Annotated in this window: 50 protein-coding genes and 2 tRNA genes (2 of these 52 cut by a window edge); 38 read left to right on the top strand and 14 right to left on the bottom strand. The window is 39.4% G+C overall.

The genetic code is table 11. The features are described 5' to 3' along the window. The 7 genes from B0O44_RS19320 to B0O44_RS19350 all read left to right on the top strand — a co-directional run. Positions 1-227: the end of a sensor histidine kinase gene (locus B0O44_RS19320; protein WP_110833743.1), read on the top strand. Its footprint begins 847 nt before the window's first position; 227 of the gene's 1,074 nt are visible here — the last part of the coding sequence; its start codon lies beyond the left edge, outside the window; its stop codon occupies positions 225-227. Further along, the gene (locus B0O44_RS19325; RefSeq protein ID WP_110833744.1) at positions 224-943 is read left to right on the top strand and encodes a LytR/AlgR family response regulator transcription factor; all 720 of its coding nucleotides are present in this window, start codon (positions 224-226) and stop codon (positions 941-943) included. Before B0O44_RS19320 ends, B0O44_RS19325 begins: the two co-directional genes overlap by 4 nt. Positions 944-1,042: 99 nt before the next feature. Further along, positions 1,043-2,830, top strand: a complete 1,788-nt coding sequence (locus B0O44_RS19330; RefSeq protein ID WP_146229871.1) for a hypothetical protein — start codon at positions 1,043-1,045, stop codon at positions 2,828-2,830. Between the two features lie 156 nt (positions 2,831-2,986). Then, positions 2,987-3,676 carry an ABC transporter ATP-binding protein gene (locus B0O44_RS19335; RefSeq protein ID WP_110833746.1) on the top strand — a complete coding sequence of 230 codons (690 nt, stop codon included), beginning with the start codon at positions 2,987-2,989 and terminating at the stop codon, positions 3,674-3,676. A 30-nt stretch (positions 3,677-3,706) separates the two neighbouring features. After that, the gene (locus B0O44_RS19340) at positions 3,707-6,109 is read left to right on the top strand and encodes an ABC transporter permease (RefSeq protein ID WP_110833747.1); all 2,403 of its coding nucleotides are present in this window, start codon (positions 3,707-3,709) and stop codon (positions 6,107-6,109) included. Between the two features lie 39 nt (positions 6,110-6,148). Continuing rightward, positions 6,149-6,946, top strand: coding sequence for an ABC transporter substrate-binding protein (locus B0O44_RS19345; protein WP_110833748.1), 798 nt, complete (start codon positions 6,149-6,151; stop codon positions 6,944-6,946). A gap of 41 nt (positions 6,947-6,987) precedes the next feature. After that, the gene (locus B0O44_RS19350) at positions 6,988-7,560 is read left to right on the top strand and encodes a DUF1572 domain-containing protein (protein WP_110833749.1); all 573 of its coding nucleotides are present in this window, start codon (positions 6,988-6,990) and stop codon (positions 7,558-7,560) included. Here the strand turns inward: B0O44_RS19350 and B0O44_RS19355 are convergent. Beyond that, the gene (locus tag B0O44_RS19355; RefSeq protein ID WP_110833750.1) at positions 7,557-8,087 is read right to left on the bottom strand and encodes an OmpA family protein; all 531 of its coding nucleotides are present in this window, start codon (positions 8,085-8,087) and stop codon (positions 7,557-7,559) included. The two genes, B0O44_RS19350 and B0O44_RS19355, sit on opposite strands and share 4 nt — an antisense overlap. 110 nt (positions 8,088-8,197) lie before the next feature. Here B0O44_RS19355 and B0O44_RS19360 point away from each other — a divergent pair, with 110 nt between their 5' ends. Further along, positions 8,198-9,271, top strand: a complete 1,074-nt coding sequence (locus B0O44_RS19360) for a DUF5074 domain-containing protein (RefSeq protein WP_146229872.1) — start codon at positions 8,198-8,200, stop codon at positions 9,269-9,271. A gap of 60 nt (positions 9,272-9,331) precedes the next feature. Here B0O44_RS19360 and B0O44_RS19365 read toward each other — a convergent pair whose 3' ends face one another. Next, entirely contained in the window at positions 9,332-11,815 is a 2,484-nt protein-coding gene (locus tag B0O44_RS19365) for a M1 family metallopeptidase (RefSeq protein ID WP_110833752.1), read from the bottom strand. A 173-nt stretch (positions 11,816-11,988) separates the two neighbouring features. Then, complete coding sequence (locus tag B0O44_RS19370; RefSeq protein WP_110833753.1) at positions 11,989-12,471, bottom strand: GNAT family N-acetyltransferase; 483 nt, start codon at positions 12,469-12,471, stop codon at positions 11,989-11,991. Between the two features lie 131 nt (positions 12,472-12,602). Here B0O44_RS19370 and B0O44_RS19375 point away from each other — a divergent pair, with 131 nt between their 5' ends. From B0O44_RS19375 to B0O44_RS19390, 4 genes are all read left to right on the top strand, one after another. After that, positions 12,603-12,989, top strand: coding sequence for a hypothetical protein (locus B0O44_RS19375; RefSeq protein ID WP_110833754.1), 387 nt, complete (start codon positions 12,603-12,605; stop codon positions 12,987-12,989). 28 nt (positions 12,990-13,017) lie between these two features. Further along, positions 13,018-13,407: a (deoxy)nucleoside triphosphate pyrophosphohydrolase gene (locus B0O44_RS19380; protein WP_110833755.1), complete on the top strand. Its 390-nt coding sequence runs from the start codon at positions 13,018-13,020 to the stop codon at positions 13,405-13,407. A gap of 147 nt (positions 13,408-13,554) precedes the next feature. Then, positions 13,555-13,920 (top strand): LiaF transmembrane domain-containing protein, encoded by a 366-nt coding sequence (locus B0O44_RS19385; RefSeq protein ID WP_110833756.1) that lies wholly within the window; start codon positions 13,555-13,557, stop codon positions 13,918-13,920. 144 nt (positions 13,921-14,064) lie between these two features. Further along, positions 14,065-16,206 carry a prolyl oligopeptidase family serine peptidase gene (locus tag B0O44_RS19390; RefSeq protein WP_245943727.1) on the top strand — a complete coding sequence of 714 codons (2,142 nt, stop codon included), beginning with the start codon at positions 14,065-14,067 and terminating at the stop codon, positions 16,204-16,206. Between the two features lie 300 nt (positions 16,207-16,506). Here the strand turns inward: B0O44_RS19390 and B0O44_RS19395 are convergent, their stop codons facing one another. Continuing rightward, the gene (locus B0O44_RS19395) at positions 16,507-16,980 is read right to left on the bottom strand and encodes an Lrp/AsnC family transcriptional regulator (RefSeq protein WP_110833757.1); all 474 of its coding nucleotides are present in this window, start codon (positions 16,978-16,980) and stop codon (positions 16,507-16,509) included. A 152-nt stretch (positions 16,981-17,132) separates the two neighbouring features. Between B0O44_RS19395 and B0O44_RS19400 the strand changes: the two genes are divergently transcribed. The 3 genes from B0O44_RS19400 to B0O44_RS19410 all read left to right on the top strand — a co-directional run bounded on the left by B0O44_RS19400 (position 17,133) and on the right by B0O44_RS19410 (position 20,800). Then, positions 17,133-18,272: a histidine decarboxylase gene (locus B0O44_RS19400; RefSeq protein ID WP_110833758.1), complete on the top strand. Its 1,140-nt coding sequence runs from the start codon at positions 17,133-17,135 to the stop codon at positions 18,270-18,272. 148 nt (positions 18,273-18,420) lie between these two features. Continuing rightward, entirely contained in the window at positions 18,421-18,897 is a 477-nt protein-coding gene (locus B0O44_RS19405) for a hypothetical protein (protein ID WP_110833759.1), read from the top strand. Between the two features lie 553 nt (positions 18,898-19,450). Next, entirely contained in the window at positions 19,451-20,800 is a 1,350-nt protein-coding gene (locus B0O44_RS19410) for a PhoH family protein (protein ID WP_110833760.1), read from the top strand. Here B0O44_RS19410 and B0O44_RS19415 read toward each other — a convergent pair whose 3' ends face one another. Together B0O44_RS19415 and B0O44_RS19420 are read right to left on the bottom strand one after the other, a co-directional pair. Continuing rightward, on the bottom strand, positions 20,801-21,706 hold the full coding sequence (locus tag B0O44_RS19415) for an NAD(P)/FAD-dependent oxidoreductase (protein WP_110833761.1): 906 nt from the start codon (positions 21,704-21,706) through the stop codon (positions 20,801-20,803). A 70-nt stretch (positions 21,707-21,776) separates the two neighbouring features. After that, positions 21,777-22,628: an HD domain-containing protein gene (locus tag B0O44_RS19420; protein ID WP_110833762.1), complete on the bottom strand. Its 852-nt coding sequence runs from the start codon at positions 22,626-22,628 to the stop codon at positions 21,777-21,779. A 105-nt stretch (positions 22,629-22,733) separates the two neighbouring features. On the opposite strand from B0O44_RS19420, the gene B0O44_RS19425 reads away from it, so the two are divergent. The 6 genes from B0O44_RS19425 to B0O44_RS19450 all read left to right on the top strand — a co-directional run bounded on the left by B0O44_RS19425 (position 22,734) and on the right by B0O44_RS19450 (position 27,998). Continuing rightward, on the top strand, positions 22,734-23,213 hold the full coding sequence (locus tag B0O44_RS19425) for a hypothetical protein (protein ID WP_146229873.1): 480 nt from the start codon (positions 22,734-22,736) through the stop codon (positions 23,211-23,213). Positions 23,214-23,374: 161 nt separating this feature from the next. After that, positions 23,375-23,456 (top strand) — tRNA-Leu (locus B0O44_RS19430). 73 nt (positions 23,457-23,529) lie between these two features. Next, positions 23,530-24,876: a trigger factor gene (tig, locus tag B0O44_RS19435; RefSeq protein ID WP_110833764.1), complete on the top strand. Its 1,347-nt coding sequence runs from the start codon at positions 23,530-23,532 to the stop codon at positions 24,874-24,876. Positions 24,877-25,096: 220 nt separating this feature from the next. Next, on the top strand, positions 25,097-25,789 hold the full coding sequence (gene clpP / locus B0O44_RS19440) for an ATP-dependent Clp endopeptidase proteolytic subunit ClpP (RefSeq protein ID WP_110833765.1): 693 nt from the start codon (positions 25,097-25,099) through the stop codon (positions 25,787-25,789). 1 nt (position 25,790) lies between these two features. Beyond that, on the top strand, positions 25,791-27,029 hold the full coding sequence (gene clpX / locus B0O44_RS19445; RefSeq protein ID WP_110833766.1) for an ATP-dependent Clp protease ATP-binding subunit ClpX: 1,239 nt from the start codon (positions 25,791-25,793) through the stop codon (positions 27,027-27,029). 105 nt (positions 27,030-27,134) lie between these two features. Next, positions 27,135-27,998, top strand: a complete 864-nt coding sequence (locus B0O44_RS19450) for an AMP nucleosidase (RefSeq protein WP_211321415.1) — start codon at positions 27,135-27,137, stop codon at positions 27,996-27,998. A gap of 42 nt (positions 27,999-28,040) precedes the next feature. On the opposite strand, the gene B0O44_RS19455 is transcribed toward B0O44_RS19450, so the two are convergent. The 4 genes from B0O44_RS19455 to sppA form a co-directional block, all read right to left on the bottom strand. Further along, complete coding sequence (locus B0O44_RS19455; protein WP_110833767.1) at positions 28,041-28,544, bottom strand: SixA phosphatase family protein; 504 nt, start codon at positions 28,542-28,544, stop codon at positions 28,041-28,043. 63 nt (positions 28,545-28,607) lie between these two features. Further along, positions 28,608-29,507: a glycosyltransferase family 9 protein gene (locus B0O44_RS19460; RefSeq protein ID WP_245943729.1), complete on the bottom strand. Its 900-nt coding sequence runs from the start codon at positions 29,505-29,507 to the stop codon at positions 28,608-28,610. Between the two features lie 98 nt (positions 29,508-29,605). Then, a complete protein-coding gene (locus B0O44_RS19465; RefSeq protein WP_110833769.1) occupies positions 29,606-31,297 on the bottom strand; it encodes a DNA polymerase/3'-5' exonuclease PolX in 1,692 nt (563 codons plus the stop codon). Positions 31,298-31,426: 129 nt separating this feature from the next. Then, positions 31,427-33,193 (bottom strand): signal peptide peptidase SppA, encoded by a 1,767-nt coding sequence (gene sppA / locus B0O44_RS19470; RefSeq protein WP_110833770.1) that lies wholly within the window; start codon positions 33,191-33,193, stop codon positions 31,427-31,429. 112 nt (positions 33,194-33,305) lie between these two features. Here sppA and folK point away from each other — a divergent pair, with 112 nt between their 5' ends. Continuing rightward, a complete protein-coding gene (gene folK, locus B0O44_RS19475) occupies positions 33,306-33,800 on the top strand; it encodes a 2-amino-4-hydroxy-6-hydroxymethyldihydropteridine diphosphokinase (RefSeq protein ID WP_110833771.1) in 495 nt (164 codons plus the stop codon). Positions 33,801-33,818: 18 nt separating this feature from the next. Next, complete coding sequence (locus B0O44_RS19480) at positions 33,819-34,196, top strand: Hpt domain-containing protein (protein ID WP_110833772.1); 378 nt, start codon at positions 33,819-33,821, stop codon at positions 34,194-34,196. Positions 34,197-34,214: 18 nt separating this feature from the next. Here the strand turns inward: B0O44_RS19480 and pssA are convergent, their stop codons facing one another. Together pssA and rho are read right to left on the bottom strand one after the other, a co-directional pair. Next, complete coding sequence (gene pssA, locus B0O44_RS19485) at positions 34,215-34,895, bottom strand: CDP-diacylglycerol--serine O-phosphatidyltransferase (protein ID WP_110833773.1); 681 nt, start codon at positions 34,893-34,895, stop codon at positions 34,215-34,217. 107 nt (positions 34,896-35,002) lie between these two features. Continuing rightward, positions 35,003-36,697, bottom strand: a complete 1,695-nt coding sequence (gene rho / locus B0O44_RS19490) for a transcription termination factor Rho (RefSeq protein WP_110833774.1) — start codon at positions 36,695-36,697, stop codon at positions 35,003-35,005. A gap of 267 nt (positions 36,698-36,964) precedes the next feature. Here rho and pyrF point away from each other — a divergent pair, with 267 nt between their 5' ends. The 7 genes from pyrF (at position 36,965) to B0O44_RS19525 (ending at position 43,317) form a co-directional block, all read left to right on the top strand. Beyond that, on the top strand, positions 36,965-37,795 hold the full coding sequence (gene pyrF / locus B0O44_RS19495) for an orotidine-5'-phosphate decarboxylase (RefSeq protein ID WP_110833775.1): 831 nt from the start codon (positions 36,965-36,967) through the stop codon (positions 37,793-37,795). A 153-nt stretch (positions 37,796-37,948) separates the two neighbouring features. Further along, the gene (locus B0O44_RS25245; RefSeq protein ID WP_110833776.1) at positions 37,949-38,170 is read left to right on the top strand and encodes a PspC domain-containing protein; all 222 of its coding nucleotides are present in this window, start codon (positions 37,949-37,951) and stop codon (positions 38,168-38,170) included. Between the two features lie 111 nt (positions 38,171-38,281). Further along, positions 38,282-40,858 (top strand): FtsK/SpoIIIE family DNA translocase, encoded by a 2,577-nt coding sequence (locus tag B0O44_RS19505; protein ID WP_110833777.1) that lies wholly within the window; start codon positions 38,282-38,284, stop codon positions 40,856-40,858. 31 nt (positions 40,859-40,889) lie between these two features. Next, entirely contained in the window at positions 40,890-41,540 is a 651-nt protein-coding gene (locus B0O44_RS19510) for a LolA family protein (RefSeq protein WP_110833801.1), read from the top strand. Positions 41,541-41,584: 44 nt separating this feature from the next. Continuing rightward, positions 41,585-42,346 carry an MBL fold metallo-hydrolase gene (locus B0O44_RS19515; protein ID WP_110833778.1) on the top strand — a complete coding sequence of 254 codons (762 nt, stop codon included), beginning with the start codon at positions 41,585-41,587 and terminating at the stop codon, positions 42,344-42,346. A gap of 54 nt (positions 42,347-42,400) precedes the next feature. Further along, positions 42,401-42,484 (top strand) — tRNA-Leu (locus tag B0O44_RS19520). A 260-nt stretch (positions 42,485-42,744) separates the two neighbouring features. Continuing rightward, positions 42,745-43,317 (top strand): peptidase M16 family protein, encoded by a 573-nt coding sequence (locus B0O44_RS19525; RefSeq protein WP_110833779.1) that lies wholly within the window; start codon positions 42,745-42,747, stop codon positions 43,315-43,317. Between the two features lie 17 nt (positions 43,318-43,334). Here B0O44_RS19525 and B0O44_RS19530 read toward each other — a convergent pair whose 3' ends face one another. Together B0O44_RS19530 and B0O44_RS19535 are read right to left on the bottom strand one after the other, a co-directional pair. Beyond that, entirely contained in the window at positions 43,335-45,143 is a 1,809-nt protein-coding gene (locus B0O44_RS19530; protein WP_146229874.1) for a sensor histidine kinase, read from the bottom strand. A gap of 235 nt (positions 45,144-45,378) precedes the next feature. Then, a complete protein-coding gene (locus B0O44_RS19535; protein WP_110833781.1) occupies positions 45,379-46,074 on the bottom strand; it encodes a LytR/AlgR family response regulator transcription factor in 696 nt (231 codons plus the stop codon). 140 nt (positions 46,075-46,214) lie between these two features. On the opposite strand from B0O44_RS19535, the gene B0O44_RS19540 reads away from it, so the two are divergent. The 8 genes from B0O44_RS19540 to B0O44_RS19575 form a co-directional block, all read left to right on the top strand. Further along, on the top strand, positions 46,215-46,823 hold the full coding sequence (locus B0O44_RS19540; RefSeq protein WP_110833782.1) for an RNA polymerase sigma factor: 609 nt from the start codon (positions 46,215-46,217) through the stop codon (positions 46,821-46,823). A gap of 70 nt (positions 46,824-46,893) precedes the next feature. Beyond that, positions 46,894-47,865, top strand: coding sequence for a FecR family protein (locus B0O44_RS19545; RefSeq protein WP_146229875.1), 972 nt, complete (start codon positions 46,894-46,896; stop codon positions 47,863-47,865). Positions 47,866-47,986: 121 nt separating this feature from the next. Beyond that, on the top strand, positions 47,987-51,463 hold the full coding sequence (locus B0O44_RS19550) for a TonB-dependent receptor (RefSeq protein ID WP_245943731.1): 3,477 nt from the start codon (positions 47,987-47,989) through the stop codon (positions 51,461-51,463). Positions 51,464-51,465: 2 nt separating this feature from the next. Then, the gene (locus tag B0O44_RS19555) at positions 51,466-53,175 is read left to right on the top strand and encodes a DUF4397 domain-containing protein (protein ID WP_110833784.1); all 1,710 of its coding nucleotides are present in this window, start codon (positions 51,466-51,468) and stop codon (positions 53,173-53,175) included. After that, complete coding sequence (locus B0O44_RS19560; protein WP_110833785.1) at positions 53,175-54,383, top strand: hypothetical protein; 1,209 nt, start codon at positions 53,175-53,177, stop codon at positions 54,381-54,383. Before B0O44_RS19555 ends, B0O44_RS19560 begins: the two co-directional genes overlap by 1 nt. A gap of 32 nt (positions 54,384-54,415) precedes the next feature. Next, positions 54,416-55,498 carry a fasciclin domain-containing protein gene (locus B0O44_RS19565; protein ID WP_170123375.1) on the top strand — a complete coding sequence of 361 codons (1,083 nt, stop codon included), beginning with the start codon at positions 54,416-54,418 and terminating at the stop codon, positions 55,496-55,498. Between the two features lie 22 nt (positions 55,499-55,520). After that, positions 55,521-56,816 (top strand): fasciclin domain-containing protein, encoded by a 1,296-nt coding sequence (locus tag B0O44_RS19570; RefSeq protein ID WP_146229876.1) that lies wholly within the window; start codon positions 55,521-55,523, stop codon positions 56,814-56,816. Then, positions 56,813-57,671, top strand: the 5' portion of a protein-coding gene (locus tag B0O44_RS19575; RefSeq protein WP_245943733.1) for a fasciclin domain-containing protein. 155 nt of this gene lie beyond the right edge of the window; only the first 859 of its 1,014 coding nucleotides appear in the window; it begins with the start codon at positions 56,813-56,815; its stop codon lies off the right edge, out of view. Before B0O44_RS19570 ends, B0O44_RS19575 begins: the two co-directional genes overlap by 4 nt.

Here is a 57,671-nt window from a genome sequence, read left to right on the forward strand (position 1 = left end):
AAGGGGCCTTTGTGGAATTGAGTTTTAAACTCCATGAGGATGTCCTGATTTTTAAATGCCGTAATTCCAAGGCTGCCGGGGCAATAGAAATGGATCCAGACCAAATGGGCGGATTGGGACTTCCAAATGTTCAGCGGCGATTGGAATTGCTGTTCCCGGATAAACATCAATTAAGCATAAAGGATCAGAATGGAGTTTATGAGGTTCATTTAATTTTAACTTTATGAAGTGTTTGATTGTTGACGATGAACCCCTTGCAAGGGAAAACATTATGATACACCTGCAGCAATATCCGGAAATGGAACTTTGCGGTTGTTTTAATAATGCGACGGCTGCGGCTGGATACATGTTGCTGAATCATGTTGACCTGGTTTTTCTGGACATCCGGATGCCCGGAATTAATGGAATTGAATTCGCCAGATCTTTGGGACGTAAAACAATGGTTATTTTTGTTACGGCTTTTGCTGAATACGCTTTGGATAGTTATGAGGTAGATGCAGTGGATTATCTGGTAAAGCCCCTGCATACGGAACGCTTTCAAAAGGCTATAGCCAAAGCAATGGTTTACAAGGACCTTTTGGATCATCAGGGGGAATCCAGGATAGAATTTAGTGCACAGGATTTTATTTTTGTCAGGGCAGAAAGGCAGTTTTTCAAAGTGAATTTTAAAGACCTCATTTTTATTGAAGGCCTCAAAGATTATGTGATCCTGCACCTTCCGGATCAAAAATTACTAACGGCCATGAACCTGAAAGCCATACATCAGAAACTACCTTCGGCTCTTTTTATCAGGGTGAGCAAATCTTATATCGTAAATGTAAGTCAGATCAGGGTTTTTGATAACAATACCATTTATATAGATCAGAATGAAATTCCTATTGGAAATAATTACAGAGATTTCTTTTTTGAAAATTTTGTAAACAAGAGCTTTAATGAAAAATGATCTGTTTTTTCATCTAAAATACTTCCACTTTCGTCTAAATTAGAACATGGACTTAGCATAGCCAGATACTTTTGGGATAATACCTAAAGAAATACGACTATGCAAATCAAGCTGAAACCAGCGCTATATTTATCCCTTTCCCTTATTTTGTTGTTGAGTAGCTTGTGTCTGGAAATGCTGCTGGTTTTTAAAACGGAAAGCATTTTAAAATGGCTAAGGCTCTGGGGAGTCGGATTACTGTGTCTGTTGATTCCCGAAAGTGGGTTTTCCTTTGTTTATGGAGAACATAAACGGATTGGGGATCTTGCTTTTTTTAGAGCAATTGATAAGTTAAAATCAGAAGGAAGTTCAAAGCTGCTGTTGGATTATCTTCACCAGGTAATCCGGTTGGACAAAGACAACTATAGTTTTCCTGCTTTGTCTGGAGGAACATACCCAGTTACTTATGGCATGCTTAACGGGCTTTCAGGTGATCACCAGGAAAATCCCATCGTATTGGAAGAACAATTAAAAGATCCGCAGTCCAAACTTCAAAAAATAATTGCCCTGCATCAGTCCTATCTGGATAAAGGAATGAAAGCTGCGCCAGATGCGGAATTGGTTGGTCTTGATCTTCATTATGCACTGGCGGCAGCCGTTAATCTTTCTCATTTTTACGCGTATGGCAAGACCTTTCAGGAGCAGCTCCATGATTTTGATCTTAGCCAGCTTAAAAAGGCCAGAGACCGGGCTTACCTCTCAGATCTGGTCAAGAAGCTTTCCCGCAGCAACGCGATTAGAATGTATGTAAGTATGCACCTGCTGGCCATAGATCTGGCAGAGCAAAGCGCTAAAATGACAGTTGGACAAAACAAAGAGGGGGTTGCCCTGCTCCAGTCGGCATTATTTTTAAATGGGTTTGCTGACCATTTTCTGGAAGATGCCTTTTCCGCGGGACATCTGGTGGTGAACCGGACCATGCTGGAATCTTTTACCAATAATAAGGCCCTTCACGATTTTTATTCCGAACACGGAACAGTCGTGATGAACAGGAAAGCAGAGATTTGGAGGGCCTATGGAGATGGAAAATTTGAGGAACAGACAACGGCAGGACAACGGATCATTTTAGCGGTTGAAGCTTCATTGGAAGACTTGTTTGTCGCTTTTAACCAAGCGGCCAAAAAAGAAGATGAAGTGAAATTTTTTGATAGAATCCCGCTGGATAAATCTAGGCAGGCGATCTATCTTCTGGATCATATTTCCTGTTTAAACCTGGTACCCATTCCCTATAATTCAAAACTGGAAAGCCTGATGCCGAAAGAAACAACCTTGACCGCGGACATGCGAAAAGCAAACCAATTGCTTTATTACCGGAATTTCATCCGGAGCAGGGTCGGTAATTCATTTATGGTTGCCCGTTTAAACTCGGCTGCAGGAGATCCTTACGCAGGTTTTGAATTTAGGGTCAATGCCTTAAATTTTAGCAAACGCTATAAATACAATGAACAAGGGGGGAAGAAAGGGATGGTGGATGATTGGTTTGGTTATACCCTGGCCTATAATTTTTTAAGGAGCAGGGCTGAGGCACCGCATCAGAATACTTATCAGATCAGTGGGGGCCTGAGGGCTAATTTAGATTATTGGTTTGCAGAGAAAAGATTTTTGGGTATGTACAGCTATATGGAAACAGGACTGAGATTTGAAAAGGGAAAGGCTGAACCGGTTTTTGCCCCTTCTATAGGTATACATCTGGGTTCGCTTTTTAATGTGAATTATTACAATATGCCTGGCTGGTTGCGTTTACCAGCGATGTACCTGTTGCCACTGAAAATCAGGTATGCACCGGTTTTTTCGTTTAAACATGCCCCAAGGCATTTTGCGGCGGCGGAACTGGACCTTTTCTTTTAAAACTTTTCAGGATCGTACGGCAGCGGACAACCATTGTCCGGAATTGAACATGTCGGGGTTAATGTGTAGCTTTATTGTGGAATAGGGTTGCTTTTTGAATTTGGCATAAGGCTTGGGCCAGAGGGTGGATGATCATATAATCTTAAATGAAAGAAGATGATAGAACTAAAAAATATAGAAAAATACTACGCAAATAAAGGAGTAAAGAGTTATATCCTGCGTCATGTGAGCACAGAGATCAAAGCAGGCGAATTCGTCAGTATTATGGGGCCTTCCGGTGCAGGTAAGTCCACTTTACTGAATATCCTGGGTATGCTCGAAGAACCTACTTATGGTGAATACCAGTTTATGGGAGAGGACATCACTTCCCTGAACGAGCGTAAAAGGATAGATTTATATCGTAATCATATCGGTTTTGTGTTTCAAGCTTATCATCTTATTGATGAGATGACTGTTGCTGAAAATATTGAAGCGCCTTTGTTGTATAAAAAAATTGGAGGATCTGAACGTAAAAGCAGGGTGGCAGATGTTTTGGACAGGTTTAACATGGTTGCCAAAAAAGATCTTTTTCCAAACCAGCTTTCCGGTGGCCAGCAACAGCTGGTTGGAATTGCAAGGGCACTGGTTGCCCAACCCAGCATTATTCTTGCAGATGAACCTACCGGAAACCTGCAATCGGCCCAGGCCCTTCAGATCATGGAACTTTTTAAGAAACTGAATGAGGAAGAGGGGATTACGATTGTGCAGGTTACTCATTCAGAGGTGAATGCGGGCTATGGTTCCCGGATTTTGCATTTACTTGATGGGGTGATTAAAGAAGACCTGAAAGTCAACCAGACGGTGTAAGTTTTTTATATGCTGTAAAGGATTTACTTGATGTTCAGGATCAATTTTAAAATTGCCTTGCGTAATTTGTTAAAGAACAAAGCCTTTGCTGCAATAAATGTTATCGGATTGGCATTGGGACTCTGCTCTTTTGTTCTTTTGCTATTGTATATCCAGTTTGAAAAAAGCTATGATCGTTGGGATCCGGAACTTGAGCAGGTTTATCAAGTCCGTGAAAAACATCATTTTGGTAGCCGAGATAACAAGGCAGACTGGCAAATTACTAATGATTCCAGGGTTGCCGCACTCCTTAAAAAGGATATACCACAGTTTAAATATACAACCAGAATTAAAGGTGCACATGATTGCTCCGTTAGAACAACCAGTGCCGAGCCTGTAAGCATGAGTGGGTTCCGGTACTCGGATTCCAATTTTTTTAAAGTCTTTCCTTATAAATTTCTTTTGGGTGATCGAACAACGGCATTTAGCAATCTAAATTCTGTTGTTTTAAAAGAACACACAGCCTTAAAGCTATTTGGCACATCAGAAGTTCTCGGAAAAGATTTAAAGATATTGGGTTATGTGGGGGACAAAGGAGTTGTTTATAAAGTAACAGGGGTTGTTGAAGATCCTGTATGTCCTGAAAGTGTTGATTTTGGGGCTATTGTTTATGATGGGGCACAGAATCAGGATCCTGAAAATCTGGGAAGAACGAGTTACTGTGAGGTGTATGTGCTTTCGGAAAAAGGAATAGACCTTGGACTGCTCAATCTAACGATCCATAAGAGCTATTTAAACTTCAAAAAATCATTTCCTGACTTTGATCCTAAAGTAAATGAGAAAATAAAGGACCATGGTTTGAAAATTTTACCAATAGGAGAAGTTCATGCAAATCCCCCATTTAAAGAAGGATGGGTAGACCAGATTAAATCTGTGGGGGCTTTATCTCTATTTCTACTAGTGGTTTCGATTATTAATTTTGTAAATCTTGCCACTGCAAAATCTGTACAAAGGGCTAAGGAAGTTGGCGTAAAAAAAGTCCTTGGGGCCAGTCGAAAATCCCTTACCTGGCAATTTCTCATTGAAGCTGCTTTCCTGAGTTTTGCAGCCTTGTTTTTAAGTATCGTATTTGTAGAATTGCTTTTGCCTTTTTTTAACAGTCATTTTGATCTGGAACTTAGCCTTTGGCATAACCGGGAAATCTTTATGATCGGCTTAGAGCTTTTAGCTATACTGGTCATTGTAACGATAATGGCAGGGATTTATCCTGCATTGGTTTTGTCTTCTTACCGGCCGGTGGAAGTCCTGAAAGGAAGTTACACAGGAAGTTTTAAAGGGAGCAAACTAAGATACGGACTTGTTATTGTTCAATTTGTGATTACGGTAACTTTTATGATTTGTATGGGGATTATGATGCAGCAAGGACACTTTATTCACCATAAAAATCTGGGCTTTGACCGGGGAAGGTTGATCAATTTACCGCTCAACTATAATGAAACTTTTGCGCAAAGACTTAAAAAAATACCTGGGGTGCAATATGTAGGGACAACAACCCAGGTAATGGGAAATGTTTTTAATGTTGATGAAGAGGGTAAGTACAAACAACAGATCATACATCTGAATATGGTTACTGTGAGTATGGAAACTTTAGCTGCCCTGGGCGTTCAGTTAAAAACTGGCAGGCTTTTTTCCAGGGAATATCAGCAGGATACTCTAAATTCAGTAGTCTTGAATGAATCTGCAGCAAAACTATTTGGCGGAAATTGCATAGGAGAGCAGTATTCCAAAAAAAGCTGGGATAATAAAGAATATAGATTCAAGATTATCGGGGTAATCAGAGACTACCACAATCAGGGATTTGATAAAACAGTCTTGCCAACTGTGTATAAAGTTACGCAGCAGGGAGGCTCAGCAAGTACGAACAATTTACTTGTCCGTCTCAATGTTTCTGACATGCGCCTGGTTATTAAACAAATTGAAAAGGAATGGCGTATCCTTTACCCGGACAATCAAATGACTTATGTTTCTGTAGAGGATGTGTTTAAAAAAGAATTAAAAACAAATGATGCGTTTATAGAAATGATTGCATGTTTTAGTTTTGTTTCTGTATTCATCTCCTTAATGGGGTTGTTTGCGTTATCTGCGTTTGTAATTAGCGGAAAAACAAAAGAACTTGCCATTAGAAAAGTTCTTGGAGCTTCTAATATTCAGATCTTGAATTTGCTTAGCCGTTCCTTTTTATATCTGGTATTTGCAGCAAATCTGGTCGGCTGGCCCCTTGCTTATATTTTTGCATCACAGTGGTTGAGTGGTTTTGCCTACCGGGTTGATATTACTGCTGGACCATTTTTCATTACGGCAGGAGGGTCTCTATTGATCGCTTTATTAACAGTGGGCAGCCAGGCTGGAAAAGCAGCTGTAAGTAATCCGGTCAAAGCACTTAAATATGAATAGCCTGGCCTGAAATAAGTGCCGGTTCTTTATCTTTGTGAGATGCAAAGGACTTTTACCGATCAGCTGGGCAGAACCATTTTGCTGAACTGGCCACCAAAACGGATCATTTCATTGGTGCCTTCTCAAACCGAATTGTTGTTTGATCTGGGATTGGACAAAGAAGTTATAGGGATTACCAAGTTTTGTATCCACCCTGATCATCAGTTTAAAACCAAACAGAAAATTGGAGGGACAAAAAAACTGAATATAGAGTTGATCCGTGAGTTAAAACCGGATTTGCTGATCGGGAACAAGGAAGAAAATGAGCGGGAACAACTGGAGCTGCTGATGAAGGAATACCCGGTATGGATGAGTGATATTTATGATTTGGAAGATGCGCAAAAAACCATACTACAAATTGGCGAACTGGTGGACCGGGAACCGGAGGCAGCTTATTTGAACCATTTGATTCAAGCAGGTTTTAGAGACCTTCAAAGTTTGGCATTACAGCATAAACTCGATAAAAAAGTGGCTTATCTGATCTGGCGTGAGCCCTGGATGTTTGCCGGTAAGAATACCTTTATCAATCATATTCTGTCTTTAAATGGTTTGCAGAATGTGGTTCAGGAAAAACGCTATCCGGTCATCGCACTCGATTCCATTTCTGAGTTAAAACCGGATCTTATTTTACTCTCTTCTGAACCTTATCCTTTTAAAGAGAAACATATTCAGGAGATACAGACATTTATACCTGAAGCAAAGATTATGCTGGTAGATGGTGAGATGTTTTCCTGGTATGGCAGCAGGTTAGTTAAGGCGGTTCAATATTTTTTTCAACTTCAAAAGGAGTTGTATTAAACTGCCTGTTTTGGTAAATTTGACTAAACAAAACAAAAGCCATGAAAAATAATTATCTGGAAAGTGTCCGCAAACAATTTGAATATTACAAATTGCTTGGCGATAAAGCAATGGCTCAGGTTCCGCAGGAGAAGCTGACCTGGCAATTTAACCAGGAAAGCAACAGCATTGCCCTTATTGTAAAACACCTGAGTGGTAATATGTTGTCAAGATGGACTGATTTTCTGGATAGCGACGGAGAAAAGGAATGGCGTAACCGGGATGAGGAATTTGAAGGGCCCCAAACCGGAAAAGAAGAATTGTTGTACAGCTGGGAGAAAGGATGGACTTGTTTATTTAATGCCCTGGAAAGCCTGAATGAACAGGACCTGGACAAACTGGTGTATATTAGGAATATGGGGCATACCGTAACCGAGGCGATTAACCGGCAGCTGGCACATTATCCATATCATGTTGGTCAGATTGTATTCCTCGCTAAAATGCTTTGCACAACAGACTGGGTTTCTCTTTCCATACCCAGAGGGAATTCCAAAGATTATAATACAGAGAAATTCAGTAAAGCCAAACACACAGCGCATTTTACCGAGGAACTGATCCGGCAAAAAAAGGTTTAGTTGCTTTTAAGTAAGGTGACTTCTACTCTTCTGTTTTTTAACCTTCCTTCTTTTGTTTTGTTGTCTGCTATGGGTCTGGTATCACCTAAACCTGAGGTTTTAATTCTTTGTGCATCAATTCCAAGCTTAACTAGCTGGGTTTTTACCGATACGGCCCGTTTTTCTGATAGCCACTGATTGTATTCTGCTGTGCCGGTCTTATCAGAGTGACCTTCTATCAGAATTTGACGGTTATTTTCTTTTTCCTGGATAACCTTTGCCAGATCTGTGATCTTCTTTTTTGAGTCTTCATTCAGAATAGAGGAATTGGTTGGAAAAAGGATTTCTGAACTGAACGTAAATTTAATTCCGGCTTCGGTACGTTCTACCTCCTGTTGAGGCATGTCTTTTTTTATTTTATCAATTTCTGCATCCCTAATACTTGTTTCTACTGGAGTGCTGGGCTTCTGAATAAGATTTTTCTTTGTTTTACACGAAAGGGTAAGTGCAAGAAGGGAAGCGGCAATTAAAGTGGTTTTATAGCTCATCTGATCAAATTTGAATAAGACCTAAATATAGGTATTATTAGGTGGTGTACTGCTCATTTCTATTATTCTTTTACCTTTGCGGCAATTTTAGAACCATTTAATACTTAGATATGCAATCGAAAACGCTACTTGTTTTTATGATGATCCTGCTGTTTTTTACAGCCTGCAAAAAAGACGAAACCAAAGAAGAAACAATCAGCCCTAAAGGACCTTATGCAGGTGGCGTATTGTTGCTCAGCAACAGCAGTAAGGAGGTTGATGGGCCATCTGAACTCTCTTTTATCGATGAACAGGGAAAGTTGAGTACCAATGTTTTTTCAAAAGAAAATAAAGACCAGGTGTTGTCACCCTCAGCAATGAGCATCACTCATTTTAACAACCGTTATTACATTACTTCTTCCCAGGGGCCAAATCATTTAACGGTTATAGATGACCAGAGTCTGAAACTGGATTATAACGTTACCCAGTCGGGCATTTCCGGCCTGACCTATTTTACAACCACGGATGGTAAAACAGGTTACGCAAATGTGACCAACCGTAAAAAACCAGGTTTGTACCCGGTTGATCTGCTGGCTAAAAATGTTTCGGGAACAATGGTTACTGATACCAAAGATATCGCACTGGTACCTGTAAATAAAGTAGACAACAGCATTGTCACTGGTGCAGGGAAAAGACTGGTTAAAATTGATAACAACGTAGTGAAAGTACTATATACTTATAAAGAGAATGTCTCTGGTGTGGTTAAAACAGCCAATAAAGTGGTATGGGTTGGTGTACAGGGTTTCAGTAATAAATCTAAATTCATAAAACTGGATCAAAATTTTAAAGCTGTTGACTCCGTTGAACTGGATAATACTTATAAACTGCCAGCAAATGGAATTCTGACAGCCTCTGGCCAGGATGAGTATATTTATTGGCAAGAGACTTCCACCGGAGTGACCTGCAGATTTAATACGATGACCAAAACAGCAGAGAAGTTTATCGATCATGCAGGTGCCGGCATTATTTTCGCTACGGCCTGGAAAGTAAATCCAAAAAATGGAGAGCTCTATATTGCAGACAGCCCGGGACTATTTATGGGAGAAATGGCCAGTAGTCTGTTTATTTTTGACCAAAAGGGAAAGTTAAAAAAGGAAATTAAAAATGCGGGCTATGGAATTATAGATATTCTTTTTACGCAATAAGCAACAAAAATGATCAAAGAAAAGGCCCGTTAATTACAACGGGCCTTTTCTTTTTATTTGTTATTTGAGTTCTGCAAGTGCTGCGTCTATATAAGCCAGGCTGACAGGATCAGATTGCTTCTTTTGTCTGAGCTGTCCCAGAAAATTACTGACAAAAGTGTTGGCGCCATAGGTTTTGTATTTGATGCCTATTGCTTTGACCACATCGACTCCTTTTTTAACTTCATTCAGGTCATTTACCCTACCCAGTAGGGCCATATAGGCTGGAATCAGCTGTACTTGGTCCTGAGTATCGAGGGTTGAAAATTTTTCACTAATGAAAGGAAGTTCTTTTTCTGAACCATATTTCGAATAAACATTTACCATAGCCGTTGTAAGGGCTTTTCTGTTGTCTTTTTCCAGTTTTTTTGCTGCGGTCATTGCCTCTTCCGGATTTTGAAGGGAAATTGCAGTAAGTGACGCACCTTGTACGGCATAAGACTTATCATCCAATCCTTTTCTGAACAAGGTAAGGTCGGCGGGATTGGCGAGCGAAGACATCGCAGTAATGGCTTGGGCCTGTACTAAGGTATTCGGATCGGAAACCGCCATTTTTTGAATAAGCGGCAAGGCATTTTGGGCCAGTGCAGCATTGCTCAGGTCTATCGCTTCAATGGCTTCTATTCTTAACCCATAATATTTGTCGTTTAAGGCAGCAAGAAGAATTTTTGAAGCATCTGTTTCCGTTTTGTTTTTGGCTGCAGCAATGATTGCTTCAAGCCGGTCTGCATAAAGAGGGGCATGCTGATATTGGAAAACAAATTCACTTAAAGGCTTGTTGTCCGTTTTGATGGCCAGTAAAACTTTATCTGCATCTACATTAACCAGATCGGGTTTTGAGCTCGAGGGAAAACTGAAAGATTGTTCTGCGTTGACAAGGGTGATTTGATATCGCTTTTTCGTGTTACCTGTGTAAATGTCAACCGCCATTGGTAAACGGAAGTGATGCCCTTTCTGTAATTGCTTAATCGTTACTTTTTCTGTTTTGGCATTTTCATCCCAGGCGTAATCTATACTCAGTTCTGGATGTCCAGCGTTAAAATACCACTGGTTGAAAAACCAGTTAAGATCTTGTCCACTGGCTTCTTCCATTGCCAGTCGGAGCTGATGGGCTTCACCATTTTTTAAGGCATTTTGTTTCAGGTAAATGTTTAAGCCTTTGAAAAATACCTTGTCGCCAAGATAATTACGCATCATATTGAGAATGCGTCCTCCCTTCTGATAGGACACCAGATCAAAGACTTCTTCTTTATCTGCGTAATGAAAACGGACCAGATTTTTTAAAGCGTCGGGTTTAGATCCAAGATAGCTGTCCATATCCTTGTAATTATGTGCGTCTCCCTGGTCCTTTCCATATTGATGTTCTGCCCACAAAACTTCGCTGTAATTCGCAAATGACTCGTTAACGGTCAGGTTACTCCAGCTTTCGGCAGTCACATAATCTCCAAACCACTGATGGAAAAGTTCATGAGCGATGGTGCTTTCAGCCTGTCCGTAATAGTCATCAAGCATTTCTTTTTGAGTGCGCTGTACATATTCTCCGTGCAGGGTAGCTGTGGTATTTTCCATGGCACCGCTGACGTAATCGCGAACAACGATCTGGCTATATTTGTTCCATGGAAAGTCTACGCCCAATATGCCTGAATAGAAATCAATCATTTTTGGGGTCAGCCCAAATATTTGTTTTGCATAGGGCGCATAGTCAGGTTCAAGGTAATAGTTGACCTCTTTGTCTTTCCATTTATCTTTGTAAATTCTGAAATCGCCAACTGCCATCATAAACAGATAAGGAGAATGAGGAAGTTCCATTTTCCAGGTATCTGTACGGGTCCCATTTGTGTTTTTGAGCTGGTTGACGAGTTTACCATTGGACAGGGTAACATACTTTGCGGGAACAGTCATACTAATTTCAGCAGTCGTTTTCTGATTCGGTTTGTCAATAGTAGGAAACCAAGCCGAGGAAGCTTCTGTTTCCCCTTGTGTCCATATTTGTACGGGTTTACCTTTAACGGTGCTATCGGGATTGATAAAATACAGACCTTTAGCGTCGGTAATGGCGGCGCTTCCCTTTGCTTTCAGTTCATTTGGTTTCGCGGTATATTCGATAAAAATGGTGTAGGGATCACCTGGCTGAAAACTTTTTCCAAGCTGGATTTTAAGCTGGTCTTCTGTATAGCTATATTTTAATTTCTGAAGATCTTTTCCGTTTTGAATGGCTACCGTTTTGATGTCCATTCCCTTTGCGTCCAAGGTTAAAGAGTCTGTAGCATAAGCATATGGTTTGAGTGTAAGCCATTCTTTCCCGTAAAGATATCTTTTAGTGTAATCGAACCTCACATCCAGTTTTGTATGAATAAGTGCATTGATTTTGGTGGCAGAGGCACGGTAAATTGATTTTGCCTGTGTTTGTCCAGTTGTATTGCTTTCTGTTTGGGCATGAAGTGTCTGAATAGCCAAAACCAAAGCCAGGCAGGCATAAGATGATTTTCTGAAAATTTCTTTCATTGGATATATTGTTTTTACTCAAAAATTCAAGCGTTATTTAAAAGAACTCCACTCTGAGGCATTTATTATGCAGAAATGGGTTAATACCACTTGAAGTCTTTTCTGATTTTTTCCCTAAAATAAGGGTTAGAAGCAGATAGAAAGAAATTATTTATCTGAAATTAATTTTGATCCTAAAGATTTTTGAGCATCCAGATGGTACAGGCATGATGGCCGGAATTACCCATTGCCTGAGGGAGGTGTTCAAATCCTGCTTTAAGATATAAGTCAACCGCTTTTTCCAGCTGGGGGAAAGATTCCAGGTAGAGTTTATTGTAGCCGGATTTTATAGCCGCTTGAAAACAGGTTTCAAGTAATTTTCTGCCAAGGCCTTTACCTCTTGCTGCTTCGGAAAGATAAAGTTTTACAAGTTCTGCGCAGCCCTGGGGTAAACCTTCGGTAGGGAAAATGCCACACCCACCCAATAGAATGTCATCTTCTTCAGCCACAAAATAGCTCGCGCCCTTAGTTTTAAAAAGCTCATAGAGCCGATCCGTTGTCGGATCCGAATAAACTGTGCCAATTTTAGGGACGTTAAATTCATTCAGCGAAGAACGGATGATCCTGGCCAGGGCTGCATTGTCTTTTTCGGTGATGCTTCTGATGATAGAGGACATAAAATTTTAGTTTTTACAATTATATGTAGTCTGCTACATATTGCCAAATTATTTTATTTTTTTGTTTCTTTTCAGACTGACATAAGGTTGTCAGTGGGACTTGTTTACTTCGTTCTGTAATCCCTGAACATATGAATTTACAAATCGCCATTAAAGATCTTTGTGCTTATAATTTTAAAGCAAATACCTGTTTATTAACTTCTGTAAGGGACCGGTCCAGTACGGATTTACTGCAGCAACTACATTTGAATTTTGAGGAGATCAATACCGGAATACAAGATGTACTTTCTGCAGATGGTAAGTCTTCTCAGATGGGAGGACAGGAATTGGATGACCTGGTTTCCAGTTCCCGTGCATTACTGGGTTATGTGGAAGTGCTTTCTGAGGAGCAGTTAAGAGAAGAAGTCCCTTACAGTCTTCCCAGCGAAGGGGAAGTTAAAATGTCCAGATACGATCGGATTAAGCAAATTATTGTATATAGTACCTACAGAAGGGGTTTGGTGCAGTTGTTTTTTTGAGAAGGACTTTATTTGCTTAATTTGCAGGATGATCGATGTTTGCTGTGCAATAATTGTCCGGGAGGATGGCTGTGTGTTTGTAGCCCAAAGGGCTGCCAATCAGTCTTTGCCCTTTAAGTTTGAGTTTCCGGGTGGTAAACTGGAGGCGAATGAAAGTCCGCGGGATTGTGTGCTTAGAGAGGTTAAAGAAGAATTAAACCTGGACATTTGTATTGTAAGCGAGCAAATGCCTGTCAGTTATAATTATCCTGCCTTTTCTATCAAACTCATTCCTTTTGTATGCAGGATTACCGGTGGAACCTTAGTATTGAAGGAGCATCATTCAGGAAAGTGGGTGGCTCCTAAAAACCTGCTGGATCTGGACTGGGCAGCTGCAGATGTCCCGGTTGTTAAGGCATATCTGGCGGCAAATCTTTAAGGACCGGAAATTTTACCGGTCAATTTAATTCATTTACCGATTTTAAACGATGCTCCGCCCGGATTGCATTGCCTTGCGTGCATTTCTGCCGTAATTTTAGGGTACCATTCAAAAATAAATGAATGCAAAGATTAAAATTTAAAGATCATGGAAACTTTTAACAACAACCGCACAAATCGTCATTTTAGTATTGGTATTATATTTATTATAGCGGGAATACTGTTTGCTGCGAAAAGCATTGGCTTAATTATACCTTTCTGGTTGTTGAGCTGGCACAGTATATTATTGCTCATTGGTTTAGTGATTGGTTACAGAAAGAATTTTAAGGCAGGGGGCTGGATTGTATTGGTGCTGATTGGCGGTATATATACACTTCAAAGTATTCTGTTTGTAGGGATGTCTTCTTTTGCTGCAGCGGCCACTTTAGTTGGTGTGGGTTTATACCTGATTTTTAAACCCTCAAAAGATTTTAGGGTATGTGGTTTCGACCCTGAAAAAAAAGAAAATTATTAACTCTATCATATATAGGTGCTGTTTCAAATGGAGCCCGCTTAAAGGGAAAGTTTTAAACAGTTCCAGAAAGGCAATCGGAAATGATTGCCTTTTTTTATAAATTAGGGCGATTAAGCCTTCAATAAAACACCTAAACTATGATTTATGAACCCAACATTTAAAAGTACCCTTATCCTTATTGCTGCCGCATTGCCAGCGTTAACGTTGGCGCAGCAAAAAGAAAGCAGCGTTAAAAATAATATGAAATATCCTGAAACGAAGAAAGAGACTGTAAAAGACAATTATTTTGGAACCGTAGTAGAAGATCCTTTTCGCTGGTTGGAAGATGATCGTTCAGAAGCAACCAAAGCCTGGGTGAAGGCAGAAAATGAGGTGACCCAGGCTTACCTGAGCAAAATTGTGTATAAAAAAGATATTAAGGAAAGGCTCAGCAAATTAATGAACTACGAAAAATATTCCCAGCCTTTCATCGAGGGAGATTATACTTATTATTACAAAAATACAGGGCTGCAAAACCAGAGCGTTCTTTATCGTCAAAAAAAAGGAGGGGAAGCTGAAGTATTTCTTGATCCGAATACTTTTTCAAAAGATGCGACAACTTCTCTCGCTGGTATTAGTTTTTCAAAAGATGGAAGTTTACTGGCGTATCAGTTGTCTGAAGGGGGCTCTGACTGGACCAAAGTTGTCGTCATGAATGCTGCCGACAAACGTATCATTGGTGAAACCCTGACCGATATAAAGTTTTCGGGAATTTCCTGGAAAGGAAATGATGGTTTTTATTATAGCAGTTATGATAAACCTAAAGAAGGTAGCCAGTTATCCGGATTGACCCAGTATCATAAATTATTTTTTCATAAACTGGGCACTGCACAGAAGGAAGATCAGCTAATTTTTGGAGGAGAGAAAACTCCGCGTCGTTACATTAGCGGGGGATTAACGGAGGACGAACGTTATTTAATTATCACTGCAGCAAACTCTACTTCGGGAAATGAATTGTATTTACAGGATCTTTCAGTTGCTGATGCACCCATTGTAAATGTGGTGAATGATTTTGAACAGAGTCATTGGGTGATTGATAATGTTGGCTCTAAACTATATATCTATACCAATCTGAAGGCGCCAAATGGTCGTGTGGTGACAGTGGACGCCTCTAGTCCGAAACCTGAAAACTGGAAAGAACTGATTAAGGAAACAGATAATGTACTGACTCCTTCTACAGGCGGAGGAAAATTATTTGCCAATTATATAAAGGATGCTGTTTCTTTTGTATTGCAGTATGACATGAATGGCCGGCTGGAACACCAAATCGAATTGCCGGGTATTGGGACAGCAGGTGGTTTTGGTAGCAAAAAAACAGAACAGGAATTTTATTATACGTTTACCTCTTATGTGTATCCGACAACAATATTTAAGTATTCGATAACAACGGGCCAATCAGAAATTTATAAAAAGCCGGGAGTTGATTTTGATCCTTCAAAATACGAATCCAAACAGGTGTTTTACCATTCCAAAGATGGAACGAAAATACCTATGATTATTACGTATAAAAAGGGCATTAAGCTAAGTTCAAAAAATCCAACGCTTTTATATGGTTACGGAGGCTTTAACGTAAGTCTTACTCCGGCTTTTAGTACCTCCATCGTAGTTTTACTTGAACAAGGTGCTGTGTATGCGGTTCCAAACCTGAGAGGAGGGGGAGAGTATGGAGAGAAGTGGCATATTGCAGGTACAAAAATGCAAAAACAGAATGTTTTTGATGATTTTATTGCTGCCGCAGAATATCTTATTGCCAATAAATACACTTCAAAGGATTATCTGGCCATTATGGGCGGTTCTAATGGAGGTTTACTGGTCGGAGCGACTATGGCACAGCGTCCGGAATTGTTTAAAGTTGCATTTCCAGCGGTTGGGGTAATGGATATGTTGCGTTATCATAAATTTACCGCAGGGGCTGGATGGAGTTATGATTATGGTACGGCTGAAGACTCCAAAGAAATGTTTGAATACCTATATCGTTATTCGCCTGTACATGCTTTAAAAAAAGGAGTTAAGTATCCGGCGACATTGGTTACTACGGCTGACCATGATGACCGGGTCGTACCGGCACATTCTTTTAAATTTGCAGCAAATCTTCAACAAGATCAGGGTGGAGATGCGCCGGTGCTGATCAGTATCCAGACCAACGCCGGACATGGAGCAGGTAAACCAACCGATAAAGCCATTGAAGAAACCGCAGATAAATGGGCTTTCCTATTGTACAATATGGGACTGGATTATAAAAAATGATCTTTTTATAACTGAAATTTTTAAAAGGAACGGATTTAATCCGTTCCTTTTTTTGTTTTGCAGGATGGAATTTTCCTTTGTACGCTTGTTTGAAGTTTAAGTACAGGAAAATATTCTTTTAAAAACGATTAAAATAGTAGAAATTATTGAATTGTGAATATTACTGGGAGTAGAGCATTGGCTTGCGCATCTTTGAGGCGTATATTCTACAGTAATGGAGAATGGAAGAACTTCACAATTGGTGGATGCGAATTGTAACCAGGTAGTAATAATGTGCAAGGGCCGGAATTCCGGCCTTGTTTATTTTAAGGGAAGGGGAATTGCGGTTTCTTTTTTTATTTCTTTAAGAACAAAACTACTGGATAAATTAGAGATATTTGCGATAGACGATATTTTCTCGATGACAAATGTGTGGTAAGTATTGACATCTTCTATGGCAATTTTAAGTAGATAGTCACTGCTGCCTGCAATGCACATGACTTCAAGGACCTGGTCCAATTGTATGATATCCCTTTCAAAATTTTTGAGGGTTTCTATAGATTGCTCTTTTAAAGTTACTGTACAAATAACCATCAGGTGTTTTCCCAGTTTTTCACGGTTAACCAGGGCCACATATTTTTCAATGTAACCTTCTGATTTCAATCTTTTAATCCTTTCGTAGGTTGGAGATTGACTGAGTCCGACTTTGCCCGCAATGTCTTTTACACTCCAGGAAGAATCTTGTTGCAGGAGGTTCAGGATTTTGTGGTCCATGATGTCCAGTTGTTCAGCCATAGTTTTTTCCTTTCTTTTCGTTTTATAAATGCAAAATAAGGTAAATAATCTTGTTTTTTTTGTTTTTTAAGTTAAAATTATTGATTATTTAATATTTATAGTGATATAATCTATTGTTGGTGATATTTGCAGTGGATTTTTAAACGTATTTTATGTTAAAACAAGAGGACAGCCAAAGACTAAATGCCTATATGAAAAAGGCAGAAGAAAGGTCAAAATATTTTATAGGGTACCCTATTGCTCAGGATTTTGATTATTCGGAGTTGTATCCTTTGTTAAAATTGCCTTTAAACAATGTAGGAGACCCACAGGTAGAGTCTACCTATGATCTGAATTCACGTTCCCTGGAGCAGGAAGTACTCAAGTTTTTTGCTGAGCTGTTTCATGCACCTGCAGCTAATTGGTGGGGATATGTCACAAATGGAGGTTCTGAAGGAAATTTGTATGGTTTGTATGTGGCCAGGGAAATTTATCCAAATGGAATAGTGTATTATTCAGAAGCAACTCATTATAGTGTTCAAAAAAATATTCAGTTGCTCAACTGCAATAGTATTGTAATCAGAACTCAGCATAATGGAGAGATGGATTATGAAGATTTGAGCCAAATGTTGCAGATGCATCGAGATCAGCCGGTCATTATTCTGGCGAATATTGGCACAACGATGACTGAGGCAAAGGATGATTTGTCAAAGATCAAAGCAATTCTTCGTTCATTGGCCATAAAGAACCATTACATCCACTGTGATGCTGCGCTGGCGGGTACTTACAGTGCAGCCCTGGAGTTGGAGCCTGGTTTTGATTTTAATTATGGAGCAGATAGTCTGGCCATTAGTGGTCATAAATTTATAGGATCTCCTATTCCATGCGGGTTGGTTATGGTGAAAAAGAATTACAAAGAACGCATCGGAAAAAATATTCCTTACATCGGGACAATTGATACCACAATTAGCGGGAGCCGCAATGGGCACAGTCCTGTGTTTTTATGGTATGCTATTAAAAAATTAGGCATTGAAGGACTAAAGGAACGCGCTTTAATTTGTCTGGAACATGCTGCTTACTTGCGCCGGCGTTTTACCGAACTTGGCGTAAGTGCCTGGAGTAATCCTTTTGCTTTAACGGTTGTTTTTCCTGCGCCTTCATTAAGTCTGCGACAAAAATGGCAGCTTGCGACCGAAGACGGACATAGTCATGTGATCTGTATGCCTGGAGTTAGCATAGAGCAGCTTGATGAATTCTTAGAGGATTATAAAGCTGAACTTGTAAAAGATAAGGAAGTAGCTGCTGTGCTGTAGTAGGAGGTCTTGTCGTTTTTTATAGATTGTGCCTGCTTTTTCACACAATATTTAATGTATTTTGTTTTATGGAAATGTAAACCCATTTGAATCATTTAATTCGTCCGGGTATCGCAGACATTAACCAAAATCATTAAAAACAAAATTTATGAAAAAACCAGCTTTTTATCTTGCCTTTGCTGCAATGCTTCTTATGTTTAGCTGTGGCCAGGGGACAAAGGACAATAAACAGGCAGAACAAGCCAGGAAAGATTCACTGATCAAGAACAGTTGTTTTATAGCTGTTGACGGAAAGGATACGGCAAATCTTAAAATTAAAACCCTGGATAATGGAAAGGTTACGGGGGCTCTGGTGATCAATTACCTGGACAAGGGCAAAAATGATGGTCTGCTGGAAGGGAAGTTTAGTGGAGATACTTTGTTTGCTGATTATACATTTAAAATAGGTAAAACAAATCCTACGGTGTACAAAAATCCGCTGGCTTTTTTAAAGAAAGACGGCAAAATGATATTAGGTGTGGGTCAGATAGAGACGAATCTTGGAAAATCGTACTTCGTAAAAGGAAAGCCGATTAGCTTTGAAAAAGGTAGATTTACTTTTTCTCCGCAAGATTGTAAGGACTAAGAGTAGGAAATGCTTTCAGTATGTTTATAATTCTGTGGATAACCTGTTAAGAAACTGTTAGCAGGCAGTGCAGAACTTGTTGATAATTATTGATCAAAAAACTTGACTGGAATAGCTAAAGAGTTGTAAATTAGATATATCAAAAACGAAGTACTTTGACAGTCTGAAAAGATTATCCAAAAAGAAAACTTAGCTTAAGGGCAAAAAGATTCTGGATATCTTGATGGATCAGTAAATATCGAATTCGAAGGAGACAGAAGATGAGATGTTTAAAATAGTGGATGCTGAAAAGCAGAAATGAAAAACTGTATCTGGAACGGACATTGTTTGAGGTAGGTCTTTCTATGGAGAGGCTGACAGAAACGATAGAATTGTACAAGTGATTTGCGAGAGTCATTTGAAACAAGGAAAGTGGAAGTAAATGAAATTTGATGTTTTTAATGGCTATGGCTGTTAAAAATTGAAACCGGAGAACCAAATCGAACGAAGAGGGCTCCGGTTTCTTTTTTCTAATCCTGTCTTTAGGATCGTATAATTTCGCTATTTTAGGGATATGAGTAAATCTGCCAGGTCCCTGTCCTCAAAAAAGAAAATATTTGTATTGGATACCTCTGTGATCCTATATGATCATAATGCATTTCATAATTTCAAGGAAAATGATGTAGCTATCCCCATACAGGTTTTAGAAGAACTGGATCATATGAAAAATGGTAATGAGACCCGAAATGCTGAGGCGAGGGGGTTTATACGTTTAATGGATGAGGCATCTGATGAAAAACTACTGAGCCAATGGATTGCTTTTTCCGGTATAAAAGGAGGAAGGTTTAAGGTGGTGATGGATCATCATCCCGGAGAAACAGATGCAGAGAAAATCTTTGGAGAAGGAAAATTCGACCATAAAATTTTAAATGCTGCCTTAGGGTTAAAGCTTGAATTTCCTGAAAAAAAAGTTGTACTGGTGTCTAAGGATATTTGTCTTCGCCTGAAGGCCAAGTCCCTGGATCTGTATGCCGAAGATTATGAAACAGGTAAAGTAAAAAATGTAGAAGAATTATATACAGGAAAAACAACACTTACAAAAGTACCCGAAGAGTTAATGTTGAAGTTAAAAAAGGATGGAATGGCGCCTGCTGATCTTTTGGATACTTCTCTGGGTTTGGGAAATCACTTTTACGTTCTGAAGAATAAAAGAAAGACTGTAAATGTATTTTATGATAAGCAATCTGAACAGTTGCTCCATATAGAGCCTCAGACTGTATTTAATATTGCTCCCAGAAATTACGAACAGGCACTGGCCGTACATGCATTGCTGAATCCGGAGGTCAAGCTGATTACCATTCAGGGGAAGGCTGGGACCGGCAAAACCCTGCTGGCCATTGCTGCTGCATTGGAACAAAGGAAGGAGTTTAGGCAGATTTATGTAACCAGGCCAATTATTCCACTAAGTAATAAGGATATTGGGTTTTTACCGGGGGATGCCAAATCTAAAATTGATCCTTATATGGCTCCTATATGGGACAGCCTTCGTTTTATAAAGGAACAATATGCCGGTGATCCGGTTATGCAGGAGCGTATTGATGAATTTGTAAGTACGGAGAAAATTGTCATTACCCCTCTGGCCTATATCAGGGGAAGAACGCTGACAAAAATATTTTTTATAGTGGATGAAGCTCAGAATTTAACGCCACATGAAATTAAAACTATTATTTCCCGGGCGGGAGAAGATACTAAAATTATTTTTACAGGGGATATTCATCAGATTGATACGCCTTATCTGGATGCAGAAAGTAACGGATTGTCTTATCTGATCGAAAATGCAAAGGAGCACGCGCTTTATGCACATATTACTTTAGATAAAGGGGAGCGGAGTGAGTTGGCTAACCTTGCAAATGATTTACTTTGATCAGAATTCTTCTTCTATAAGTTCTCTGTTGATGAATGAACCTGCCTTTGTGCCTGCGGCTGTTGCAACAGAAACGGCCCTGAAAACAGTGGTGTTGTCCCCGGCCGCGTAAATTCCCGTCACATTGGTTCGTTGAAAATCATCGATTTTAATAAAGCCTTGTTCTGTTAACTCTACGCCAAGTTGCTGTGGTATGTTACATTGTTGTTCAAAAGGCAGTTTGGTGAAAAGTGCATCTATCTGGTAGGTTGTGCCATCTGTAAAGTGAATAAACTGGATTTGTCCGTTGAGGTGTTCAATACTCAGGAATTTCTGCTCTATGACCGGTATGTTTTTTTTCTTTAAAAGCCAGGCTTGTTCTTTCGTCAGATGGCTTTCTCCATTGGTAAAAAGGATCATGTCTTTACTCCAGCTGTAAAGAACCCTGCTTAATTCAAAGCCTGTTTTGCCATGGCCAAGCAAGCCAATTTTTTTATCTTTTACTTCGTAGCCATGACAATATGGGCAATGAAGTATCGAAATGCCCCAACAGCTCGAGAATCCCTCAATAGAAGGTATAATGTCCCTGATGCCTGTAGTAAACAGTAACTTTTTTGTATTCAGGGTAATTCCGTGACCAGTGAGCAATTCAAAGCCTGAAGCTGATTTTTTAGCCCGGAGTACCTCGTCTTTCAGGAACTGGGTTGTTGGGTAGTTTAATACTTGTTCTTTTGCTTTTCTGGCAATGCTGGCAGGTTTTTCTCCGTCCCTGGTGATGAAGTTGTGTGCATATGGGGTACGCAGGTTGCAGGGGGTACCACTGTCCACAATAAGTATGGTTCTGATGGCTCTTCCTAAAGCCATTGCAGCTGACAATCCGGAGTAGCTTCCGCCAATGATGATGACATCAAATATCTTTGGTTTCATACAAGTGTAAAAATAAACGTCCAAATATAAATTAAATATCGCCACAATGTTGCGTACCAATATTATTACTTTATAATGAGGGTTTTAAGTACCTTGTTTTTATTTTTAGGTGGGGCCCCTTTTTTAGAAAATCCGGATATCCTTTTTGTTGTTTAATGGATTTTATTGCTTCATAACCTGCAGATGTGCTGCGGATTTTATTTAGTAAATAAACGTCATCTTTCAGAAGGTCTGTTTCTGTGAGCGTGCCTTTTTTTATAAAATCATGGATCAGTATTGCCAGTTGCTGATTGGCATATACGTACAAAGGATGATTAAAAACCTCTTTATTTAGTTTTTCCAGGGTGCTGCTAATCCATTGTGCTTGCATGGGGTCGTTGACAACAATTTTTCCTCGTTTTAAAGTAATGGAATCTATAAAATTCCTGGCGGCCTTTCTGGTAATTAGTTTAGCGTGAAGGGCATCCCTGAGGGTGTAGTCGATCCGGTCAGCACAAAGATAAGGTAGTGGCTGTTCCAGGATAGAAAAATCAGTTCTTAAAATTTGGTCGATGGAGTAGTCAAATCGCTCCAGTATTTCGGGGATATCCGAGTGAAGCAGTACAGGTTCAAATACTTTTTCATGATAGTCTTCTTCCTGATTGCCAAATACGTAATCGCCAACATGAGAAAAAGCCGTATGTGAAACATCATGGAGCAAGCCGGCTATTTGTTCAAGTTCAGAACCTCCAAGGATGCGGATCAGGAGCATAACACCAATGGAGTGTTCCATTCTGGAATGTGAAATGTCTGGATTAACAAGAAAGATGGCGCCACTCTGATGGACATTTCTCAGCCTTAACAAGCTTTTATTGTTTAGTAACTCCCGGAAAATGGCTGGAAGTTCAAATGTGCCATAAATAATATCGCTGACTTTAATCATATGCAAATATACTAAAGTAGATAGTTTATTTGCTAATATTTTTAGTTTTATTGTGGTGATTCTTTTTAATTTCCTTGTCGGGTTAAGTATTGTGGGAATAAAAGGTTGAAATGGTTATATTGTAACCTGTTTAGTATTGTTATGTTTGATGAACTGGAAAAATATACCTTCAAAGGTAATTTCTTTTATCGCCCGACAGATAGCCTAGAAGAGGTTTGTAATGCACCTTCAAGTTATTATGGTGTTTTTCTTGTGTACGCATTAAGAAAAGGAAAAGTAGAGTTGATTTACATTGGAAAGAGCGGAGTGGAGTTGTTTGGAAATGCAAATACAGAAGGACATATATGTGATGGTTTAAGAGATAACCTGGTGGATGGGCTTCATTTTGATGAAACCAGCAGAAAAAATTGCTGGCCCGTACAAATGTTTATTGAGGATATAGAAGCTTTACATGTTCATTGGTATGTGACCTATGATGGCCAGTATAAGGACCGGCCAGGATATATAAAAATAAAGCTTCTACAGGTTTACCAGGGTATCTTTGGAAAAATACCGAGATGGAATTTTGGATCCGACCGAACCTGATTTTATTGTATCTGTCTATTTATCAGAGTGCTGAAAAGACTTTTTTGGAATCTGTTGAAAAATGTAAATACAAGCTGTTTTTTTAAGTGAAAATAAATGTAAAAAGCATTTTGACTTTTAAAAACAATCCCTATCTTTGCAGTCCTAAATAACTCCTAACTGCGGAAGTGGCGTAATTGGTAGCCGCACCAGACTTAGGATCTGGCGCTTCACGGCGTGGGGGTTCGAGTCCCTTCTTCCGCACATTAGAATTCCTCCGCAACACGGGGGAATTTTTATATAAAAGGATATTGGTAAAATATTTTGATTCAGAAAAATGAACATTACACAGGAAAAAATTAACGATTTAAACGCAGTCGTAAAAATTAAGATTGCACCTGAGGATTATACTGCAAAGGTGGAAAAAGCCATTAAGGATCAAGCGAAAAAAGCTAACCTTCCGGGTTTCCGTAAAGGGATGGTTCCTGCAGGCCACATCAAAAAAATGTATGGTAAAAGTATCCTGGTAGAAGAAATCAATAATCTTTTAGGCGAGACTTTAAATAAATACCTTACAGATGAGAAAGTAGAGATTCTTGGTCAGCCGCTTCCTGTAATGGACGATTCTAAAGAATTTAAGTGGGACAATACAGATGAGTTCGAATTTGATTACGAACTTGGATTGGCACCGGCCGTTGAAGTGAGCATTACTTCTAAAGATAAATTTACGGCATATGACGTAAAAGCCGATGAAGAAACCCTGGCAGCAAGGATCAAAAATATCCGCAGAAGCTATGGCAAAATGACAAACCCTGAAGTTTCGGCAGATGATGACGTTCTTTATGCCGAATTAGCACAACTTTCTCCGGATGGTTCAGTTTTTGAAGGTGGAATTAAACATACCGGTTCAATCCGTTTGGATCAGGTAAAAGATAAAAAGATTTTAAAGTCTTTAATCGGTTTAAAAAAAGAAGATGTAGTTGAACTTGATCTTCAGAAAGCTTTTGAAAAGAATGAGGCAATAATTGCTAAATTACTGAACATTAGCGAAGAGGATGCAAAAGAGCTGAATTCTAAGTTTCAGGTTACGGTTAAAAATGTAAACCGTTTGGAAGAAGCAGATTTAAACCAGGAGTTCTTTGATAAAATATTTGGTGAAGGTGTTGTAACAGACGAAGCCGGATTTAATGCTAAAATTACAGAAGAAGTAGAAGGAATGTTCAAGCAGGATGCAGACCGCAAACTGCAGAATGATATCTATACTAAACTGACAGAAAGTATTAAAATGGAATTGCCCGATGAGTTTTTACGTAAATGGTTAAAAGCAACCAACGAAAAACTTACTGATGCCGAACTTGCTGAAGGTTATGATGATTTTGCAAAAAACCTGAAGTGGACTTTAATTGAAAATAAATTAATTAAGGACAATAACATCGAAATTAAATATGAAGATGTTTTTCAAACGGCTAAACAACGTTTGGATGCCCAATTCAGAATGTATAGTCCTAGCCCTATGCCAGAAGATCAGTTGGCTCAGTATACGGCAACCTTCCTTAAAGAGAAAGACAATGCGAACCGTATCTTTGAAGAAGTTAAGGCCCTGAAAGTTTTTGATTATATTAAATCAGCAGCTACTATTGACCAAAAAGAAATAGCTTACAATAAATTTGTAGAATTGGCTTAATTCATGTTAGAAGAGCAATTCTAAATATACAGATATAAATAAGGCGGCTTTTTAAGGCCGCCTTATTTATATAAAAGCTATTCAAATTTTACAATACAATAATAAATTATCAACTTAGTTTTTTTACTATTGATAAAAGGTTATACATTAATAAAATTAAAATAGAAGAATAGTTCTTCATGAATTCCGAAAGGAGTTATAAATTTAAAATACCCTAAACATGAAAATAGATAAAGACGAATTTAGAAAATATGCAGTTAAGCATCACCGTATAAATGGTTTAAATGTGGATCGTTTTATCGGGCAAACCAATAATTCCCCAAAAAGCATGACACCTTATATTATTGAGGAACGTCAGTTGAATGTGGCTCAGATGGATGTGTTTTCCCGCTTAATGATGGACAGGATTATTTTTCTGGGTGATGCTATTTATGAAGGAAATGCCAATATTATACAAGCTCAATTGTTGTTCCTCCAATCTACAGATAACAACAGGGATATACAGATTTATATTAATTCTCCGGGGGGCTCTGTGTATGCAGGTTTAGGGATTTACGATACAATGCAGTATATTGCACCTGACGTTGCAACAATATGTACCGGTATGGCCGCTTCGATGGGAGCAGTTCTGCTGGTTGCAGGAGCTAAAGGTAAAAGGGCGGCTTTGAAGCACTCCAGGGTGATGATCCACCAACCTTCCGGTGGTGCTCAGGGTGTTGCCTCTGATATGGAAATCAATTTGAGGGAAATGCTTAAATTGAAAAAAGAATTATATGACATCATTTCCAGTCATTCAGGACAAACTTATGATTGGGTAGAGAAAGCCTCTGACCGTGATTACTGGATGACTTCTGAAGAAGCGAAAAGTTTTGGAATGATTGATGAGGTATTAGGTTCAAACAATAAAGCATAAAATGGCTAAACAAAATAAAGAATCCCGTTGCTCTTTTTGTGGTTCTGGCAAGCAGGATACATTGATGCTGATAGAAGGTCTTGATGCTTTTATTTGCGACAAATGTGTTGTTCAGGCCAACCAACTGCTCGTACAGGAGCTGGGCAGTAAGAAATCAAAGAGCCTGGATACTTCAATAACCTTGTTAAAGCCTTTAGAAATAAAACAGCACATAGATCTGTACGTAATTGGTCAGGATGATGCAAAAAAGGTACTTTCTGTTGCGGTTTATAACCATTATAAGCGGTTAAGCCAGAAAATCGACCAGGATGAGGTTGAAATTGAGAAGTCAAATATTATGCTGGTCGGAGAGACCGGAACTGGCAAAACACTTTTGGCAAAGACAATTGCAAAAATATTACATGTTCCTTTTTGTATTTGTGATGCTACAGTTTTAACAGAGGCAGGTTATGTTGGTGAAGATGTGGAAAGTATCCTAACCCGTTTACTGCAGGCGGCCGATTATGATGTGGCTTCTGCCGAACGTGGAATTGTTTACATCGATGAGGTTGATAAAGTTGCACGTAAAAGCGATAATCCTTCAATTACCAGGGATGTATCCGGAGAAGGTGTTCAGCAAGCGCTACTTAAGATCCTTGAAGGTACAGTGGTGAATGTCCCTCCTCAGGGCGGACGTAAGCATCCTGATCAGAAAATGATTCCTGTGAATACAAATAACATTTTATTTATTTGTGGAGGTGCATTTGACGGGATTGAACGTAAAATTGCAAATCGGTTGAGAACACAGGCGGTAGGTTATAAGGTAAAAAAGGATGATGTTGATCTGGACCTTAAAAATCTATACAAATACATCACTCCTCAAGATCTTAAATCTTTTGGTTTGATCCCTGAACTGATCGGACGTGTACCTGTTTTGACCCACCTGAATCCTTTGGATAAGGCTGCTTTGAGAAATATTTTAACTGAACCAAAAAATTCATTGTTGCGTCAATATGTAAAACTTTTTGAATTTGAAGGAGTAAAATTGGTTTTTGAAGATGAGGTCCTGGATTTTATTGTAGACAAAGCCATGGAATATAAGCTGGGAGCGAGGGGTTTAAGATCGATTTGTGAAGCAATTATGCTCGATGCGATGTTTGATATTCCTTCCGAACCAGGGGTGAAAGAACTTAATATTACACTGGGTTATGCGGTGGAAAAATTTGAAAAAGCGGACTTTAAAAAGCTAAAAGCTGCTTAAGAAATTAATCCCCGTTTTACGGGGATTTTTTTTTAACTTGTTATTTTTAGAAAGGGTTTACAAACCCTTTAAATTGAATGTTAATTAATAAATAAGGAGAAATATATGAACGAAGAAAAAGATGTAAAAAAAGCAGCAGATGCTGCAGGAAAAGAGAAAAAAGTAAAAGAAGTAGAATCTCCGGTTAAACCAGGTTTAAAATCCAAAGAAGATATCGTCAGGAACTGGTTGCCCAGGTATACCGGCCGCCCATTGGAAGAATTTGGTCAATATATCCTGCTGACAAATTTTAGCAAGTATTTGCAGATGTTTTCAGAATGGAATGATAATGCCCCTATAGTAGGACTCGATAAACCCATGCAAAGTGTGACGGCTAATGGAATTACGATCATCAATTTTGGTATGGGAAGTCCGCTTGCAGCCACTATGATGGACTTGCTTACTGCCATTATGCCTAAAGCCGTATTGTTTTTGGGTAAATGCGGAGGCTTAAAGAAGAAAAATCAGTTGGGTGACCTTATACTTCCGATTGCTGCAATAAGGGGAGAAGGAACGTCTAATGACTATTTACCAGCTGAAGTTCCGGCCTTGCCTGCTTTTGCGCTTCAAAAGGCAATTTCTACGACAATACGTGACCATTCCAGGGATTATTGGACGGGTACATGTTATACCACCAACAGAAGGGTTTGGGAACATGATAAAAATTTTAAAAAATATTTGAAGAGCCTGCGTGCAATGGCTGTTGATATGGAAACAGCTACAATTTTTACGACAGGTTTTGCCAATAAGATTCCGACAGGGGCTTTATTACTGGTTTCTGATCAGCCAATGATCCCTGAAGGTGTAAAGACAAGCGAGAGTGACAGCAATGTAACCAGTAATTATGTTGAGACACACTTGAAAATTGGAATTGATTCTTTGAAACAATTGATTAATAATGGATTGACGGTAAAACACCTGAAGTTCTAAACTCCATTAAAATCATACGGCTATGTTGTTCTTGGTTTACTTTTAATACAGGTCATCTGTGTTTTTTGGAAAATCAAATAACAACATGGTTCCGGTATGATAACTGACTTCCTCCCATTGATCTGTATTAAAATTAATGATCACGATGCCGGCCGTAGGAATATTGTAAATGTCTTCATCGCATAGGTAATTTGCAAAATCTGTAAAGCCTGGGTTGTGTCCAAACATTGCTATACGGTCAAAGTCATCATTATAATTGGTGACTACGTGGAGTAGTTCGGCTATACCAGCCTCATAAATGGAAGCTTCTGTTTGAATCTTTAAAGGAGCGTCCCATACATCTGCAAAATGTTTTGCCGTACTAATGGCCCTTACTGCTGGGCTGCTGACAAGCAATTGAGGCAAAACTCCTCTTTTAAGAATTTTTCTTGCCATATTTGGAGCATCCTTATTTCCTCTATGGTTTAATGGCCTGTCAAAATCACTCAAGACATCACTGTTTTTCCAGTCGGATTTTCCGTGTCTGATTAAAAATAACTGTTTCATCTGTTTGTACTTATTCTTTTGTCAGCTGGGTTCTTATATGTTATTAAATAATAAAACCTGGCTTTATCCATTTATAAAATCAACAATTATTCCCTCTGGTATGTTTTTCATACATTTAAAATGGCCAAGGGGACACTTTTCCAAACCAAATTTAGAACATGGTCTGCAGGAAAGCTCTACTCCTGCAATGAGTGACTCTGAAATCTGATAAGGTTGTACACCCAGAAGCTCGGGCGTAGTACCTCCCCATATGGATGCAAGGGGTTTATTGAATGCTTCTGATATATGAGTTAAGCCTGTATCAAAACCGATTACTTTGTACGCTTTGGAAACCAGAAAGACAGATTGGTCCAGATTAGTCGTCCCACAGGTGCTAAAAACATGAGCGCCAGTTTGCTTTTGTATAAATGCAGCGTTTTCCTGTACGTCACTTCCACCCAGCAAAACTATAGGGTGTTTGATGTTTTTACATATTTCAATAATTTTATCATTTGGGAGCCTTTTGGTAAAATGTGTAGCTCCAATAACAAAAGCCACAAATTTATTCCGGTGGGAAGGGGGTAAAAAATCTTCAAGTTTATAGTCTCCGGAGATGTAATAGTCAATTGGCTGAAGGTCATTTTTTATACCCAGAAATTTCACAGTATCCATATATCTGTCTACCAAATGTTCTGATGGGATTAATTTATGCCATTTGAATTTTAAAGCAAGCCATTTTCGGATTCTATCCTTTTTATAGGTTGAAGATGGAATGTTTAAGGAGGCTTTAATGATGGAGGTTCTCAGGTTGTTATGGAGATCTATAATTAGATCGAAATTTTGTTGTTTTATGGCCCTAATTGTATCTGAAAGTTTAGGGGACAGTAAGTGTAGTGCACTTAGGTAAGGGTTGTTTTTATAAATATATTGAAACGCTGGCTTAGTCAGGAAGTGGACCTCACAATCTGGTAGTTGCTTTTTCAAACATCTGATAACCGGGGTGGTGTAAATAATATCACCCATTGAACTGAATCTGATAACAAGAATTTTGGATGGTGTTTTCAAATGAAGGGTTTCCTGTTTTATAGAGCTGTCATTGTTTTTTTATCCTTAAAATAGTTGGAGATTTTTTCCAATGAAAAAGCATTAAGGCACTGTTCTTTTGTTAATCCACCTTTTCGGCCAATCAGAACCCCAAAACGCATGTCATAAAAGCCTTCTGTTCTGTGAGCATCCGGATTTATGGAAAGCAATACTCCTTTTTCGAGCGCATATCTGTGCCATCTCCAATCCAGGTCAAGACGAAGTGGGTTGGCATTAATTTCAATCACAACTTTATTTGCGGCACAAGCATCTATGACCTTCTTGTAGTCAATCGGATAGCCCTTTCGGCTTAATAGTAAACGACCAGTGGGATGTCCAAGAATAGTTGTATATGGATTTTCTATCGCTTTAAGTAGTCGGCTTGTTGCTTTTTGCTCTTCCATTCTAAGGTTACTGTGAACAGAGGCAACTACAAAATCAAAGCTCTTTAAGATCTCGTCACTGTAATCCAGTGAACCATCATTTAAAATATCACTTTCAATACCTTTAAAGATTTTAAAAGGGGCCAATTTTTGATTCAGAAGGTCAATTTCCTGATGTTGTGCATACACACGTTGTTCTTGGAGGCCATTGGCATAAAAGGCCGATTTGGAGTGGTCACATATACCTAAATAATCCAGGTTTAATTGATCTTTACAAAATAAAGCCATTTGTTCAAGGCTATGCACTCCATCACTCCAGGTGGAGTGATTGTGCAGGCTTCCCCGCAGGTCACTGTATTGAATCAATTCGGGGAGTTTGTTTGCTTTGGCCAGTTCAATTTCGTCTAAACCTTCGCGGAGTTCTGGCTCCACAAAGGCCAGACCTGCTTTCTGATAAATGGCCAGTTCACTTTTAAAGGGACCTTCTCCTGCCAGCCTTAGAACTTCCTTAACATGAATTTCGTTGCCCGTTTGTTTAAACCAGTTAAAGTAAAAATCATCTTTTTGGACAATGAGCAATTGTATATTTAAACCTTCCGGACTAAGGGCATGAAAAGTGTCCTCTGTTTGAACTTCAAATTGCAGTGGCAGGAACACCGGTATTTTTTCCAATACTTCCAATGGCTGGTCTGTGCCTATGATAAAAATGACTTCTTCGATGATTTCTACACATCGCCTGTAAGCACCTGCGATACCCAAAAGCGAATCGGCACTAACCTCATTAAGCCATAGGGAAAGATCTGCATAAATTTTGTTTACAGGGGCTTCTGCCTGCGCATACAAGAATTTCCCCTGCGCTGCCATCCTGAATTCAATCACTTTTTTTATTTCTTCCTGGGTTTTCAGACCAAAACCTTTGGCTTCAATCAAACGGTTTTCATTGCATGCATAATAGAGTTCCCCAATATTTTCAATACCCAGGTCTTTCCATATTACAGTGATTTTTTTCGGTCCTATGCCCTTAATGCCTAGCATCTCGACAATCCCGGGTGGAGTATTGTTGAGAAGTGTCTCTAACTCTGCCATACTACCATTGCCTAGCAATTCCATTACTTTTGCAGAAATGCTCTTACCCAATCCGTCGATTTTTTCAATTTCATCAAGGCTCTTGTCTGCAATGGCAAAAGGTAATTTATCTATTTTAAAAGCAGCATTCGCTACCGATTTTATTTTAAAGGGATTTTCGTTGTGCAGTTCCATGAGTTGGGAAAGCAAACGAAGACTGCGTGATATGGTTTTGTTTTCCATCAAGCGCTAAGTTAAAAAAAAAGCTTTGCTTTTTTTTGCTGCAATTGTCCCGAGGTATTTAGGGCGAAAAGAAAAAGGTCAATACCTAATCGATATTGACCCTTCAGCTTATTTTTTTGAAATTATAGATTACTGAACTTTTATCTCAAATGGCATACGGGCCTGCAAGCCGGAATTGATAATGGCTTTTTTCATTTGCTGATACAACATATAGTTTTCTCCAAACTCCTGTTTTGCATAGTAAACTTTGATTTTATCTGTCGTATTATCCAATAACGATTTTAAAGGATCAATTTTTTCAGGGTATTCTACAACGCGGTACTCTTTTAATTTTGCTTTTTTCCCTGCGGCGGTAATTGAATCGTTAAAGCTGCCCAAACGATCAGCTAAGCCATTTTTTACCGCATCGGTTCCTACCCAAACATGCCCTCCTCCAATAGAATTGATGTATTCTTTTGTTTTCTTACGGCCATCGGCTACCCGGGTGATAAAACTATCATAGACATGATTAACATCGTTTTGAATAATGAAACGTTCACCTGGGGTTAATGGACGGTTCACACTCATGATATCTGCATATTTTCCGGTTTTTACGCCGTCAAATGTGATTCCAAGTTTATTGTTGAGCAAATTCTGGAAATTTGGAATAATTCCAAAGACACCAATGGATCCGGTAATGGTATTGGGTTGAACAAAAATAGAATCTGCCGCACAACCGATATAGTATCCACCAGAAGCTGCAACATCTCCAAAGGAAGCCATTACCGGTTTTACCTTTTTACTGAGTACAATTTCTCTCCAGATCACATCTGAAGCCAGAGCGCTTCCACCACCTGAATTTACCCTTAGCACGATAGCCTTAATGCTGCTGTCTTCTCTTGCTTTTCTTATAGCCCTTGAAATTCTTTCAGATCCTATGGATTCGTCATTTCCTTCACCACCTACGATATCACCATTCGCATAAATCACAGCTATCTTAGCTTTTGCTGCAGGCTGGTCCTGATTGATGTTCTCGGCATAATCGTTGATACTTACTGTATTTATCTTGCTGTTTTTTTCAGTTCCGCTAAGGGTTTTAAGCTCATCCAATACTTCGTCTTTATAGCGAAGGGCATCTATCATTTTGTAATTGAGTGCATCTTTTGGAGTTTGAATTTTATAATCATTGGCGATGTTGAACAAACTATCTTTTGAAACATGTCTTGTTTGAGAAATGCCTTCCAGAAAAGTTGTGTATAAACCATTAAGATAAGCTGTAACCTGCAGACGGTTATAATCACTCATTTTATCGTTGATAAAAGGTTCAACTGCACTTTTAAAGTTTCCTACCCTGATAATTTGTGCTTCTACTCCAAGCTTTTCCAGGGCACCTTTAAAAAACATCAACTCAGAGCTGAATCCTTTAAATTCCAAAGCGCCCTGTGGGTTGAGGTACACTTTATCTGCTGCAGAAGCAACGTAATAAGCATCCTGTGTATAAACCTCGCTATAGGCAATAATTTGTTTTTTACTGGATTTGAAATCAATCAAAGCATCTCTGATTTCCTTTAATGTAGCTTTACCAGCAGAGGGAGAAGAGGTGCTTAAATAGATACATTTAATATTAGGGTCTGTTTTTGCCTTTTTAATTGCCCTGACCAAATCGGAAAAGCCAATACTTTTATCACTCGAACCAATAATTGGCAGATTTTCAAAACGTTTATTAGGCGTACGCTCCCGGATATTTTGATCCAGATTCAGATACAGGACACTGTTGCTATTAATAAGAACAGTTTTGTCCTCTGCAACAGAAGAGATGACAGCCGTAATAAGGACAATAAAAAATATGCAAATCAGGAACATGGAAAGTACAAATCCAACAACCGTAGCAAAAACATACTTAAAAAAATCTTTCATGTAGTATTAATAATATATATGTAAATATAGGAATCCTCTCTGAGCTTCGGTTTAAAAATTAATAAGCTCGAAGATGTTTCATAACTTTGATGTTAGTTAATTGACGCCTGATATGAATTTAGATGCTAAAATAGTTTATTTGTTACTGGGAAGTAATTTAGGTGAAAGAGAAGTTTTGATCCGGGAGGCCATTGATTTGATTGGTTTGCGGGTTGGCAAGGTTAAATTGGAATCTTCCCTATATGAGACTGCTGCATGGGGAAAACAGGACCAGCCAGGATTTTTAAATGTCGCTCTTGCAGTTGAAACTACACAGACAGCCTTGGAAGTTTTGGATGGTGTTTTGGCGATAGAAAAAGAACTTGGAAGAGTTAGGTTTGAAAAATGGGGCGCTCGTCTGATCGATATTGATGTGATTTTTTATGAAAATGAAATCATTGATATGGGAGAGAAGCTGCAGATTCCCCATCCTGATATGCATCTTCGGAAATTTGTATTGGTTCCCCTCGCTGAAATTGCTCCGCAAACACAGCATCCCGTTTTGCGGAAAACTATAACAGAAATTTTAGAAAGTTTGAGTGATGATTTAGCAGTATTGAAGGTATAATTTTATTAGTTTTGTTTAATGATCGATGTAGAAAAAAATAATTTACCCCTTGACCTGTCTTATTTAAGAGAGATGTCTGGAGATAGTGCTGAATTTATTATTGAGATGATCGATATGTTTAAACAGCAGACACCGTTATATATGGCTGACCTGGAACAGGCTGTGAAGCAGCAGGACTGGGTTAAAGTGTCTGGTTTTGCACATAAAATTAAGCCAACATTTACCTATGTTGGCAGAAATGATGCGAAGGACCATATGCAGGCAATGGAACACAATGCTCGTGACCTGAAAGATCTGGACCGGATCCCATCGGCGTTTGAAGAGGTGAAAAATTTAGTTGAGGTACTTTACCATCAACTGGACCAGGCAAAAGCTAATCTGGAAAAAGAGCTATAAAGTTAGTTCTAAAGGAAATCAGATTGGACTGCGCCTGAAGTGCAGGATAGAGGAAAGTATATATATAATCAGTACAAAAGGTATTGCTGCAAATTTTAGACAAATAATCAGCAGTGCAGATAAGATTAAAAAGATAAATTTGATCTTATTGTCTTTCCAGTTTAAAGTGGAAAATTTAAGGGAGAATATTTTTATTTCGCTGATCAGCAGCCAACTCATGATCATGGTCAATCCAATCAAGACAAGGGTGGAGCCAATCAGCTCCGGGTGGTCTTGATGAATAAAAGGCAGGGAGACGATAAAAAGTGTATTCATTGGTGTATTTAGTCCAATAAAATCCTCTGTCTGTCTGGTGTCAATGTTAAATTTAGCAAGTCTTAGGGCAGAAAATATAGTAATCAGAAAACCTATATAAGGCAGATAAGGAGCGGAATAATCGCTTTGTGCCAGCAACTGGAACATCACAACCCCTGGTAAAAAACCAAAACTTACCATATCAGCCAATGAATCAAGTTCTTTTCCTATGGTAGATTTTACGTTTAGCAGGCGTGCTGAAAATCCATCAAAAAAATCAAATATTCCTGATATTAAAACTGCGTAGGCAGTAATGTTAAAATCCCCTTTAAAAGCAAAAACAATTCCGACACATCCAGACAAGAGGTTGGCGCATGTTAATGCATTAGGAAGGTGTTTTTTCATGGAACTGTTTATGGCTTATTATAGTTAAACGTACATAAGCCTGGCTCTATTGCAGCCTCTGAACTTATGTACGTTATACGGAAGTTATTTTTATTTTAAATTAAAGATTAACTGTTCATAGAGATCAGGAATTCCTCATTTGACTTGGTGCCTTTTATTTGGGCTTGTACAAATTCCATTGCTTCCTGAGCATTCATGTCAGCTAAGTGATTTCTCAAGATCCAAACACGTTGCAAGGTATCCCTGTCATGTAAAAGATCATCTCTTCTGGTACTGGAAGCGGTAATATCAATTGCAGGGAAAATACGTTTATTGGAAAGTTTACGATCCAATTGCAGTTCCATATTACCAGTACCTTTAAATTCTTCAAAGATTACCTCATCCATTTTAGATCCGGTATCGGTAAGGGCAGTAGCTAAAATAGTTAATGAACCCCCTCTTTCTATATTACGGGCAGCACCGAAGAAACGTTTAGGTTTGTGAAGCGCATTTGCATCTACACCACCGGATAGAATTTTACCGGAAGCAGGAGCTGTTGTATTATAAGCTCTTGCCAGTCTTGTTATAGAATCCAGGAGGATGACAACATCGTGTCCGCATTCTACCAGTCGTTTGGCCTTATCTAAAACAATATTTGCAATTTTAACATGTCTCTCGGCAGGCTCATCAAATGTAGAAGCAATGACTTCGGCCCTTACACTTCTGGCCATATCAGTAACCTCTTCAGGTCTTTCATCAATTAAAAGAATAATCAGATAAACCTCGGGGTGATTGTTGGCTATTGCATTGGCTACCTCTTTCAGGAGATTGGTTTTACCCGTTTTTGGTTGTGCAACAATTAAGCCCCTTTGACCTTTTCCTATTGGGGTAAAAAGATCAATAATCCTTGTTGAATAATTATTTGTATCTGTAAAAAGATTCAATCTTTCTGTTGGAAACAGCGGAGTCAGGTAATCGAAAGGAACACGGTCTCTGACATCAGCAGGTAAACGGCCATTGATGGTTTCTACCCTAACCAGTGGAAAGTATTTTTCACCTTCTTTTGGGGGACGTATACTTCCTTTAACAGTATCTCCGGTTTTCAGACCAAAAAGTTTAATCTGTGATTGGGACACATAAATATCGTCGGGTGAGGAGAGATAATTATAATCGGCTGATCTTAAAAAACCATAACCATCAGGCATGATTTCCAGAACACCTTCATTCGTGATCGTATTGTCAAAATCAAGGTTGGAATAGCTGTTCTCTACCTGTTGTTTATTGTTGTTATTATTATTGTTGTTGTTGTTTTGATTTTTTTGCCTGTTGTCTTCTCTTACAGGTTTAGTTCTTTTTTGCTCCGGATTGTTCTGGGCAGGAGTGGATATAATTGTATCTGCATTTTTTTTATTTCCCTCCTGCGGATTTGCAACCGGTTTTGCAATAGGCTGTTCATTGCTGATTTCTTCTGAAGGAACTTCAGGAAGGTCCTCTATTGGCTCTGCTGAAGGTGTATCAAACAAAGTAACTTTATTCAGAACAGGTTCTTTTTCGTCTTTTGAGATGCGTGTACGTTTTCTTGCAGGTTTTTCAATTGAATTCCCTGGATTTGCTTTGGATAATTTTGGTTTGGCAACTTTTTCTGATACGGTTTCAGTTTCTGTGTCTGCTGAAATAGGCAACCCTTCCTGCGCGGTGATCTGGGCCATGATTTCAACCAGTTCGGCTTTACGCAACTCATCAGCATTTAGAATACCCTGAGCTTTTGCCAGCTCACGCAATTCAGCAGTGAGTTTTTCATTTAATTCTGTTTTATTAAACATTATGTAGTTGTAGAGAATTTTTTATTAAAAGTATTATCAAGTGAGCAACGCAAAAAATGCAACTGTAAGTATTATTTTGAAACAAAACGTTGAGATTTTCTGGAATGATCAGATAACTTTTAGAGAATTATGTTGCAATTGTATGTATTTGAAAATTAATCTCCAAGAAAAAATGTAAAATGTTAAAAATAAATTTGCCGGAATGTTTAAAAATACAAGTTATATTACCTGTTTAAAATTGACATATTTGCAGTAAAATATGGCCAAATGAATGCAACGCAACTTTTTGAAGAAATAAAAAAGAAGAAATCTTTTCTATGTGTAGGATTGGATACTGTACTGGAGCAAGTTCCTGAGCACCTGCTGAAATATAAGGACCCGGTCCTGGAATTTAATAAACAAATTATAGATGCAACTAAGGATTTATGCGTTGCGTATAAGCCTAACACTGCTTTTTATGAGGCCCGGGGAATTAAAGGATGGCAGAGTTTAATAGATACCTGGAAATATATTCCAGAAGATGTTTTTACTATAGCAGATGCAAAAAGAGGGGATATTGGAAATACTTCAGCGATGTATGCGGATGCTTTTTTTAATTTGGAGAAGTCAGAGATGAGTTTTGATGCCGTAACAGTTGCTCCATATATGGGTAAAGATTCAGTGGGTCCTTTTTTACAATACAAAGACAAATGGGTTATTCTTTTGGCCCTGACTTCCAATCCTTCGCATGAAGATTTTCAAACCCTGGAAGGGAGTTCAGGGAAATTGTATGAAGAGGTAATCAGGGTTTCCGCTCAATGGGCAGATAATGACCAGTTAATGTATGTTGTTGGGGCAACCAGAGGAAAGGAATTTGAGCATATTCGGAAACTGGCCCCAGATAATTTTTTGCTGGTTCCCGGAGTAGGTGCCCAGGGAGGCTCACTAGCCGAAGTATGTGAATATGGACTGAATACGCAGTGCGGATTACTGGTTAACTCTTCCAGAGGAATTATTTATGCATCGAAAGGACTTGATTTTGCAGAAAAGGCGCGGGAAGAAGCACTGAAACTCCAGAAAGAGATGGAACATATTCTGAAAAACAAGGGACTAATTTGATCCATGGTAGACTTGTTTTGGATTTAGAAATAAATACGATTTAACGATTTTGGTGCGTTTAGGTATAAACAGATCAAATACATATGTTTATATTCTGTTGTAATCAAAAAAAATGTTTAAATTGTTAAACGTAATAAAAAATACTAGAAAAAGATGTTTCAACGAATAGTTACCTTTTTTGAAAAACGAAGTTTTGGTGTATGTACTTATCTGGCTGATAAGTTAAATATGTCGATAAGTAAAATCCGGCTGTTTTTTATTTATTCTTCTTTTTTGGCGGTAGGCTTTCCCATCGTATTTTATATACTTGCTGCATTGGTTTTAGATGTAAGGCATTATATCAAAAAAATCAGATTGAGCATCTGGGATATTTAACAACCCAATTAAAAAGACAAGATGAAATATATCGGTTATTGAAATGCTGCAATCACGGCACATATAACTATATGTTTTATATTTGTTGATTATTAAGACGAACAAAGTAAAATGGCGCTAAGGGGAAATCAATTTAAATCTAATTCATTCAAAAACGAATCCGGGGAAAAGCAAACAACAAAACCTGCTGGGAAACAACCAAGGGAAAGATTTGAGCGGATGCCTCGATTTGATTTACAAGACGGAAGGTTTATTAAAATTTTAGGACTTTTTTTTGTTGTTCTATCCCTCTATTTTCTAATCGCATTTACCTCATACCTATTTACCTGGCAAGATGATTATAGTTATGTCATTGATGCGAATGGTGGCTGGCACAATCTTTTTAAGACCTTTGATGAGTTAAAAGCTTTAAACATTACTCCGGTTGTTCAGAACTGGTTGGGTAAGTTTGGTGCCTTACTGGCCCATCAATTTATATATGAATGGTTTGGACTTGCCTCTTTTCTGTTTGCTTTTGTGTTTTTTGTAGTGGGATACCGCTTACTGTTTAAAGTCAGAATTTTTCCTTTGGAAAAAACACTGGGTTATAGTCTGTTTTTTTTGTTGTTCATTTCATTGACCTTAGGCTTTGCCCATTCCTTTATGAAAGATGCCCCTCATTATATTGAAGGAGAATTTGGTTACTGGACAAACCGGTTATTGGTTGCGCAGATAGGTGTAGCAGGTGTAGGGGGCTTGATTACCTTTTTAGCACTGACGATTCTGATCGTGGCTTATAATATTGATTTTAAACTACCAGAACGGAAAAAAGAAATTTTACCGGATGTCCCTGAACATGTGGAATTGGAAAATGAGGTTCGTTCAGAACCCGTAGAATTTCCTGTAAATGACAGGTATGATTCTGAGCGAAAGCGGGAGCAAAATGTGGTGATAAGCCCTAACCGTTTTGAAGATAGAAAGAAAGAAGAACCCACCCCTCCTCCAGTTTCGGAGCCGGTTTCTATTTTGAGCAATACACCAATTGTACTTTCTCCAACTGTTCCCCTGACCGGTGCACTTCAGCCGAGTCCTTCTTTTACTATTGAAGAAAAAGAAGAAGAAAAGCAGGAGCCCGAACTGACGATTGAAAAAACGGAGGAGGAAAAGAAATCTGAGGAGCTGGTGGAGCAGTTTGGTAATTACGACCCCACACTTGACCTGGCAAGTTATAAATATCCGCATCTTGATTTACTGGAAAATTATGGTTCGAATAAAATTTCCGTAAATGCGGAGGAACTGGAAGCAAATAAAAACAAAATTGTAGAGACCCTGAATCACTATAATATAGAAATTGATAAAATTAAAGCAACAATAGGGCCTACAGTTACTTTGTATGAAATTATACCCGCGCCTGGTGTCCGTATTTCCAAAATCAAAAATCTGGAAGACGATATTGCCCTGAGCCTTGCAGCTTTGGGCATCAGGATTATTGCACCTATGCCAGGGAAGGGGACCATTGGTATAGAAGTTCCGAACATGCATCCGGAAATGGTTTCTATGAGAAGCATATTGGCTACAGAGAAATTCCAGCAAACAGCTATGGATTTGCCAATTGCAATGGGCAAGACAATCTCCAATGAGGTTTATATTGGTGACCTTTCAAAAATGCCGCATTTACTGGTGGCAGGGGCAACGGGGCAGGGAAAATCCGTTGGTATCAATTCGATACTGGTTTCTCTTTTGTATAAAAAACACCCTTCACAATTGAAATTTGTACTTGTAGATCCTAAAAAGGTTGAATTAACACTTTTTAATAAAATTGAAAGGCACTTTCTGGCGAAACTTCCCGGTGAAGCTGATGCCATTATTACTGATACAAAAAAGGTGATCAATACGCTTAATTCCCTGTGTATTGAAATGGATCAGCGTTATGATCTGCTTAAAGATGCACAGGTAAGAAATCTTAAAGAATATAATGAAAAGTTTATAAAACGGAGGCTCAACCCAAATAATTTGCACCGCTTTTTACCTTATATTGTATTAATCGTTGATGAATTTGCCGATCTGATGATGACTGCTGGTAAAGAAGTGGAAACACCTATAGCCAGGCTGGCACAATTGGCAAGGGCGGTTGGTATTCATTTGGTATTGGCTACCCAGCGGCCTTCTGTAAATATCATTACTGGTACAATTAAAGCAAATTTCCCTGCAAGGCTAGCGTTCCGCGTGCTTTCTAAAATAGACTCAAGGACAATTCTGGATTCAGGTGGTGCAGACCAACTGATCGGAAGAGGGGATATGCTTCTATCTACAGGAAATGACCTGATCAGGTTACAATGCGCTTTTGTGGATACACCTGAGGTAGACCGTATCTCTGAGTTTATAGGAAATCAAAGGGGTTATCCGGAAGCTTACCAGCTTCCCGAATATATTGATGAAGCTGCGGAAAATGCCAAAATGGATTTTGATGCTTCGGACAGGGATTCTATGTTTGAAGATGCGGCAAGGTTAATAGTTATGCACCAGCAGGGTTCTACCTCTTTAATACAGCGTAAGCTTAAACTGGGTTATAACAGGGCGGGCAGAATCATTGATCAGCTGGAAGCTGCAGGAGTAGTTGGACCTTTTGAAGGCAGCAAAGCCCGGGAAGTTTTAATTCCTGATGAATATGCTTTGGAACAGTTTCTGGATAATCTCAATAATGAATAAAATAAATGAAGTTCTGATAGGAGTAAAGACAATGAATAAAATTATCCTCTTGTTTTTTGTATTGACTAGTGTCCGTTTTGGTGCCTTTGCACAGAATGATGCAAAAGCTGCAGTTATTTTAGCTGAAGTAAGTAAAAAATATAAGTCGTATGGCATTGTCAAAGCAGAGTTTATATTCACACTTGACAATCCGGAGGCCAAAGTAAAAGAAAGCCAGAAAGGAGTTTTGTATGTAAAGGCCGGTGAAAATAAGTACCGGATGATCATGCCGGATAAAGAATTGGTTAGTGATGGAAAAAGTCAGTGGAGCTATTCAAAAGAAGATAAGGAAGTACAGATCTCGAATCTGGATAAGAGTAATGATGCGCTGAACCCGGCAAAGATATTTACCATATACGAGAAAGGATTTAAATATATTTATACGGGTGAAACAAAAATTGGCAACAAAGTTTATCAAATGATCGATTTATCTCCCCTGGATACAAAAAAGCCTTATTTTAAAGTAAGACTGGGAATTGATAAGCTGGCCAAGCAAATTTCCAGTGCTTTGATTTTTGATAAAAACGGGAACAAGTACAGTTATAAGATCAATACCTTTAGCCCCGATGCGAAAGTCCCGGAAAGTACGTTTTCTTTTGATGCAAAAAAATTCCCTGGCGTAGAAGTTGTGGATCTTAGATAATACCCTTTATTAACTGGAGAACATCACCTTAATCTTTTGAAATTTTGAAACTTACATTTTTAGGGACCGGAACCTCTCAGGGAATTCCGGTCATAGGCTGCAGTTGCGAAATCTGTACTTCCAGTGATCCAAGAAATAAGCGCCTGAGAACATCTATGCTTGTAGAAACGGCTGATAAAACAGTTGTAATAGATAGTGGGCCGGATTTTCGCTATCAAATGCTGAGGGCAGGGGTAAAAGATCTTGATGCTATTGTTTTTACTCATGAACACAAGGACCATATTGCAGGGCTTGATGACATCCGTCCATTTAATTACCTATTGAAAAAAAACATCGATATCTATGCGGATCACAGGGTGGAACATGCTCTTAGAAGAGAATTTTCTTATATATTTTCAGATGTAACCTATCCTGGCCTTCCACAAATTAATCTGCATGAAATTTCCGGTATGCCCTTTCAAATTGGAGAAACCACCTTTATTCCGATTGAGGTGATGCATTATAAACTTCCGATTTTTGGTTTCAGGATTCATGATTTTACCTATATCACCGATGCAAAAACAATCTCTGATGCTGCTGTTGAAAAAATAAAAGGAAGTAAAATATTAGTCGTCAATGCCTTGCAAGTGTCTGAGCATATTTCGCATTTTACTTTAGAGGAAGCTGTGGAATTTGCCGAAAGGGTAAATGCTGAGATGACTTATTTAACGCACATCAGTCATAACCTGGGTTTACACCAGGAAGTAGAAAAGGCATTGCCGGCTCACATCCGGCTGGCCTATGATGGTTTAACACTTACCTTATAAATTTTTAAAATATCTGTATGGATTTTAATGATTAAATCTATCTTTGCACTAAATACCCAGGTGGCGAAATTGGTAGACGTACCATCTTGAGGGGGTGGCGCTCGTAAGGGCATGGCAGTTCGAATCTGCTCCTGGGTACTGACCGGAATTGAATTATCAATTTCGGTTTTTTTATGTTCTGCTTTACAGGTCTTTAAAGACCTTGTCCTTTCTTTGGTCGCTTAAAACTATCTTTCTGTCTATACTGCATCTTAAAGCAGGCAAACCAGGCTGTAACTTTGACTCAGGAAATCATAAAATACCTATTAAAATTATTTATTATGAGAAATCTAAAAACAATACTGACGATAATAGTGCTTTTGTTTAGTGTATCATCTGGCTACCCTCAATCAGAGTTAATGAAAGATCCCGTCAGCTTCAAACTTAAGAATGGCATGAATGTAATTGTTGCTGAAAACCTGGGGACACCAAAGGTTTATGTCCAGATGAGCTTTGAAGCAACAAATTTTTACAATGCCGCGAAAGTCGCCGCTGTCAGGGAAGTTTTCAACGCCTTATTCAATCAGCAGTTAAATGCCCTTGATGCCAGATTAAGCTATAATGAAAGGGGCATTAACCTAGTCAGTTCTGGTGCTAGTTTTGAAAATGGTCTCCGGTCATTGTTTGCTGGTCTCAATATGCCGGCTTTTACACAAAAGGCTTTGGACCAGGCAAAGGCTATAATCCTTGGACATTTAAACACCCGTGATGTTTATTTACCAGCTGAAATTAACAAAGTTAGTTTGGCTAAAATAAGCCTTGATGAGGTAAATGCTTATTATAATGAAATTAAGGCCCCTGCACAAATTTATCTGACCATCGCCGGTAATATTGCTTTATCGGGAGCCAAAAGCCTGGTAAAAAGTATGACGGAAGAGAATATGCGGAAGCAGGACAGGAATAAAGCATATTTGGTTTCCAGTGAATTGTAAATGGGTTTGTTTCAATTTTAGGATAAATCTCCAATCATTGGCAGGGTAATGTAGAAAATGGTTCCACCATCAGGATTTCTTTCCACCCAGATCCTGCCATCATGGGCTTCGACAATCTGTTTACAGATGAACAATCCAAGGCCAAAAGATTGTTCGCCATTCGTACCCGATCTGCCGGTATCCTTCGAGAGGCTAAAGATCCTTTCCTGCATTTCTTTCGGGATTCCGATACCATTGTCCAGGATACTGATCAACACTTCATTTTCTACGGATTTCTTCTCCATTTTTATATTAATAACCGTATTTTCCGGACTGAATTTAATGGCGTTGATGATCAGGTTGCTCAACAATCTCCAGATTTTTTCCCTGTTGACGTTCAGTGTTATAGGGAAGGTTTCTGCCTCTATTTTTTGCTTCTTTTCAGCAGCTTTATAACCGAGCAGATCTACGCAATAATGAATTAAAGCATCCATTTCAACGGCTTCTTTAAGGATTCCTTCTTTTGCGATATTCATATTGAGCAGATCGGCAATCATTTCCATTGAACCGGTACTCGATGTCTCCAGCAACTCAAGCATTTTCCGGTCCGAGGCTTCCAGGTTTTCATTGCCAAGGAGTAAATGGGTCACACTTACAGCTGCAGCCATAGCGCCACGAAGGTCATGAGCCACAATTTTCATCATCTGGGTATTTTCCTTCTGACTTTGTTCAAGTGCAGAAAGCGCTTTTTGCATGGCTATATTTTGTCGGCCGATTTTTGTGTTCAATGATTTCAGGCGTGTCCTACTGTACCATACCCCAATTACAATTGAAACCAAGATGATGGATGCCAGTAGCGCCGCAGCAATGTAATGCTCTTTTTGTAGTATTTTTCTCGCTGCAACATAGGGTAGTAGTGAAGAAATATCTACTTTATGTGATCTGGATCCAAAAAAATCTGCCTCTTCCAGCGCTTCCTGTAAAAAAATATAGGCATTCTCCGTATCACCTATTTTGTTAAATTCTTCCCCGAGTAAAAATACTGCGGAGGTTTGTTTAACGGAAGAGCGGATATCATTAGTGGCAGCTATAACCAGTAAGTCTATTTTTTTCTGGCCACTATAAAGATCACTTAATAAATAAGCTAGTCTTGCCGTCCTGCGCAGTTCTGTTTTGCTCTTGTTCAGTAAGTAACCGATGTAATATGGGTGATTTTTAAGCCGGTTGGTTTTTGTGGTATCTGGAAAGCGGCCATTGATTTCCAATTCAAATGCATCAGGCTTGGGAAACAATAAGAGAGAATCTGTATATGCTTTGTTTTTTTTTCGGTAATCTGGTGCATAAATCTGATCTCCGTTGTATTCTGCCATGGCCCAGTACAGCCATGCCATGTAGCTATAATAATTCCGCTTTATTTGTGGACTTTGCAGATGCAGGTCCACCATCTTCATACAATCCATGGCTTCTTTAAACATACCGGATGTGATTAGAATTTGTCCGAATTTAAGCCGCGCAAAATTGATTTTTGATCTGTCGTTTATTTTAATGGCAATGTTAAGGAGTTTATTCGAATAAGTCAGGGCAGAGTCCCGCTGATAATCGCTGTATTCCCTCCAGAGCGATACGTTTAGATCATACAAAGTGTTAAAGTTATTTCCGGAGTAAGAAATTATTGAATCTTTGAGTTTACGGATCCGAACTTCTTTCTGCCTGTCATATATTTTTTTATTAACCAGCTCTTTTTTTAAAACATTCAATAGGCTGTCACTGGTATCAAGAGAAAAAACAGGCAAATGGATTGTCAGCAGCCATAGGAGTATAGCAAGTGTTTTAATAGGGATGTGCATTTTTATATTTTTAACAATAAAAACCTCTATTTTAAATATAATCAATTTAATTGTTATTTTAATAAACCATAGTTTGCTCCCTGCTGATAGGTCTGTTGTAATATGCTCGTGGTCAAATTGTAAGAGGATGTCGGCAGAAAAGAATGCTGTTAAAGTGTTTTAAAAGTATGTTCCAACTGAATAGCAGGTGAAAAGATAAACCAAAGTCTTTAATAACAGAGAAGATGGTGTTTTTTTAAAGGAACCTCATTCTCTTTTGAAGATCGGCTTTATATGCACTGGAAACCGGAACAAAATGATTGTTGATGATCAGGGTTTTTCCTTCAATGGTGTCAATTTTGTGTATGTTGACAATAAATGAACGATGGACCCTGAAAAAAAAGTCTTCAGGTAACTTTTGTTCTACTTCCTTTAAAGGGGAATGCACAGAACAGGACTGGTCAGCAAGAAAGATCTTAACATAATCGCGGACAGCTTCAAGAAACAAAATATCTTTTATCCTGATCCGCTTAATCGTATTGGAGTCCCGTACAAAAGCAAATTCATCAACATTGCTGTTTATGGTCATGTTTTTATTTGTGATGATTGCTCTAGCTTTTTCAACTGCCTTAAAGAACCGGTCAGATGCAATGGGTTTGACCAAAAAATCCACCACATTTAAATCAAAAGCATCAATAGCATGTTCTGATTTAGAAGTTGTGAAGATAATCAATGGTCTTTTGTCCCCCAGTATTCTTGCAAGTTCAAGACCGCTCAATCCTGGCATGTGAATATCTAAAAATATCAGGTCAACCTGCCCCTCTAAAATTTTATGATAGGCTTCCAAAGCATCAGCGCATTCTCCCACTAAAACAAGTGTAGGATCAAAGTCAAACCACCTTTTAATAAGTTCCCTGAAAATTTTCTGGTCATCTACGATCAAGCAGTTCATAAACGAAAATACGATAATAAAGGAAATATGAAAAAGTAAGAAGCCGTTCAACTTATTCAGTAATCAGAATTACAAAGGGGTATGTTGAGGTACAATTAACATTAACTTAATGAGGAAGCCTTTACTTTTGTGATAAAGTTATGGGTACTTCAGCGGATCAGTTACTATTTCATGCCGTACAACAAAATGACCGCAGGGCATTTGACCGTCTCTATCTTATGTATTGGGAGCAAATGTATATCAGGGCATGGAATCGTACGGGTGATGAGCAAACGGCTCAGGATATTGTCCAGGAACTTTTCATTAATCTGTGGGAACGAAGGGGAGAGATCCTGATTCAGACCAGTTTCCTGCAGTACTTATCAGGGGCCTTAAAGTACAGACTGATCAATCATTTTCAATCCGAAAAAGTTAAGCGAAGGGTATTAGAAAAAGTATTGCACAGAATGGCTGAACTTTCTGGTGGAATAGATGATCTTGCAGATTATAAGCATCTTGAACAAGCACTTGATGATGAATTGGAGAAAATGCCGAAAAATATGAAAAATTCTTTGCTTCTTCGGCTTGATAATCTATCTGTTAAAGATATTGCCCTCCGTCTGGACCTGGCAGAACAAACCGTTTCCAATAACTTAAGTGCTGCCAGTAAACGCTTGCATAAGAATCTGGGTTCTAAACTTAATAACAGGGAGCTGGGGACAATTATTATTCTGGTCCAGGTTGTTAACGATCTGTTAACAAACAAATAACAATTAATAGAAGTAGTTTTTAGCTGTTTAGTTGACTCACTGGTATAAAGATGCACTTCTTATACAGCTGATGAAGAAACAGATATTTAAAAAACTACTTGACAGCTATATTTCCCGTACCTCCACTGAGCAGGAAAATCAGCTTGTAGAAAAATGGTACAATTCATTTGATAATGATGGCGGATTGCCCGCTGGATTGAAAGATCCTGGTAAAAGGCGTGCTTTGCGAAATGCAATGCATTCAGGTATCCAAAGGAAAATTGACATTCCTGTCAGGCATAAATTTAATTTTTATCGTCCTGCTTACTTAAAAATTGCTGTTGCTATTTTCCTAATCTCCGGGATTGGATTGCTGTTTTGGTATAAAAACAATTCTTCGACTCCTACTCAAAACAATGATTTTACCTATATCTCTACAGGCGCGTCAACGATGAAAAAGCTGACACTTCCTGACAGCTCGGAGATATGGCTTAATGTGGCCAGCAATCTTCATTACAATCGGAATTTTAATGCTAAGCAAAGAGAAGTTGTTCTGGATCAGGGTGAAGCATTTTTTAAAGTAAAGCACAATCCCAACCGGCCATTTGTGGTCAGAACAGGGGCACTTAGGACCCGGGTGCTGGGGACCTCATTCAATATCCGTTCTTATCCGGGGATTAATGAAGTGAAAATAACTGTATTGACAGGTAAAGTACAGGTAAGCCGAAAAAACAGGCTTTTGGGACTGCTTACGCCAGGCCAGCAAATTGTTTATAACAAACTAACGGCACAGGATTCTATTCATGAAATGAATCCGGGTCAAAGCAATAGCTGGATTAAAGGTAAAACTTATCTGAGCCAGGCCTCATTTACAGAGCTTGCCCTGGTGTTAAAAAATCGCTACGGGGTAAATCTTAAAACCAGTAGTTCCAAAATAGAAAAACTCCGTTTCAGCATGTTGCTTGATCAGAAGACACCTCTTGAAAATACTATTAAAGCCATTTGTTCGATTCACCAAACTAAGTATAGAAGGAGGTATGGAAATGAGATAGAGCTCTATTAAAAATAAGCCGGCTTCCGGAATAAACCGAAAACCGGCAAAAAAATTAAAAACAGGCGCCCTAGGAAGCTTATCCTGTTTTTTCTTAGTAATCGTATTTAACAGTTACCAATCACTCAAATTTATGAAATTTTTCTTACTGCCATTGCAGCAAGTTATGAGAATAGCTACATTAACCATTTTCACCATATCCCTGTTGAGTGGAACACTTACCGCAAGACCGGTTTTTGCTCAATATCTTCACCAGCAGGTAAATGTTCAGTTTACCGGTCAAAATGCCTGGACCGCAATCCAGCAGCTGGAACAGCAGAACATTAAATTTGCTTATGATGCCCAGTTGTTAAAACTGACGAGTATAAAGGCAGCGGCCAGGTCCTTCAATAAACAAAGTGTAGAATCCGTTTTGAAATATCTGTTTTCAAATACGAATATTACTTATCATGAAGCCAATGGGTTTATCACTTTAAAGAAAAAGGAGCAGCCGATCCTGATCACAGGAAAGGTCATCGACGGTTCAACAAAAGAAACTTTGCCTGGAGTTTCTATCAGAATGAAAGGGGCATCGACTGGGACAACAACAGATGTAAACGGAAATTTCAGGTTATCTGTTTCAGTACCTGCTGCCGTTCTTGTGTTTAGTTACATGGGCTATCAGTCTAAGGAGATTCGGATAGACAAAAGCAGTACGGATTTAACCATTGTGTTGCAAGCCTCCAGTACTGTTTTGAATGAGGTTACCGTACAGGCAAGAAGAAAGGCCAATACAGAGGTTGCTGTTCTGGATGAAAGAAGAAAAGCTTCTATTATTCAGGATGCAATTTCTGCAGCCCAGATGGAAAGAACAGGAAGTATTACCACGACCCAGGCTTTGCAACGGGTTTCAGGAGTAACCATTACAGATGATAAATACATAGCTATCCGTGGATTGGGTGATCGAAGTGTCATCGGGCAGCTGAATGGCGTCCGTCTGGCGTCATCGGATCCTGACCGGAGTGCGATTCCTTTAGATCTGGTTCCTGCTTCCCTATTGGACAATATTACCATTTACAAAACTGTTACACCAGACAAGCCTGCAGATGCTGCAGCAGGTATTGTAGAACTAAAAACCAAGTCTGTGCCTGATAGTATGGTCTTTGAGGTCATTACGCAAACCGGTTTTAATTCGGCAATTGGTATGGGGGGCAGTTACAATAGTTTTTGGAACAGTGATATGGGGGCATTTGGTACAAAGATTAGTCAGAAAAACCTTTCAGCTGATTTTAAAGCTTTGGCGCAACAATATCCCGATGGTCTGGGCTCTGTACAGAAGATGATCCGTAACAGCAATTACAGCATCAATGGTTGGAAAGAGGTAGATCGGGTAAATAAAATTATGCAGGGTTTTGATCCCATAATGACCACTCAGTATAAAACAGCTCCTCTTAATCAACTGTATTCTGCAACTTACGGCAATAGTTTTAATGTATTTAAAAAACATAAACTGGGCCTTATACTGGGCGGAAATTATTACCGTAGGACCAATGCGACCATTGATGGAAATTTAACTCAGTACAGTATCTATCAGGGCGTGGTTACCGGTAATCCCGATGTGTACAGCCCGCGAAATATCCCCAATTACATTACCCCAAATAGCCTGGTGATGGGTAAATACCAGAGCTATAAAGAAAACACGGGAATAGAAACGCTCAATTATGGGGTTCTGGCTGGCCTTACCTATCGTTTTTCCCCACTTCATGAAATCAGTATGCAATACCTGGGCAGCTGGGGTGGGGAAACAGCTGCGACCTATCTTAACGGAAGCTATGAGTATACAGGGTTGCCTGGTGAAGTCGCCAGTACGATATATTCTCTGAAACAAACCTACAGAAGTTTAAACACTTTTAATTTCCAGGGAGAGCATAAACTCAAAAAAGGAGAATACTCACCCAGATTGAGCTATAACATTGCAACCTCCCGTTCCGGACAGAACAACCCTGACTATCGTTTCATTAGTCTTGCCGATTACACACCCAAAGGTGGAGGCTATTATCAGCGACTTAAAACATCCGGTGATGGAACCACGGGCCCTGAACTGGTCTATAGTAAACACCTGTACGCATTGACTTCCGGCTACGTCAATGGCTTCGGTGTATATGGTATTATTCAGGCGGAGCCTAATGGGCGCAGATGGCGTAACCTTGATGAAACGAATTATAATTACAAAGCCGATCTGGCCATCCCTTTTAAATTGTTCGGTGAGAAACAGGAATTCAAAACCGGAGTCAATTATCTTTTCAGGGACAGGAAGTTTATGGAAAATCAATTGTTTTTACCCGGGTCAAATTTTTCCGGATTTAAGAGCACCCCACTTTATGATGTGGAAGGAGATCTGAATCGTCTGGTAAGCCGTCAGATCATTGGCGTAAATGCCCCTGGTAATAACCAGGGGGAAGGGCAGATGCCTGTTGGTGGTTTTCTGTACAACAGTCAGAAATCACCTAACAATTATAAAGGCTATTATGAAACCAATGCCTTATATGGTATGGTAGACCTGAAACTGACAGAAAGGCTCCGGGTTGCGGGTGGAGTAAGGTTTGAAAAAACAAATATTGGTTCTGCCGTCGATACTTCAGGGGTTTTTCTGGATCCTGCATTGACTGCCAAGAGTCCCGGAGGCGGTAAAAGCATACCTATAGTGAACATTGAACCTTATTCAACTTATAAAACGGGATATAAACCCTATTATTCTGTAAATGCAACCTACATTCTGAACCAAAAAATGAATTTCAGAGCGGCATTCAATACCACCCTGGCCAGACCTGAACTACGCGAAATTACCAATGTATTTGAGTTTGATGTATTTCAAATGGGACTGGTGGTGGGTAATCCGAATTTGAAAAATCAGCGCACCGAAAACCTAGATTTCAGATGGGAATGGTTTCCTGGTAACGGAGAAGTTTTTGCAGTGTCAGCATTCGGGAAGCGTATTAAAGACCAGTTGGTTAAAGTATTTAGTTTAAAAACAGATGGTTTGGCGGCCACTTATCCTGAGTTCCCAACCATACAGTTTCAAAATGACCCAAACACGGGTACAGTATGGGGTATAGAACTAGAGGTGGTTAAAGATCTGGGCAAGCTAAATGACCGGATGCGTAATTTTTTTCTGGGCTCTAATCTTTTGCTGGCCCAAAGTGACATCAAGAAAACAAAGGAGCGTTATGAGGCCAATCGTTCGCTCGACCGTTTTACGCCTAAAAATAGCCCCTTGTTTGAACAAGCGCCTTATTCTGTCAACCTCTGGCTCAATTACAACAATAAAAAGTCAGGCACCGATCTTACAGCCACTTTCAATATGGTTGGTGAGCGTTTGGTGCAGATTAACCTGACTGGTGAACCTGATTTATATACACTGCCTGTACCTATGCTGGATTTTGTATTCAGCCAGCGTTTGAGCAGGCGTCTGCTTTTTAAGGGTTATGCTAAGAATATTCTTGATCCGGCAGTTAAAACAGTATACGCCAATCCCGAAACGGGGGGTAAATGGTATGGGAAGGAATACATTAACCGAAGCTATTTCCGGGGCAGTGAAATTATGTTTGGCTTTACCTATAAATTATTTTAATCATGAATAAACTACGACTCATTCTGATATCGGTTATTTGTCTGTTGGGCTGCAAAAAAGAACGGCTTGACGAAAAAAAAGATAATCGCTTCATAACGGAAAACAAGGCGCTTTCAACCACCCGAATTGTAAATCTAAGTATGTACAATCAGGTGGTGGCCAATGGAGACACCCTGACCAAATACATCCTGCGATTGGGAGATGAAGCACAAAGATATATACCGACATTATACTTTCCAAAGGACGGGATCCTGGGAACCATCTGGCAGGTACCTCAGGATTTATTCCGGGCAAATGGTATTGCTCAAATGGACTTTAACGATGGAATAACGAGACTCAAACTGCCTGTAACGGAAAAATATGGAAGGCCGACAGATTATTATCTGTTAACCGATTCCCTTGCGGGGCAACCCCGTATTGAAGGACAACCAGCGTATGTGGCTGTTGAAAGGGGGGTGGGACAGCCATCTAAACCAGACCATTTTAAAATCAGGATACTGAATCTGAGTGCACGTTCAAAGGTGCAAATTGATGGTGATCAATTGGAAAGTCTGGAAGGACCTGTAAGTCTGGCCTATGCTGATGGTTCACTGGTTGCCCCCCAAACCACCAATGTTACTGCCGCTCAACGTCTATCTGATTACATAGAGCTGCCCTATGGAAGTTACCAGTTTCGGGTACTTACGCCCGACGGCAGGCAGCTTCCTGGTTCTGCTCCAGTAAACACAAACAATAAAATTATATACCCATCTAATTCTACGATTTCCACTCGTACCACCAACTCATTCGAGTCGGCCATGCTTACATTTGCTCCTGTTGCCAGTTATCAACCTGGAGGCGTATATACCATCGTTATTGCACCTTATAATTTTAGTTATTATGATGGAATATACGAGAAGAAAGGTGCGCTGCAGAATGGCTTTAGGGTGATCACAGATGTTAACCCTGGCGTGAATAACACGTATTATCGCCTTCAAGGCGTAAACGCCCTGCCAGGCAGCAGTAATCTTGGCTTTAGAATAAACGGAAAAGCGCTGGCCTCCGGGATTTCTTATGGCCAGTCATCTGATTATGGCAGACTAATCCAGGGCATGGCGTCAATAGAGGCCGTAGATGCTTCAGGAAAAGTACTGGCAACGCTTACCGGACAGGTGCTGCGGCCTGGTCAGAACTATTCCGCATGGTTATACCCTGATCAGCAGGGGGGAGCAAAATTGACGCTGGTTGCCAATGACCTAAGTGGCTTTGATGCAGGAACACCAAGCCCTGACGGGGGTGCCCAAAATGGTTTGGCAAATGATTTTATGTTTAATAAACGTTTTCTGAACCTGTCGCCTGATAATCCTTATATCACCTTTACGTTTGATAACGGACAGCTCGATTTCAATCAAAAAGCCACCGTTAATCTGCAGCCCGGGCTTCCAATAACTGAAATGCCCTACATTATTTCTGCCCGGCCCGGTTACAACAAAACTTTTCAGATCATGGCCTATCGCTCCAGTCCGGCAGTTGTTCCCGGTAGCTGGGCAGAAGACATAGTTGTACTTAAAAACACGGCTTTTGTTGCCGATGAACTATTATACATGTCTGCCGGAAGAGATGTTCCCATACAAGAGCCGGGTATTTATACAGTTGCACTCATTGGTCGTACAGGCAATGGGGTAACCGAAGCAAATAAAGCAAAATTAATTATTGTTAAACACAACAGATAATGAAAAGGAGCCTATATATTTTATGCGTTGCAGTGCTTGCTTTGGCGGCCTGTAGAAAAGTCGATTATACGACCATTGATCAGCCAGCTTACCTTAGGGTTTTCAATGATCTGAATTATTCCCAGACCATGGAAAATATGAATAGTCTGTATCCATCGTTGTGCATGATCATTGACCCTGTACTGGATGCGGACGGAATTCCCACAGGAGGAAAGGTGGTAGGGGATTTTTTGGATAAACGGGAAGCGTATGCCCCTCCGTATCCATCACATGTGGGCAACAGTACTTCCGTCCAAAATCCTGAATATCCGGGCAAGGAAAATGTACTGGTTGGACCTATCCTCAATGGTTTTGACCTAAGCAGTTGGGCCCAGGTGCCTTCTGGAAAACTTCGGATTATGTTTTTGTACAGACCACATACCTCCACACCCTTCTTTGAACTGGAAACAAAACTGAAGAAAAACGTGCTGATTGATACGACCATCAATCTAAGTGCAAAAGAAGTTTATACCCTTCATGTGCTGCAAAAAGATTTTAAAACAAAAAGAAATGGTCTTTTACTCCGGGAAGAGAGCTTTCATAAACTTCCGCTTTCAGATTCTTTGGCTTATATAAATTTTTATAATTATAGTGCCAATGGCTTCTTTCAGGCTGACATCAGCCAGAAACCCCAGGAAATACCGGGAACTGATCGACTGGGTTTGTTTATCACCGGTGTTAAAGACAGTATGAACGTTTTTCTTTCGCTATTTGAGCGGCAGACTGGAAATGTACTGTCCCCGGTTGTTAAAAATTACAATAGCAAATATTTAGGTACTGTGGTACGAAACAATGAAACCAATAAGGTAAACCCCTATTATAGTTTTCCTTTATGGGCAGACCCCAAATCAGACGGTATCCGGACTGATATCTGGCAGAATTTGGAGTTTTTAGGACTGGGATTAGACATTGCGAACCGCCCCAATATCAAAAGCCCCGGCAATTATGCTTGCGTGTATTTTTTACTGAATGGGAAATCGCTTCCGCCCGCACCTTTAGCAAGTTTTATAGGATTGAACGGGATTCCCAGGCCAAATCTGCTGGTCAGCTTACATTCTGGTTTGAATAATCCACAAACTTTTGCCACTGTAAGCACCCTGGAGATTATAAACAGCAATGTTTACCTCACTACGGTGCAGCGAAAGTACCCTACGCCAATTTATAAGTGAGCCAGATGATATTGAATTTAAAAACAAACACAATGAAGATCAATAAATATGTTTATTTGCTTTACAATTGCCTTTTTTTGATACTGATGGCGGGGTTTTCGGCTTGTAAGCATGACGATTATACCGTAAAGAAATCAAATGAGAACATTCGCCTGGCCGGTGATTTTTTAAAGAACAATTACGATTATACCTTGTTCTATGCTGCGCTGGATTATACCGGAATTTTGCCCCAATTAAATGAAAAGGGACCTTTTACAGTACTGGCGCCAAACAATAAGGCCTTTATAGAACTTGGGATACAATCGGCGGCAGACATCAAAAAACTAAATCGGGACAGTTTGAAGCAAGCCATGGCTCTGCACATCATATCCCGTAGTTTAAGGCAGTCGGATGTGCCGGTTAATACGGTAAACGTGGAGTATCAAAGCCTGGCAGGTGTTCCTGTGTACGTTTCTTTTGGTACTAAAAACCCCGCCAATCCAGATGAATATGAGTGGACGAGTGTGCTTTACTTTAATGGCAGTCGTGCCACACGAAAGGATGTTCAGTTGGTTAATGGGATTCTGCATTCATTAGATAAAGTGATGAAACGATATCCTGGAAAGGGTGTGCAGCAATGGCTAAGCGATCGGCCAGCTTATAGCATCTTTGTTTCCGGACTTAAGAAATTCGGATTGTGGGACGAACTTGCCGGAAAAGGGCCATTTACCATTTTTGCCCCCAATAATCAAGCTTTTACAAATATGGGTATCAGTAAGGCCGATATTGACGCACTGGATCCTGGCAAATATATTGGTCCACGTCTTTTTGGGGCTTATATCCAGTATGAGAAACGCTACTTTTTATCCGATTTGAATGCATTTTCCTTCATCAATAATCAGAATACCTACGAAAATTTTACGAGAAATGGCAATAGTTACTTTAAGTGGTATGCCTATGGAGCCACGCATACCATCAGCCTTGCTGATCGTAAAGAATTCCCCAGTGTAGGATATGGTCAATCCATAATTGAACTTGCAACAATGGGCTATCGTATGGATAACCTTTGCGATAATGGAACTGTACAGGATTTACCTGAACTATTGGTCACACCTGGGCAAGCCTTGAAGAAATGATGTCCATTTAATTTTTAAAAAAATGAATAAACTAAAACTATTTATATATGGCTACTTGTTGGTGATGCTCATGATCCTGGTCGCCAGCTGCCGTAAACAGGAATTTGCACTGCCGCCTGAAGGAGAGAAGGTCCCCTATGTAGATACCGTGAAACTCTCCCTAAAAGAAGTCTTGGAAAAGTCGCCTGCAAAACTATTTTATCAGGCCTGGCAGCGAAGTAGCATGGAGAGCCGTTTAAAAACAATAGGCGATGCTAAAAGTACATTTACAATTTTGATACCCAGTGATGCCGCGATGGAAAGCGCAGGTTTTACTTCCCAAAAAATACTGGATATGCAGGTGAAAGACCTGGACAGCCTGATGATGTTTTATACCTTAAAGGGGCGTATTACTGCACAAGACCTGGAAAGTAAGGCCGATAATTATATTGGTGCCAGCTTGCTCACAAAACCCGGGATACGGGTTAGCCTAACGCAGTCCACTGCTGTAAACCTCAATGATGTTGTACCCTATTATTATCAGCAGCGCCTGCAGGTAAAAGATGGTAAAACTTATGTGAATGGTAAGCTGGTTGGGACTGGAAAGTTTGTAGCCGCAAAAGATGGTTACGTATGGCTGCTGGATCAAATGATAAGCAGGCCCGATAAAACGATACTGGAAGTGCTAAAAGCAGATGGACATTTTACCCTGTTATTGAACATTCTTCAATATACCGACGATCAATACGCCAAAATACTGAGGGCCGGAATGGTTTTTACCGGTGCAAGGGTAGGTTTCATTAAACGCTATAATTGGGCAATAGCTCCTCCTTTATATCCAGGAGAAAAATCCTTGGTCAACCTGATTCGTACCACGGCGTTGCTGCCCAATGATGAGGTCTTTAAAAATGCAGGATTCAATAGTTTGGACGACCTTAACAGCTTCAATCTAAAAAGAGGTTTGCCCCGTATAACCAAAGACCAATTTGGCAGGAATATCGCAGTGGGCAATTTTGCCACAGATAGCCTGCTCTTTTATCACCTGGATTTTGGGGCCGGGGTCAACTTTGGATTCAATTCCAACGAGATGACCAATGCGGTCATGTCTAATTACTTGGTGAGTTTCAAGTCACCTTTGGCTGGTGAGGGTTATATATCCTCTTACATGCCGTTCGATTTTTCCCGTGATGCTTCGGGCAGGGTGCAACTAAAGGTGAAAGAGGTACCCGATGGAACTGCGGCAACAATAGTGGTGGCAGATATTCCTACCCTTATGGGGCCAATTCATGTTGTAGATCATTTTCTTACCCCAAAAGGTTTTAAACTCAATCAGAAATGAACAGAACAATTAAACAATATATACAGAATTACAGAGGATTGGTCTTATGCTTCATGCTGTTGTTGATGATGGCTGCCTGTAAAAAGGATAATTTGAATACTGCTGCCGACGATAATAACTCGATTACTCAGGTCATTGCAGATAATTTTAATTTATCCATCTTTAAAACAGTGCTTGGACGCAATAAGTTGGATAAAAAATTAAAAGAGAAGGGGCCTTTTACCGCCCTGGCACCATCTGATGCTGCTTTTGCTTTGGCTGGATATACAAACCCGACTTCCATTATCACTGCTGAACCCTCAGTGATAGCTGGTATTGCAAGTTATCATGTTCTGGATGGCAGATATGAATTCAACAAGCTGCCTTTTCAATTTAATCAGGAACTCCGTTCCCAGAATGGTAAACTTTATGCGACACGCTGGATAAAAAATTCAGATACCGTGCTGACCATTAACGGGTCAAGAATAGTGGCTGTAAATGTGCCTGCTTCCAATGGATTGATACAAGTTATTGACCGTGTACTGACACCCTATACACACGATAAACTGGGTGATGCTGTAGCCTCTGAAGCTTCGGTTACCCTCTTTTATCAGGCATTAAAATCTTCAGGAGTATTGTCAAGTCTTAATGGCACAGATGTGTTCACTGTTTTTTCACCAAGTAATGATGCAATGAAGGCCTATGGCTTTGCAACGCTTGAACAAATCCGTGGAACCAATGTGGAAGTTTTGAAGCACCTGGTCAACTATCACATTGTCCGCGACCGGCGTTTTGTTTACGATTACATCCTGAGCACAAAATCGTCTACGGCAATTAAACAAGCCACAATGGATGGGGGCAATACCATTAATATAA

The sequence above is a fragment of the Pedobacter nutrimenti genome (genome assembly GCF_003208655.1).
In the GTDB taxonomy this organism is placed as follows: Bacteria; Bacteroidota; Bacteroidia; order Sphingobacteriales; family Sphingobacteriaceae; genus Pedobacter; species Pedobacter nutrimenti.

What these genes read in the sequence shown, in the direction of transcription:
- B0O44_RS19325 (WP_110833744.1), top strand. Translation starts at nt 224, where the DNA reads ATGAAGTGTTTGATTGTTGACGATGAACCCCTTGCAAGGGAAAACATT.
- B0O44_RS19330 (WP_146229871.1), top strand. Translation starts at nt 1,043, where the DNA reads ATGCAAATCAAGCTGAAACCAGCGCTATATTTATCCCTTTCCCTTATT.
- B0O44_RS19335 (WP_110833746.1), top strand. Translation starts at nt 2,987, where the DNA reads ATGATAGAACTAAAAAATATAGAAAAATACTACGCAAATAAAGGAGTA.
- B0O44_RS19340 (WP_110833747.1), top strand. Translation starts at nt 3,707, where the DNA reads ATGTTCAGGATCAATTTTAAAATTGCCTTGCGTAATTTGTTAAAGAAC.
- B0O44_RS19345 (WP_110833748.1), top strand. Translation starts at nt 6,149, where the DNA reads ATGCAAAGGACTTTTACCGATCAGCTGGGCAGAACCATTTTGCTGAAC.
- B0O44_RS19350 (WP_110833749.1), top strand. Translation starts at nt 6,988, where the DNA reads ATGAAAAATAATTATCTGGAAAGTGTCCGCAAACAATTTGAATATTAC.
- B0O44_RS19355 (WP_110833750.1), bottom strand. Translation starts at nt 8,087, where the DNA reads ATGAGCTATAAAACCACTTTAATTGCCGCTTCCCTTCTTGCACTTACC.
- B0O44_RS19360 (WP_146229872.1), top strand. Translation starts at nt 8,198, where the DNA reads ATGCAATCGAAAACGCTACTTGTTTTTATGATGATCCTGCTGTTTTTT.
- B0O44_RS19365 (WP_110833752.1), bottom strand. Translation starts at nt 11,815, where the DNA reads ATGAAAGAAATTTTCAGAAAATCATCTTATGCCTGCCTGGCTTTGGTT.
- B0O44_RS19370 (WP_110833753.1), bottom strand. Translation starts at nt 12,471, where the DNA reads ATGTCCTCTATCATCAGAAGCATCACCGAAAAAGACAATGCAGCCCTG.
- B0O44_RS19375 (WP_110833754.1), top strand. Translation starts at nt 12,603, where the DNA reads ATGAATTTACAAATCGCCATTAAAGATCTTTGTGCTTATAATTTTAAA.
- B0O44_RS19380 (WP_110833755.1), top strand. Translation starts at nt 13,018, where the DNA reads ATGATCGATGTTTGCTGTGCAATAATTGTCCGGGAGGATGGCTGTGTG.
- B0O44_RS19385 (WP_110833756.1), top strand. Translation starts at nt 13,555, where the DNA reads ATGGAAACTTTTAACAACAACCGCACAAATCGTCATTTTAGTATTGGT.
- B0O44_RS19390 (WP_245943727.1), top strand. Translation starts at nt 14,065, where the DNA reads ATGAACCCAACATTTAAAAGTACCCTTATCCTTATTGCTGCCGCATTG.
- B0O44_RS19395 (WP_110833757.1), bottom strand. Translation starts at nt 16,980, where the DNA reads ATGGCTGAACAACTGGACATCATGGACCACAAAATCCTGAACCTCCTG.
- B0O44_RS19400 (WP_110833758.1), top strand. Translation starts at nt 17,133, where the DNA reads ATGTTAAAACAAGAGGACAGCCAAAGACTAAATGCCTATATGAAAAAG.
- B0O44_RS19405 (WP_110833759.1), top strand. Translation starts at nt 18,421, where the DNA reads ATGAAAAAACCAGCTTTTTATCTTGCCTTTGCTGCAATGCTTCTTATG.
- B0O44_RS19410 (WP_110833760.1), top strand. Translation starts at nt 19,451, where the DNA reads ATGAGTAAATCTGCCAGGTCCCTGTCCTCAAAAAAGAAAATATTTGTA.
- B0O44_RS19415 (WP_110833761.1), bottom strand. Translation starts at nt 21,706, where the DNA reads ATGAAACCAAAGATATTTGATGTCATCATCATTGGCGGAAGCTACTCC.
- B0O44_RS19420 (WP_110833762.1), bottom strand. Translation starts at nt 22,628, where the DNA reads ATGATTAAAGTCAGCGATATTATTTATGGCACATTTGAACTTCCAGCC.
- tig (WP_110833764.1), top strand. Translation starts at nt 23,530, where the DNA reads ATGAACATTACACAGGAAAAAATTAACGATTTAAACGCAGTCGTAAAA.
- clpP (WP_110833765.1), top strand. Translation starts at nt 25,097, where the DNA reads ATGAAAATAGATAAAGACGAATTTAGAAAATATGCAGTTAAGCATCAC.
- clpX (WP_110833766.1), top strand. Translation starts at nt 25,791, where the DNA reads ATGGCTAAACAAAATAAAGAATCCCGTTGCTCTTTTTGTGGTTCTGGC.
- B0O44_RS19450 (WP_211321415.1), top strand. Translation starts at nt 27,135, where the DNA reads ATGAACGAAGAAAAAGATGTAAAAAAAGCAGCAGATGCTGCAGGAAAA.
- B0O44_RS19455 (WP_110833767.1), bottom strand. Translation starts at nt 28,544, where the DNA reads ATGAAACAGTTATTTTTAATCAGACACGGAAAATCCGACTGGAAAAAC.
- B0O44_RS19465 (WP_110833769.1), bottom strand. Translation starts at nt 31,297, where the DNA reads ATGGAAAACAAAACCATATCACGCAGTCTTCGTTTGCTTTCCCAACTC.
- sppA (WP_110833770.1), bottom strand. Translation starts at nt 33,193, where the DNA reads ATGAAAGATTTTTTTAAGTATGTTTTTGCTACGGTTGTTGGATTTGTA.
- folK (WP_110833771.1), top strand. Translation starts at nt 33,306, where the DNA reads ATGAATTTAGATGCTAAAATAGTTTATTTGTTACTGGGAAGTAATTTA.
- B0O44_RS19480 (WP_110833772.1), top strand. Translation starts at nt 33,819, where the DNA reads ATGATCGATGTAGAAAAAAATAATTTACCCCTTGACCTGTCTTATTTA.
- pssA (WP_110833773.1), bottom strand. Translation starts at nt 34,895, where the DNA reads ATGAAAAAACACCTTCCTAATGCATTAACATGCGCCAACCTCTTGTCT.
- rho (WP_110833774.1), bottom strand. Translation starts at nt 36,697, where the DNA reads ATGTTTAATAAAACAGAATTAAATGAAAAACTCACTGCTGAATTGCGT.
- pyrF (WP_110833775.1), top strand. Translation starts at nt 36,965, where the DNA reads ATGAATGCAACGCAACTTTTTGAAGAAATAAAAAAGAAGAAATCTTTT.
- B0O44_RS25245 (WP_110833776.1), top strand. Translation starts at nt 37,949, where the DNA reads ATGTTTCAACGAATAGTTACCTTTTTTGAAAAACGAAGTTTTGGTGTA.
- B0O44_RS19505 (WP_110833777.1), top strand. Translation starts at nt 38,282, where the DNA reads ATGGCGCTAAGGGGAAATCAATTTAAATCTAATTCATTCAAAAACGAA.
- B0O44_RS19510 (WP_110833801.1), top strand. Translation starts at nt 40,890, where the DNA reads ATGAATAAAATTATCCTCTTGTTTTTTGTATTGACTAGTGTCCGTTTT.
- B0O44_RS19525 (WP_110833779.1), top strand. Translation starts at nt 42,745, where the DNA reads ATGAAAGATCCCGTCAGCTTCAAACTTAAGAATGGCATGAATGTAATT.
- B0O44_RS19530 (WP_146229874.1), bottom strand. Translation starts at nt 45,143, where the DNA reads ATGCACATCCCTATTAAAACACTTGCTATACTCCTATGGCTGCTGACA.
- B0O44_RS19535 (WP_110833781.1), bottom strand. Translation starts at nt 46,074, where the DNA reads ATGAACTGCTTGATCGTAGATGACCAGAAAATTTTCAGGGAACTTATT.
- B0O44_RS19540 (WP_110833782.1), top strand. Translation starts at nt 46,215, where the DNA reads ATGGGTACTTCAGCGGATCAGTTACTATTTCATGCCGTACAACAAAAT.
- B0O44_RS19545 (WP_146229875.1), top strand. Translation starts at nt 46,894, where the DNA reads ATGAAGAAACAGATATTTAAAAAACTACTTGACAGCTATATTTCCCGT.
- B0O44_RS19550 (WP_245943731.1), top strand. Translation starts at nt 47,987, where the DNA reads ATGAAATTTTTCTTACTGCCATTGCAGCAAGTTATGAGAATAGCTACA.
- B0O44_RS19555 (WP_110833784.1), top strand. Translation starts at nt 51,466, where the DNA reads ATGAATAAACTACGACTCATTCTGATATCGGTTATTTGTCTGTTGGGC.
- B0O44_RS19560 (WP_110833785.1), top strand. Translation starts at nt 53,175, where the DNA reads ATGAAAAGGAGCCTATATATTTTATGCGTTGCAGTGCTTGCTTTGGCG.
- B0O44_RS19565 (WP_170123375.1), top strand. Translation starts at nt 54,416, where the DNA reads ATGAAGATCAATAAATATGTTTATTTGCTTTACAATTGCCTTTTTTTG.
- B0O44_RS19570 (WP_146229876.1), top strand. Translation starts at nt 55,521, where the DNA reads ATGAATAAACTAAAACTATTTATATATGGCTACTTGTTGGTGATGCTC.